A 50,656-nucleotide genomic window follows, 5' to 3' on the forward strand; every position below is an offset into this window, starting at 1 on the left:
GTCAAGCACGACGTCGAGTTCTTCAACGAGTTCTACGCGCTGGACATCGCGATCACCGAGACGCAGTCCGGCCCCGTGGCCACCGGCGTCATCGCCTACGAGTTGGCGACCGGTGACATCCACGTCTTCCACGCCAAGGCGATCGTGTTCGCCACCGGCGGGTCGGGCCGGATGTACAAGACCACCTCGAATGCGCACACGCTGACCGGCGACGGTCTGGGCATCGTGTTCCGCAAGGGACTTCCGTTGGAGGACATGGAGTTTCACCAGTTCCACCCGACAGGCCTGGCTGGCCTGGGCATTCTCATCTCGGAGGCGGTGCGCGGTGAGGGCGGCCGACTGCTGAACGGCGAGGGTGAGCGCTTCATGGAGCGCTATGCGCCGACGATCGTCGACCTGGCCCCGCGCGACATCGTCGCGCGCTCGATGGTGCTCGAGGTGCTCGAGGGGCGCGGCGCCGGCCCGAACAAGGACTACGTCTACATCGACGTGCGCCACCTCGGCGAGGATGTGCTCGAGGCGAAGCTGCCCGACATCACCGAGTTCGCCCGCACCTACCTGGGCGTCGACCCGGTCAAGGAGTTGGTGCCGGTGTACCCGACGTGCCACTACGTGATGGGCGGCATCCCGACGACGGTGAATGGTCAAGTGCTGCGCGACAACACGACGATCATCCCGGGGCTGTACGCCGCGGGTGAGTGCGCGTGCGTGTCCGTGCACGGCGCGAACCGGCTGGGCACCAACTCGCTACTGGACATCAACGTGTTCGGCCGTCGCGCCGGCATCGCCGCGGCGAACTACGCACTCGGGCACGACTTCGTGGCGCTGCCGCAGAACCCGGCGGGCATGGTGGTCGAGTGGGTCGGCGACATCCTGAGCGAGCACGGCAACGAACGCGTCGCCGACATCCGCACTGCGCTGCAGCAGTCGATGGACAACAACGCCGCGGTGTTCCGCACCGAGGAGACGCTCAAGCAGGCGCTGACCGACATTCACGCCCTCAAGGAGCGGTACGCCCGAATCACGGTGCACGACAAGGGTAAACGCTACAACAGCGATTTGCTCGAGGCGATCGAGCTCGGCTTCCTGCTCGAGCTCGCCGAGGTCACCGTCGTCGGAGCGCTCAACCGCAAGGAGTCGCGCGGCGGCCACGCCCGCGAGGACTATCCGAACCGCGACGACACCAACTACATGCGCCACACGATGGCGTACAAAGAGGGCTCGGACCTTCTGAGCGACATCCGGCTGGACTACAAGCCGGTGGTGCAGACCAGGTATGAGCCGATGGAACGGAAGTACTGATGACAATCGCTCCTGACGTCCACAAGGGCGAAGCCACCACCCCGCCGGTGCCCGAAGGCGCGGTGATGGTGACGCTGAAGATCGCCCGGTTCAACCCCGAAGACCCGGATGCCCACGCTGATTCGGGTGGCTGGCAGAGCTTTCGGGTGCCCTGCCTGCCCACCGACCGGCTGCTGAACCTGCTGCACTACGTGAAGTGGTACCTCGACGGCACGCTGACGTTCCGGCGGTCGTGCGCACACGGTGTGTGCGGTTCGGACGCGATGCGGATCAACGGCGTGAACCGGCTGGCGTGCAAGGTGCTGATGCGCGACATGCTGCCGAAGAATGCGAGCAAGCAGCTCACCATCACCATCGAGCCGATCCGCGGGCTGCCCGTCGAGAAGGACCTCGTGGTCGACATGGAGCCGTTCTTCGACGCCTACCGCGCGGTCAAGCCCTACCTGATCACCAGCGGCAATCCGCCGACCCGCGAGCGCATCCAGAGCCAGACCGATCGCGCCCGCTACGACGACACCACCAAGTGCATCCTGTGCGCGTGCTGCACGACCAGTTGCCCGATCTACTGGAGCGAGGGCTCGTACTTCGGGCCCGCCGCGATCGTCAACGCGCACCGGTTCATCTTCGACAGCCGCGACGAGGCCGCCGCCGAGCGCCTCGACATCCTCAACGAGGTCGACGGCGTGTGGCGGTGCCGCACCACGTTCAACTGCACCGAGTCCTGTCCCCGCGGCATCCAGGTCACGCAAGCCATCCAGGAGGTCAAGCGCGCGCTGATGTTCGCGCGTTAACAGCTGGGACGACGCATCATGTCGGCCACCTCGATGTGTCCCACGAACCCGAGGGTTGCCGCCATCGCGCGGTAGCGCTCGACGAAGTCGCGGTGGCCGGCTTCGTCTCCCTCAGCCTTCGCGAGCCTTGCGCGCATCCGCAACAGCTGGATCTCCTTGATCACGAAGCCGGGTTCGATGGGCACTGCTGCCAACCGGTCGATCTCTGCGGCCGCCTCGCCGATATCGTCGGCGCCGCCGCGCTGAAGCAGCGACTCCACCAGTACGGCGGTGGCTTCCGCGCGCAAGAGCTTCTCATCGCTTCGGACGAGGGTGTCGAGGATTGATCGCAGGTCCTCGATGGCACCGTCGAGGTCACCGGAAGCGGCGGCGATCTCGGCGATGCGAATTCTCGCGATGACGGCAGGAGCGAAAATCGACCGCTCCTCGTACAGGTCGCGCGCCTGGTGAAGGGTCTCCAATCCGAGTTTCCGCTCGGCCTCAGTACTTCTGTGACTCAGCACCAAACCCCGGGCGAGGCAAGCAGTTGCGAGGGCTAGGTCGTCTCCCATCGCTTGTCCCTGCCGAACCGCTTCTGCCGTCTCGGCAACGGCACGGTCATCGGGGGCCAGCGCCTTCAGGTGCATGCCGAAGCCATATCCGATGCCGATCAAGAAGACCAGAACTGTGCCGTCCGGATGAAGTCCACGTTCCAGGGCGACGCTCCGTTGCGCACTCTGCAGCCAAGCGGAACCGCCGACGGCGCAGTCCGCGACGGCTCCCCAAGTAAGCGTCATCGCGAGCGCTGTGCCGACCTGCTCACTGCTCATCTCGGCGCCTGCGTAGCCTTCGAGCAGCCCGCCCGCCCACTGTGCGGTGCGGCGCGCTTCTTGTGCTTCGCCCGCGAGCATCTTCGCCATCACTCCCGCGTGGACGTACCCGAGCGCGGGAACCGCACCACCCTCGATCCTCTGGAGCATTTCGAACTGCTCGGACGCCAGCGCGGACGCTTCCCGGTGACGATGTTGGAAACTCAGCAATGCGATCTGGCCGTACATCCCGATCGCCAGCGAGACGTAGTCGCCGGAACCCTCACACAACTCCCTGAGTTCTTCGAAGCCGGTGTCGGCCAGGGTCCCGCCGACTCGCCACGTCGACATGCACAGCATTGTCTTCGGAACGATTCGTAATGCCGTGCGTCTCGGGTCCCCGGCCGGCATCGCGTCGGCGGCATTTGCGGCGCGCTCCCAACCCGCACGCGCGCCGCGAATGTCGCGCTGCACCGACCAGGTGGCCGCTCGCAGATGCCAGTCGTACGCCCCCATCAGATCTCCGGCGGCCTCGAGGTGTTCGGCGATCAATGCCGCATTCTCATCCGCTTGCCCGTGCTCTTCGATGGCGACCGCCAACCGCCGATGTAGTTCGGCTCGTTCCGATTGCAACTGCGACTCGAGCGCCACGGTGCGGATCAGCGGATTGCGAAAGACGAATTCGGGTCTGCGACCGAACCTGATCTGCTCGATGAGCTGCCCGGCGAGCAGATCCTCTACGACGGGTTCTACCCCCAGGTCGCTCAACAGGTCGACACCGAACTGCGAGCCGACGACCGCCGCGGCGCTGAGCGTGCGCTTGGCTTTCGGATCGAGCCGGTCGATGCGCGCCGCGATCGTCGTCTGGAGAGTCGCGGGCACGGTCACCTCGGCACCGTCTGACACCGTCCGGTACCTTGCCGGTTCGCCGTCCAGTACACCGCGCTCGGCGAGTTCGCGCACGATCTCCTCGGCGAAGAACGGATTACCCGCCGCCCGTTCACAAATGGACGCTCGCAGCCTCCCGACCGAGTCGGCCGGTCCCAACAAACCGGCGACGAGCGCGCGGGTCTCGGCGTCACGAAGCGGCGCCAGAGCGATGGTGTGGCCGCCCCGCACGCGGCTCAAAACTCCGTGATACTCAGGGCGATACGTGATCAACACCAGCAGGTGCGTCTGCGAGACCACCGTCATGAAGTCCGCCAGCATCGACTCGCTGACCTCGTCGATCCAGTGTGCATCCTCGACGACATGCACCGCAGGGCTCCGCCGGGCCAGCGAGTAGGTGTTGACCAGAGCGGTCAGCCGGCGCCGCCGGGCGTCCGGGGTGATCGTCGCCGACGCGGCGTCGGGCTCGCCGATGCCCAACAGGTCTTCGAACAGCAACACGTCCTCGGTATCGACATTGGCGAGACCGGCGCGAATTCGGGCACGAGCCGTCACGGGGTCAAGGTGCTCGACGCCCGTTGCCGCGCGGAGGAACGCGGCCAGCACGTGGAACGGCACCTGTTGGGTATGCGACTCACAGAAGGCCCGTACCACCTCGACGCCGTGCTGACCGGCCATCGTCGCGACTTCACGAACGAGCCGACTCTTGCCGATTCCCGGCGGCCCGACCAACCCGACCACCGCGCCGTGGCCGTCGATCGCACCCTCTAGCAAACCCTCGACGGCGGACAGCTCCCACCGTCTACCAATCAACGGTGAGTCGTCGCGCCGGTCCGAGCGGTGCACTTTCCCGATGCTGATCAATCGGCGCGCCACCACCGGTTCATCGGCTCCCTTGATTCGTACCCGCTCCGGCTCACCGAGGATCGCCGAGTCGTCCACCAGTCGCGCCGTCGACGCGCTGAGCATCACCGCGCCCGGCGGAGCGACCGCCTCCATCCGCTGGGCGATGCCGACCTGCTCGCCGATAGCGGTGTAACCGAAAGCGCCCGAACCCATCTCGCCGGTGATGACCCGACCGGAGTTGAGTCCGACTCGAAGCCGAAGCTCGACGCCGTCGCGTGTTGCGACGTCGACCGCGAGGCGCTCAACCTCATCCTGTAATCCCAGAGCCGCCAGACAAGCGCACGCGGCGTGATCCTCCAAGGCCATCGGCGCGCCGAAAACCGCCATCAGCCCGTCACCGGTGAACTTGTCCACCGTGCCGTCATAACGGCGGATCACTGCGGCACAGCCCTCGACGAGGTCGGTCATGATCTCCCGCAGTCGCTCCGCACCGACCGCCGCGGCAATGTCCATCGAACGCACGACGTCGGCGAACAAAACCGTCACGTGCTTGTATTCGGCGTATCGGACGGATTGCACGACCGCGGTGCCACATTCACTGCAAAACTTCGCTGCCGCCCCCAAGGGGCTTTCGCACGCCGGACAGCGAAGATCAGCGGCGGTCCCTGTCCCGCCACGGCCCCCGCCGTCGTCCACGTCAATATGGTGTCACCAGCGCGGACTGCATGTCGGACAATCGGCTGTCACACATCGGACAGCTGTCTCGTCCAACGGGTATGACCGAAAACGCGCAGAAAACCCGCATCGAACCGCTGCCGCCACAACGAGCCTCGTTGCTCACCCGCTTCATGTACCGCTTCGCCAAGCGGAAGTTCGGCGAGGTGCCCGAGCCGTTCGCAGTCGCAGCGCACCATCCGCGACTCCTGGTCGCCAATGCAGTGCACGAGGCACTGTTGCAGTCCGGGTCCAAAAGGTTGCCGAAGAACGTTCGTGAGATCGCGGTCTTCTGGACCGCCCGCACCGTCGGTTGCTCGTGGTGCGTCGACTTCGGCTCGATGCTGCAACGCCTCGACGGTCTCGACGTCGACCGGCTCAAGCACATCGACGACTACGCGACGTCGCCGCTGTTCTCCGACGACGAACGCGCCGCTATCGCCTACGCCGATGCGATGACGACGGACCCGCACGCCATCACCGACGAACAAGTCGACGATCTGCGGCAACGGTTCGGCGACGACGGCGTCATGGAGCTGACCTACCAGATCGGCGTGGAGAACATGCGGGCGCGGATGTACTCGGCGTTGGGCATCACCGAACAGGGCTTCAACTCCGGCGACGCATGCCGGGTGCCGTGGGCTGGCCAGGGTTCGAACGACACAGCGGCGAACCGGTGAACTTGTCCGGGTTGGCGATGTCCCAGATCGCGCCGATCTTCCCGTCGCGCACCGTCATCGCCGTGACCCGGGCCATCAGCTCGGGATAGCCGTCGGTCGCCGGGGCGCCTTCGGTGTAGCTGCCGACCTGCCCGTTGATCAGAGCCAGCTGCGCCCCGGCCAGCCAGTTGGGCCCGTAGCGGCGGGCGAGGCCGAACAGGAACCGGGCCACCTTGTCCGGTCCGTGAATCACCTGCGCCGCGGTCGGCGCCCGCCGGTTCGAGTCGCCGGTGAACGTGACATGCGGATGCAGAAGGCGCACAACGGCTTCCATGTCGCCGGAAGCCAACGCCGCCATCAGCGCGCCGGCCACCTCGTTGTGCACGTCGTCGGGCACCGGCGGTGGCGCCGACGCGGCCGCTCGTCGCGCGCGCGACGCCAGCTGCCGCGCCGAGGCAGCGCTGACGCCGAGCGCGTCGGCGATCTCGGCGAACGGCACACCGAACCCGTCGTGCAGCACGAACGCGACGCGCTGGTCGGGCGTCAGCGATTCCAGCACCACCATCGCGGCGAACCGGGCGTCCTCGCCGGCCACCACCACGGCCAGCGGGTCATCGCCGTCGAGCGCCGTCACCACCGGTTCCGGCAGCCACTGTCCGTAGTACGCCTCCCGGCGATGCGCCGCCGACCGCAACCGGTCCAGCGCCAGCCTGCTGACGACGGTGGTGAGCCAGGCGCGCAGATCCTCGACAGCTGTGCCGTTGCGGTCCCACCGCAGCCACGCGTCCTGCACGATGTCCTCGGCGTCGGCCACCGTGCCCGTCAGCCGGTAGGCGACGGACAGCAGATGCGGCCGTAGTTCCTCGAACTCGTCGACCCGCGTGCTGGCGGTCATGACGACAGTTTAGTTCGGCGTCGATCAACGGCTCCGGGTTGAAACGGGCCGAACCACGTAAGCCTGCGGGGTTGTTGCACCGAGACGAGCGTTTTGATGGCTGCGGTTGCCCGCCGCAACGGATTCCGTGCAGAATCGGTGGTATGCCTTCCCCGGGCGCGGCAATCCAGCTCGACGACCTTTCGAAGCAGATCATCGAAAAGCTCCAGCAGGACGGTCGCCGCTCGTACGCGGGAATCGGTAAGGCGGTCGGCCTTTCGGAGGCCGCCGTGCGCCAGCGGGTGCAGCGCATGGCCGCCATCGAGTCTGTCGACTACGTGGTGCCGACCGCGGGCTCGTTCGATGCGATCGTCGATGTCGTCTGCGCGGGCGATGACGATCTGCTGGACCTGCTCAACACCCAGATCCGCGCATTGCCGGGCGTCTCAGCCACCGAGACGCTCGTCTACCTGAAACTTGTCAAGCAGCAATAATATTGGGGTACCCGGTGACTACAACCGATACAGCGCAAGGGCTTTCGGCCGAGCTCGATGCGAAAGCACGCCGGCATCTGTGGGGCCACTTCGCCCGGCACGGTGCCGGCATCGCCCCGCCGGTCATCACGCGAGGCGAAGGCGTCACGATCTGGGACAGCAACGGCAAGAGCTACATCGACGGCCTGTCCGGACTCTTCGTCGTCCAGGTCGGCCACGGCCGCCAGGAGCTGGCCGAGGTCGCGGCCAAGCAGGCCGAGCAGTTGGCGTACTTCCCGATCTGGTCCTATGCCACGCCCCCCGCGATCGAATTGGCCGAGCGGGTGGCCGGTTACGCGCCGGGCGATCTGAACCGGGTGTTCTTCACCACCGGCGGCGGGGAGGCGGTCGAAACTGCGTGGAAGCTCGCGAAGAACTATTTCAAACTCACGGGCAAACCCGGTAAGCACAAGGTGGTTTCGCGGTCGATCGCCTACCACGGCACCCCGCAGGGTGCACTCGCGATCACCGGGCTTCCCCTGTTCAAGCAACAGTTCGAGCCGCTGACCCCAGGCGGCTTCCGGGTGCCCAACACGAACTTCTACCGCGCACCGGCGCCGTACCAGACCGATGAGAAGGCGTTCGGCCAGTATTGCGCCGACCGCATCGCCGAGGCCATCGAGTTCGAGGGTCCCGACACCGTCGCCGCGGTGTTCCTCGAACCGGTGCAGAACGCGGGCGGTTGTATCCCGCCTCCCCCAGGGTATTTCGAGCGAGTCCGGGAGATCTGCGACGAGTACGACGTGCTGCTGGTCTCCGACGAGGTGATCTGCGCGTTCGGCCGGATCGGCTCGATGTTCGCCTGCGACGACTTCGGTTACGTGCCCGACATCATCACCTGCGCCAAGGGACTGACTTCGGGGTACTCGCCCCTCGGCGCGATGATCGCCAGCGACAGGCTGTTCGAGCCGTTCGACGACGGTAAGACCACGTTCGCGCACGGCTATACGTTCGGCGGGCATCCGGTGTCGGCGGCGGTGGCGCTGGCCAACCTGGACATCTTCGAGCGCGAGGGCCTCAACGATCACGTCAAGGAGAACGCCCCGAGACTGCGGGCGACGCTCGAGCAGCTGTCCGACCTGCCGATTGTCGGCGACGTCCGCGGCGAAGGTTACTTCTACGCCATCGAACTGGTGAAGGACAAAGCCACCAAGGAGACCCTCGACGACGAGGAGTGCGAGCGGCTGCTGCGCGGGTTCCTCACCCCCGCGCTTTTCGAGGCCGGCCTGTACTGCCGCGCCGACGACCGCGGCGACCCAGTAGTGCAGCTGGCGCCGCCGCTGATCAGCGGGCAGGCGGAGTTCGACGCGATGTACGACATCATGCGCGGCGTGCTCGACGAAGCCGGCCGACTGCTCTGAGGTGCAGGCGTAGCGTCGGCTTTGTGAGCGCTGCGCCTGCGTCGAAGAAGCCGCCGATCGATCCTGTCCGCTGGCAGCCGCCGGGTGTCGATCCGCTACCCGACCTGCCGTCGGCCGAGCTGACCATCGTCCCGGTGCCGGGCAACGCGCCCGAGGACGTCGTCGTCGACGCGGACGGTGCCATCTGGACGGGAGTCGACGACGGCCGCATCGTGCGCATCGCACCCGGCGGCGGGGATCCGGTCGTCGCCGCCACGACCGCGGGCCGGCCGCTGGGCATGCATGTCGCGCAGGACGGCCGAATCCTGGTGTGCACCAGTCCCGGTGGGCTCCTGTCGGTCGACCCGTCCACCGGCGCGCTGGAGACCCTCGTCTCGGAGGTCGACGACCGGCGGCTGATGTTCTGCTCGAATGTCACCCAATCACCGGACGGCACAATCTATTTCACCGAGTCGACGAGCGCATTCAGCTACGCCCATTTCAAGGGCGCGGTCATGGAGGCCCGGCCGCGCGGCAGCCTGTTCCGCCGGGATGCCGACGGCACCGTGCTCACCGCCGCAGCGGGTCTGTACTTCGCCAACGGCGTGACGCCCACCGCGGACGGGTCGGCATTGGTGTTCGCCGAGACGATGAGCCGTCGACTGTCGAAGTTCTGGCTCACCGGCGAGCGCGCGGGAACCGTCACACCGCTTCGCGAGAACCTGCCCGGGCATCCCGACAACCTGTCGACCGGTGCGGACGGCCGCATCTGGTGCGCGATGGTCTCCCCACTCAACGGCGCCGCCGAATGGCTCGCACCGCGCTGGCCGGCTCTGCGCAAGCTGCTGTGGAAGCTGCCCGACAAGCTCCAACCACAGATCAAGCCCGAGGTGTGGGCGGTCGCCTTCGATCCCGACACCGGCGACGTCGTGGCAGGTGTGCGGACCGAGCACCCGCACTTCGGCATGGTGACCGGCCTGGCCGAAGCCGGGGATCGGCTGTGGATGGGCTGCATCGGCTTCCCCGCCGTCGCGCACTGCGCGCTCCCCTGACGCACTGCGCGCCCGACGCCGAGTGCACGCCTGGTGTACGGAAATCGCGTCAAAGCGGACAAGGAGCGTGCACTCGGCGCGAGAAGGCGAGTCACATCGGCAACGTAAGCCACAGGAGTCACAGCGCGCCTCCGCCGAATCGCGCCGCCCGCCGCCTACTCTTCGGTCTCGATGGCGAAGTTCCAAGGCTCCTTGCGGCGGGCGGCGATGCTGGCAGCGGTCTTGTTCGTGGCGACCGGGCCGGCCGTGGCAATTGCTCAACCACCGGCGGCGCCCGAGCCGAGCGCCTGCCCGTACCGCGAGACGACCCCACCCGCGGTCGACGCTTCCGAGGTACCCAAACCGGGTGACGCGCCCCCGGCCCCGGTGCCCGTGCCGGCAACCCCGTTGGGCGGCGACGCGTTGGCCAGTTGCGGCGTCGTCACCGCGCCCGGGACACCGCCGCTGCCCGACGACGTCTCCGCCGAGGCGTGGGTGGTCGCCGACCTGGACAGCGGCGACGTGATCGCCGCCAAGGACCCGCACGCCAGGCACCGGCCCGCCAGCGTCATCAAGGTGCTGGTCGCGACGCAGGCGCTTCGCGAGCTGCCGATCCACCGGGTCATCGCCGGCACCGCGGACGACGCCGCGCAAGAAGGCACGAAGGTAGGCGTCGGGGAGAACGGCCACTACTCGATCAACGACCTGCTGCACGGCCTGCTGATGTACTCGGGCAACGACGCGGCCTATGCACTGGCCCGGCAACTCGGCGGCTGGGACGCCACGCTGCGCAAGCTCAACGACCTCGCCCACAAGCTGGGCGGCCTCGACACCAGGGTGGCGACGCCGTCGGGTCTCGACGGCCCCGGCATGAGCACCTCCGCCTACGACCTCGCGCTGTTCTACCGCTACGCCTGGCGCAACCCGGTGTTCGCCGACATCGTGTCGACCCGGTCGTTCGACTTCCCCGGCCGCGGCGATGTCGGCTATCCGATCGAGAACGACAACAAGCTGCTGCTCAACTATCCCGGCGCGCTGGGCGGCAAGACCGGCTACACCGACGACGCCGGTCAGACGTTCGTCGGCGGCGCCGAGCGCAACGGCCGCCGTCTCGTCGCCGTGCTTTTGAAGGGCACCCGTCAGCCGATCGCGCCGTGGGAACAGGCGGCCCACCTGCTCGACTACGGCTTCGCGACGCCGCCCGGGACGAGCGTGGGCACGTTGATGGAACCCGACCCGTCGCTGCTCGATCCCAAGCCGGGCGCCGACGGCGCCAACCCGGCTGCCAAAGCGGCGCCGATGTTGTCGAGCGCGGACGCGATGCCGGTGCGGGTGGGCGTCGCGGTCGTGGGCACCGTGATCGTGTTCATGTTGATCATGGGCGCCCGGTCACTGAACCGGCGGCCACAGCACTAGTCCGGCTGGCCCCACCGCCGCAGCAGCTGTTCGGCTTCCGTGCAGAGTTGGTCGATCACCGCGGCCGCGGGCTGTGAGTCACGGACCATCCCGACGCCCTGTCCGGCGTTGACGGGTACGACCCGATAGTCCTCGGCCGCGCAGGCCTGCTCGAGCAACGCCCGGGCGTCGGCGTCGACCAGGTCTTCCCGACCGTCGAACCGGTCGACGAAGTCGTTGCGCACGACACGTTCGGGAATCGTTGTGGGCCAGGCATATCGGTGAGCCACGTCGAACACCCGCGTCGTCACCGTCTCGTCGCTGGACGCCGCAAGCAGCACGTCGCGCGCCGCCGCTGACGTCGTCGCTTCCGTGCACGTGGCGAAAACCGTCCCGAGCCAGGCCCCGGCAGCACCGGCCGCCAGTACAGCGGCCAGCCCGCGGCCCGAGGCGATCCCTCCTGCGGCGAGCACCGGCACCGTCACCTCGTCGAGCACCTCGGCAAGCAACGGCAGGGTGCCGACGCGCGCCTCGCCGTGCCCACCGCCTTCGGCCCCGCGCGCCACCACCACGTCCACCCCGGCGTCCGCCGCCCGCCGGGCACCGGTCACGTCGGCCACCTGCGCGGCCACCGGCACACCGGCGTCGTGCGCGCGGCGCACCCAGGACCAGTCGTCGCCGAAACTCACTGACAGCAGTGCGGGTTTCGCCGCCAGCGCGACCTCCAGCAGTTCAGGCTGCGCCGCCATCACCCAGTGCACGAGGCCGATGCCGAACGGGTGGCTGAGCGCGGACACGTGCGGCAGTTCGGCGGCCAACCCCGCCGCAGTCGCCGAACTGCCCATCCCGACCATGCCGAGGCCGCCCGCGCGGGACACGGCCGCAGCCAAAGCGCCGCCTGCCGCACCACCCATTGGGGCGTTCACGATCGGCGCCTGGAGGCCCATCCGGCGCGACCACGGCGTTGACAGCGGCACGGGACGCGACGTTACCGGTTTGCTAGCGTCGGGAAAGTCAGCAGGTGACACCGGACGAGGGGCGCCGTACCCGGCCAGCGACAAGACGGCGTCGACGGAGATGTGTGATGGCTTGGCTGATTCTCGTCGTATCGGGTGTGCTCGAAGCGGTGTGGGCTTCCGCGCTCGGCAAGACCGAAGGCTTCACCCGGCTGGGTCCATCGGCGGTGTTCCTCGTGGCACTGGTGCTTTCGATGGTGGGGCTCGGAGTGGCGATGCGCAGTCTGCCGCCCGGCACCAGCTATGCGGTGTGGGTCGGCATCGGCGCGGCGCTGACCGTGGCGTTCGCGATGCTGACCGGGGCCGAGAGCGCCTCGACGCTCAAGGTGTTGTTGATCGTCGGCCTGGTCGGCTGCATCGTGGGGCTGAAACTGGTCAGCTAGCGACCGCGGGTCCAGCGTGAGATCCCCAGCGCGCCAAGCGCTCCCACCGCAGCGGCGGCCAGCGCCGCACGCAGCGGAAGTCCTTCGCGAACCTGCACGCGGGGCATGATCCGCGCGGTGCCGGGCGGTTCGACGGGTGCAGCCGCCAGGTTCTCCGGCGCCGTGGCCGCCCATGCCGTCGCAAACAGGATCAGCCGCGCGGTGATGTAGGCGAACACCATCAAGCCCAGCACCGGACCGAATGTCGCCCCGGCCGGACCGGTCACCACCGACCGCAGATAGATCGACGCGACCTGCTTGAAGACCTCGAACGCCACCGCCGCCAGTGCGCCCGCCCGGATCGCGGAGTGGAAGCTGAGCGATTCGCGGGGCAGTCGCGCGATGATCCAGGTGAAGAGCAGCCAGCTGATCGCCATCGACGCCAGCAGCGAGACCACCCGCAGCAGGATGCTCATGCCCGGAACATGTTCGAGCCCAACCCATTCCACTGCTTTACGAGCCAGCCCGGAACTGCTCACCGCGGTCAGCGCGACGGTCAGCGCGACCGCGACGAACAGTCCGACCATCGCCGTCAGGTCCGACAGCTTGGTGCGCACGAAGCCCCGGGTGTCGTGGCGCAGCTGGCCCCACATCTGGCTGAGCGCCTCGCGCAGATTGGCCATCCACCCCACCCCGGCCCACGCCGCGGCCGCCAGCCCGATCACGCCGACCGAGGTGCGGGATTCGATCGCCGAGTCCATCAACTCGACCAGCTGTGTGGCGGAGGCGCCCTTGACCGACTCTCTGATCCGATCCTGGATCTCGGCGAGCAGGTCGGGCTGGCTCGCCAGCACGAAACCGGCGACGGCGAATCCGACCATCAGCAGCGGAAACAGCGCGAAGATCGTGAAGTAGGTGATGCCGGCCGCGTAGAAGTCACCCGTGCTGTCGTTGTACCGCTCCTGTGCGCGCATGACATGGTCGAACCAGCGATACCGCGCGCGGAACCTGTCGACGAACCCGGGTTTGTTCTCCTGCTCGCTCGGGACCGTCATGCCAGCCTTCCCAACGCGTCAGCCGCGGCGCGGAAGAAAGCCCAGGCGGTCGTAGACCCGTTCGAGCGTCGTGGCCGACACCTCGCGGGCGCGCTCGGCGCCTGCGGCCAACACCGACTCCAGTTCTGCGGGGTCGCTGAGCAGTTCGTCGACTCTGGCCTTGATCGGGTTGAGGAACTCGACGACGGCTTCGGCCGTGTCCGACTTCAGGTCGCCGTATCCGCGTCCGGCGTAACCCTCGACGAGCTTGTCGATGTCGGTGCCCGTGACCGCCGACTGGATGGTCAGCAGATTGGACACGCCGGGCTTGGCGTCGACGTCGTATCGCACTTCGCGCTCGCTGTCGGTGACCGCGGAGCGGATCTTCTTGGCCGACTTCTTGGGATCGTCGAGCAGGCTGATGAGCCCGGCGTCGGTGGCCGCGGACTTGCTCATCTTCGACGTCGGGTCCTGTAGGTCGTAGATCTTGGCGGTCACCTTCGGGATCATCGGTTCGGGGATGACGAACGTGTCGGGGAAGCGTGAGTTGAACCGTTGCGCGACATCGCGCGCCAACTCCAGGTGCTGGCGCTGGTCCTCCCCGACCGGCACCAGGTCGGTGTCGTAGAGCAGCACGTCGGCGGCCATCAGCACCGGGTAGGTGAACAGGCCGACGGTGGTGGCCTCGTTGCCTTCCTTCTGCGACTTGTCCTTGAACTGCGTCATCCGCGAGGCCTGCCCGAAACCGGTGAAACAGCCCAGCACCCAGGACAATTCGGCGTGCGCGGGGACATGGCTCTGCACGAAGATCGTGCTGCGGGCCGGGTCGATGCCCAGTGCCAGGTACTGGGCGGCGGTCGCCAGGGTGCGCCGTCGCAGCTGTGCGGGGTCCTGGGCGATCGTGATCGCGTGCAGGTCCACCACGCAGAAGAACGCGTCGAAGTCGTCCTGCAGGCCGACCCACTGTGTGATCGCTCCCAGCGCATTGCCGAGGTGAAGGGAGTCGGAAGTGGGCTGCACGCCGGAGAAGACGATCTTGCGGGCGCCGCCGCGGTCAGTGCTCATGATGAGCCGATCTTTTCACATCACCGCGCACGGCTTCGGCACGGTGAATCCGGGTATCCGGCGGTCCCGGCGAGGGCACAGCGGCAGACCGTACCGACACACTTGCAGTACCGCCGGTATCACCTTAGTGTCGGGCTGATGAGCGAGCGCGCACCGATCCACCAGGGCTCCGGCGAGCCGATGCTGTTGCTACACCCGTTCATGATGTCGCAGAACGTGTGGAAGAAAGTCGTTCCGCTGATCGCCGACACCGGCCGGTACGAGGTGTTCGCGCCCACCATGCCGGGACACAACGGCGGGGTGAAGGGCCACTACTTCCTGGACACCGCAGAACTCGCCGATGACGTGGAACGTCGGCTCGACGCGCTCGGCTGGGACACCGCCCACATCGTCGGCAATTCGCTCGGCGGATGGGTGGCGTTCGAGTTGGAGCGCCGGGGCCGGGCCCGCACGCTGACCGGTATCGCCCCCGCGGGTGGGTGGAGCCGGTACACGCCAGCGAAGTTCGAGATCGTCGGCAAGTTCGTGGCCGGCCTGCCGGTCTGGCTGTTCACGCTGGTGTTCGGTCAACGCGTGCTGAAGTTGCCGTTCACCCGCTACCTGGCCCACTTCCCCGTGAGTGCCAGCCCGGATCGCCTGCCAGAAGAAGATCTCGCCGACATCATCGACGACGTCACCCACTGCCCGGCGTACTACCAGCTGCTGGTCAAGGCGCTGCTGATGCCCGGACTGCTGGAGCTGGCCGAGGGCTCCTGCCCGACCCATCTGGTGATCTGCGAGAAGGATCGGGTGCTGCCGCATCCGAGGTTCACCCGCCACTTCACCGACCAGCTGCCGTCGAGCACCGAGGTCACCCACCTCGACGGTGTCGGACACATCCCGATGTTCGAGGCACCACAGCAGGTGGCCGACGTGATCCTCGGCTTCGTCGACCGGTACGCAGCGCCAAGCCGGCAGGATCCGCCCAGAGAGGCGCTCGGCGGCTAATCCTCCGTCACCGGCTGCTCGGTCGCCCCTTCGAGCACCGAGTTCAGCGTCTTGCTCGGCCGCATCACCGCGGTCGTCTTGTCACGGTCGGGGTAGTAGTAGCCGCCGATGTCGACCGAATCGCCCTGCACCTCGTTGAGCTCGGACACGATCGCGTCCTCGTTGTCGGCCAACGACTTGGCCAGCGACGCGAAGTGGTCGGCCAGTTCCTTGTCGTCGTCCTGCTCGGCGAGTTCCTGCGCCCAGTACATCGCCAGGTAGAACTGGCTGCCGCGGTTGTCCAACTCGCCGGTCTTGCGCGACGGACTCTTGTTGTTGTCCAACAGCTTTCCGATGGCCGAGTCCAGCGTCTTGCCCAGCAGCACAGCGCGCTTGTTCTCGGTCTTGCGGCCGATGTCCTCGAAACACGCTCCGAGAGCGAGGAACTCGCCCAGCGAGTCCCACCGCAGGTGGTTCTCCTCGACCAGCTGATGGACGTGCTTGGGTGCCGAACCGCCCGCGCCGGTCTCGTACATGCCGCCGCCGGCCATCAGCGGGACGATCGAGAGCATCTTCGCGCTGGTCCCCAACTCGAGAATCGGGAACAGGTCGGTCAGGTAGTCGCGCAGGATGTTGCCCGTCACCGCGATGGTGTCCTGTCCGCGGATCAGCCGTTCGAGCGTGTACCGCATCGCCCACACCTGCGGCATGATCTGGATGTGCAGGCCCTCGGTGTCGTGCTCCTTGAGGTACTCCTTGACCTTCTTGCGTAGCTCGACTTCGTGCGGGCGCTCGGTGTCGAGCCAGAACAGCGCGGTCATCCCCGACGCGCGCGCCCTGGTCACGGCCAGCTTCACCCAGTCCTGGATCGCGGCGTCCTTGACGACGGGCATGCGCCAGATGTCGCCGGTTTCGACGTCCTGGCTCAGCAGCACCTCGCCGGTGTCGACGTCGACGATGTTGGCGACGCCGTCCTCGGGAATTTCGAAGGTCTTGTCGTGGCTGCCGTACTCCTCGGCCTTCTGCGCCATCAGCCCGACGTTGGGCACGGTGCCCATGGTCGTCGGATCGAACTGGCCGTGGGTCTTACAGAAGTTCACCATCTCCTGATAGATCCGGCTGAACGTCGATTCGGGGTTGACCGCCTTGGTGTCCTTGGTCCGCCCGTCGGCGCCGTACATCTTTCCGCCGAGCCGGATCATCGCCGGCATCGATGCGTCGACGATCACATCGCTGGGCGAGTGGAAATTGGTGATGCCGCGCGCGGAATCCACCATCGCCAGTTCGGGCCGGTGCTCGTGCACGGCGTGGATGTCCTGCACGATCTCTTCGCGTTGCGACGCCGGCAGCGCCTCGATCTTGTCGTACAGGTCGGACATCCCGTTGTTGACGTTCACGCCCAGTTCGTCGAGCACCTTCTGATGCTTGGCGAACGCGTCCTTGTAAAAGACCTTCACCGCGTGCCCGAACACGATCGGGTGTGACACCTTCATCATCGTGGCCTTGACGTGCAGCGAGAACATGACGCCGGTCTTGTAGGCGTCTTCGATCTGCTCTTCGAAGAACTGGCACAAGGCCTTTCGGCTCATGAACATGCTGTCGATGACGTCGCCCTCCTCGAGCGCCACCTCCGGCTTGAGCACCTTCGTCTCGCCCGATTTCGTCTCGAGCACCATCTTGACCTTGCGGTCCTTGTCCAGCGTCATCGACTTCTCGCCGTGGTAGAAGTCGCCGCCCTTCATGGTCGCCACGTGCGTGCGCGACGCCTGCGACCAGTCGCCCATGCTGTGCGGGTGCTTACGGGCGTACTCCTTGACCGCCTTCGGCGCGCGCCGGTCCGAGTTGCCTTGCCGCAGAATCGGATTCACCGCGCTGCCGAGCACCTTCGCGTAGCGCTCCTTGATCTCCTTCTCTTCGTCGTTCTTCGGCTCCCCGGGGTAGTCCGGCAGGTCGTAACCCTTCGCCTTCAACTCCTTGATCGCCGCCAGCAGCTGGGGCACCGAAGCGCTGATGTTCGGCAGCTTGATGATGTTGGTGTCCGGCTTCTGGGTGAGCTCCCCCAACTCGGCGAGGTTGTCGGGGACGCGCTGCTCGTCTGTCAGGCGGTCGGAGAACTCGGCGAGGATGCGCGCCGCGACGGAGATGTCGCTCGTCTCGACGTCGATGCCCGCCGGCTCGGTGAAGGTGCGGATGATCGGCAGGAACGCATAGGTCGCCAGCAGCGGCGCCTCGTCGGTCAGCGTGTAGATGATGGTCGGCTGCTCGGCAGTCATGCGGTGGTCTCCCGGCTCGGTTTCGGTCAGGCCTCGGTCAGTTCAGGTGATCAGTCGCCTACCAGTATTGCCCCGAACATCGGAGCATCGGTCAGTTCCCCCTTGCTGGCCTCCCGGCGATGACGTGCGATACGCTTCTGCTCGGTCATGAGTGCCAGCGACAAGCCCCGGCTTGCTGGTCGGCAACCCTCCAACCGCGGTGGGGTGCCCCGGGTGATGAACCAGGTTGAGTAGCCGCTAGCGAGCGGTTGCCGGCAAGCGCGGGTCCGTGCTGACGGGCCCCCTGACACAGATGGAGGGCCGTTCCGTGAGCGCGCCAGCAGACCCCAGCCAGAACTGGGCCTTCGAAACCAAGCAGGTCCACGCCGGCCAGCGCCCGGACGTGGCGACGAATGCGCGGGCGTTGCCGATCTACCAGACGACGTCGTACACGTTCAACAGCACCGAGCACGCGGCAGCGCTGTTCGGGCTGGCCGAACCGGGCAACATCTACACCCGGATCATGAATCCGACGCAGGACGTCGTCGAGCAGCGCATCGCCGCCCTCGAGGGCGGTGTCGCCGCGCTGTTCCTGGCCTCCGGTCAGGCCGCCGAGCACTTCGCGATCCTCAACCTGGCCCACGCGGGCGATCACATCGTGTCCTCCCCGCGGCTGTACGGGGGCACGTACAACCTGTTCCACTACACGCTGGCCAAGATCGGCATCGAGGTCAGCTTCGTCGAGGACCCCGACGACCCGGACTCCTGGCGCCAGGCTGTGCAGCCGAACACCAAGGCGTTCTTCGCCGAGACGATCTCCAACCCGAAGATCGACGTGCTCGACATCCCCACCGTCGCCGCCGTCGCCCACGACGCCGGGGTGCCGCTGATCGTCGACAACACCATCGCCACGCCGTACCTGATCCAGCCGCTGCGCCACGGCGCCGACATCGTCGTGCACTCGGCCACCAAGTACCTCGGCGGGCACGGCGCGGCGATCGCGGGCGTCATCGTCGACGGCGGCACGTTCGACTGGACCAACGGGAAGTTCCCCGGCTTCACCGAACCGGACCCCAGCTACCACGGCGTGGTGTTCGCCGAACTCGGTCCGCTGGCCTTCGCGCTCAAGGCGCGGGTGCAGCTGCTGCGCGACCTCGGCTCGGCGGCATCCCCGTTCAACGCCTTCCTGGTCGCCCAGGGACTGGAGACGTTGAGCCTGCGCGTCGAACGGCATGTGGCGAACGCGCAGCAGGTCGCCGAGTACCTGGCCGGCCACGAGGACGTCATCTCGGTGAACTACGCCGGGCTGCCGTCGTCCCCGTGGTACGAGCTCGGAAAGAAGCTGGCGCCCAAGGGAACCGGTGCTGTGCTGGCCTTCGAGCTCGCCGGCGGCGTCGACGCGGGCAAGGCCTTCGTCAACGCGCTGACGCTGCACAGCCACGTCGCCAACATCGGCGACGTGCGGTCGCTGGTGATCCATCCGGCGTCGACGACGCACGCGCAGCTGTCGCCCGAAGAGCAGTTGGCCAGCGGTGTCACCCCCGGCCTGGTGCGCCTGGCGGTTGGCATCGAGGGCATCGACGACATCCTCGCCGACCTGGATCAGGGCTTCGCCGCCGCCAAGCGGTTCAGCACCGCAGGATCGACCGATCCGAACGCGGCGGCGGCATTCTGATGACAATCTTTGATCTGGAAGCTGAGGTGCCAGTCCTGAATCTGCCCGCCGAAGGTGAGGTCGGCGTCGTCGACATCGGACCGCTGACACTGGAGAACGGTTCGGTCATCGACGATGTGTCGATCGCCGTTCAGCGCTGGGGCGAGTTGTCGCCGCAGCGCGACAACGTGGTGGTCGTGCTGCACGCGCTGACCGGTGACTCGCACATCACCGGGCCCGCGGGTCCGGACCATCCGACGGCGGGCTGGTGGGATGGCGTCGCCGGACCGGGCGGTCCGATCGACACCGACCGCTGGTGCGCGGTGGCGACCAACGTGCTCGGCGGTTGCCGCGGCTCGACCGGCCCGAGCTCACCGCACCCTGACGGTAAGGCGTGGGGCTCGCGGTTCCCCGTCGTCTCCATTCGAGACCAGGTCGAGGCTGATATCGCGGCGTTGGCGGCGCTCGGCATCACCGAGGTCGCCGCGGTCGTCGGCGGCTCGATGGGCGGCGCCAGGGCGCTCGAGTGGATGGTCGGCCATCCGGACAAGGTGCGCGCGGGACTGGTGCTCGCCGTCGGCGCGCGCGCCACCGCCGATCAGATCGGCACCCAGAGTTCGCAGATCGCCGCCATCAAGGCCGACCCGAACTGGCAGAACGGCGACTACCACGGCACCGGCCTCTCGCCCGACCTCGGCATGGAGATCGCCCGCCGGTTCGCCCACCTGACATACCGCGGCGAGAACGAACTCGACACCCGGTTCGCCAACGATCCGCAAGACGGCGAAGACCCCGGCGACGGCGGCCGCTACGCGGTCCAGAGCTACCTCGAGCACCAGGGCCGAAAGCTCGTCTCCCGCTTCGACGCCGGCACCTACGTCACGCTCACCGATTCGCTGTCCAGTCACGACGTCGGCCGCGGCCGCGGCGGCGTCGAGGCGGCGTTGCGCGGGTGCCCGGTGCCCGCAGTGGTCGGCGGCATCACCTCGGACCGGCTGTACCCGCTGCGGTTGCAGGAGGAGCTGGCCGAGTTGCTGCCCGGCTGTGCGGGTCTCGACGTCGTGGAGTCGGTCTACGGGCACGACGGCTTCCTGGTGGAGACCGACGCGGTGTACAAGCTGATCCGGCACACACTGGGGCTGGCAGCAGGATGACGGCGAAATGACGGCGCGGTGACCCGCTCGGGCCAGGACCGCTCGCTGTCGTTCGGTGCGGAAGCAGCGGCCTACGAGCGTGGCAGGCCGTCGTATCCGCCGGAGGCGATCGACTGGCTGCTGCCGGCAGCCGCCGCCACGGTGCTCGATCTCGGCGCCGGCACGGGCAAGCTGACCACCCGCCTGGTGGAGCGCGGCCTGGACGTCGTCGCCGTGGACCCGATCCCGGAGATGCTGGAGCTGCTGAGCACGTCGCTGCCCGACACCCCCGCGCTGCTGGGCACCGCCGAGGAAATTCCGCTGCCGGACGACAGCGTGGACGCGGTGCTCGTCGCCCAGGCCTGGCACTGGTTCGACCCCGAGCGCGCGATCAAGGAGGTCGCGCGGGTGTTGCGGCCGGGCGGCCGGCTCGGGCTGGTGTGGAACACCCGCGACGAGCGGTTGGGCTGGGTCAAGGACCTGGGCCGCATCATCGGCCACGAGGACGATCCGTTCAACGCCACCGTGACGCTGCCTTCGCCGTTCACCGCGGTCGAGCGCCACCAGGTCGAGTGGACCAGTTACCTGACCCCGCAGGCGCTCATCGACCTGGTCGCATCCCGCAGCTACTGCATCACCTCGCCGGAGAAGGTGCGCACCAGAACGCTGGACCGGGTGCGTGAACTGCTGGCCACCCATCCCGCGCTGGCCAATTCCACCGGCCTTGCGCTGCCGTACGTCACGGTGTGCATCCGCGCTGTGCTGGCCTGACTTCATTACCGACGCGAGAGGACGGTCATGCCGGGATGGCTTGAGGCCGGCTGGTGGGGGCTGGTGGCCGGCGCGGCGCTGGTGGTCGGTGCGCTGATCGGCTGGGCGGTGAAGGTTCGGGTGCGAGTGGTCGCCGGTGTCATGGCGTTCGGCGCCGGCGTGCTGATCTCCGCGCTGGCCTTCGACCTGATGGACGAAGCCGAACACACCGGCGGCCTGCTGGCCACCGCACTCGGCTTCCTCGGCGGGGCGGTGGCCTACGTCGTCGCCAACGCCGCGCTGGCCCGCCACGGCGCGAAACATCGCAAACGTTCACATGACCGGCAGCCGACAGAGGAGCAGGAGAACGGAAGCGGCGCCGCGATCGCGATCGGAGCCCTGCTCGACGGCGTACCGGAGTCGGTCGTGCTGGGCATCTCGCTGCTCGGCGGTCAGGGCGTCGGGCTGCCGGTGCTGGCCGCGGTGTTCATCTCGAACCTTCCCGAAGGGCTGTCGAGCGCCGCCGGGATGAAACGGGCCGGTCGCTCCGCGCGTTACGTGTTCGGAGTGTGGATCGGGATCGCGGTGATCAGCGGCATCTCGGCGATGCTGGGGTATGTGCTGCTGGCCGGCGCATCGCCGTTTCTGGTCGCGGTGATCACCGCCGTCGCCGCCGGAGCGATCCTGGCGATGATCGCGGACACGATGGTGCCCGAGGCCTTCGAAGAGGCCCACATCCTGACCGGGGTGATCACGGCGGTCGGCTTCTTGACCGCGTTCGCGATCGGACGGCTCGCCTGAGCCGCTAACTGGTGCCCAAGGGGTCGATGGTCCAGGCGATGTAGAACATCGTCGCGCTGACCGCCGCGGTGGTGACGAAATCGACCCCCCGGCTGCGCACCGCGAGCAGGCCCGCACGCTCGTCGCTCAACAGCAGCCGCAGCCCAGCGGCGACGCCGACTCCGATCGCGATCACCAGCGCGCCGCGCCGCCAGTAGCCGGCCACCACCAGCACCAACGCGACCAGGAAAGTCAGGCCGACCGACCAGAACGGCCACTGGCGCGCGAAGACCTTGCGCGCGAACTCCTTCGGGGTCACGTCGCGGCCAGTGCCTCCGCGCGCTCGACGACGTTCGTCAGCAGGAACGCTCGGGTCAGGGGCCCGACGCCGCCAGGGTTCGGCGACACGTGGCCGGCGACGTCCCAGACGTCGGGATGCACGTCGCCGACGAGCTTGCCGTCGTCGTCGCGACTGACACCGACGTCGATCACGGCCGCGCCGGGACGCACCATCTCAGCCGTCACCATGTGCGGCATGCCCGCGGCGGCGATGATGATGTCGGCTTCGCGGGCGAGCTCGGGCAGATGCCGAGTTGCGGTGTGGCACAACGTCACTGTCGCGTTCTCCGAGCGCCGGGTCAGCAGCAGCCCGAGCGGGCGCCCGACGGTCACCCCGCGGCCGATGACGACGACCTGCGCACCGGCGATCTCGACCTCGTAGCGGCGCAGCAGATGCACGATCCCGCGCGGGGTGCAGGGCAGCGGCGCCGGTTCGTTGAGCACCAGCCGGCCGAGGTTCGTCGGATGCAGACCGTCGGCGTCCTTGCCCGGATCCACCCGCTCCAGGGCGGCGTTCTCGTTGAGGTGCTTGGGCAACGGCAACTGCACGATGTAGCCGGTGCACTCCGGATTGGCGTTGAGTTCGTCGATGGTCTCGTCGAGCTTGGCCTGGCTGATGTCGGCGGGCAGGTCGCGCCGGATCGAGTTGATGCCGACCTTCGCGCAGTCGGCGTGCTTGCCGCGCACGTAAGCGTGCGAGCCGGGATCGTCGCCGACGAGCACGGTGCCCAGGCCCGGTGTGCGTCCCGCTGCGGTCAGTGCCGCGACCCGCTCCTTCAGGTCGACGAAGATCTCGTCGCGCGTTGCCTTGCCGTTCAGAGTGATCGCTCCCACGGGTGTCAGTCTGGCACGTCGATGTGGCAGGCTCCGTATATGAACACCCAGCCCGATGTGTTCACCCCGGCCAAGCTCGGCCCGGTGACGCTGCGCAACCGGATCATCAAGGCGGCGACGTTCGAGGCGTCGACGCCGAACGCGCTCGTCACCGACGATCTGATCAACTACCACCGGCTGCCGGCCGCGGGCGGGGTCGGCATGACGACCGTGGCGTACTGCGCCGTGGCGCCCGGTGGGCGCACCGACGGTTGGCAGATCTGGATGCGCCCGGAGGCCGTACCGGGGCTGAAGCGGCTCACCGAAGCCGTCCACGCCGAAGGCGCGGCGATCAGCGCACAGATCGGCCACGCCGGCCCGGTCGCGAACTCGCGGACGAACAAGGCCAGAGCGCTGGCACCCGTGCGCTTCTTCAACCCAATATCGATGCGGTTCGCCAAGAAGGCCACTCGCGAGGACATCCGCGAGGTCACCGAGGCGCACGCCAACGCCGCCCGCCTGGCGATCGAATCCGGCTTCGACGCGGTCGAGATTCACCTCGGCCACAACTATCTGGCCAGCTCCTTCCTGAGCCCGCTGCTCAACCGCCGCACCGACGAGTTCGGCGGCTCGCTGGAGAACCGCGCGAAGGTGGCCCGCGGCGTCGTGACGGCCGTGCGACGCGCGGTCGAGAAGGAGGGCAACCCGATCGCGGTGACCGCGAAGCTCACCATGGCCGACGGTGTTCGGGGCGGCATCAGCATCGAAGAGTCACTGCAGACCGCGAAGTGGCTCGAGGAGGACGGCGGGCTCGACGCCATCGAGCTGACCGCGGGCAGCTCCCTGGTCAACCCCATGTACCTGTTCCGCGGCGACGCCCCGGTCAAGGAGTTCGCCGGCGCGTTCAAACCGCCGCTGCGGTGGGGCATCCGGATGACCGGCAAGAAGTTCCTCCGCGAGTATCCCTACCGCGAGGCGTTCCTGCTGCGCGACGCCAAGCTGTTCCGCGCCGAACTGAAGCTGCCGCTGATCCTGCTGGGCGGCATCACGAACCGCGACACGATGGACCTCGCGATGGCCGAGGGCTTCGACTTCGTCGCGATGGGCCGGGCCCTGCTCGCCGAACCCGACCTGCTCAACCGTATTCAGGCCGACCGTTCCGTCCGGGCGATCTGCGACCACTGCAACAAGTGCATGCCGACGATCTACAGCCACACCCGCTGCGTGTTGACGGGTGCACCCGACAACTATCAGCCGTTCGCGGCGGGCCTCGGCTCGACGTAGGCGACCATCGGCTCGGAGTGGACGACCCGCTCCCCCGACGAGACCGCGAGTTCCTTCGCCGAGAATGTGTAGGTGGCGCCGTCGTTCTCGGCGGTGAACACTCCGTCGCCGGTCTTGGTGGCCTTGGCGGTGAGCAACGCGTCGTCGCGCATCCGCACGCCGCGGTACTCGTAGCCGCCGCTCTCTTTGCAGATCGCGACCAGCGCACTTTCGGTCCGGCCCAGCGCCACCGTTGCGGCGGGCGCTTCGCAGCGGGCTTGCGTGTCGACGAACCCGCGGTCGTCGATCGCGATCGCGTTACCTTGCGCATCGACCGTCGGCGCCAGCAACGCCGCCGCGATGCACAGGACGACAATGCCGACAACCAGGAGAGGCGCCCGAGACACCATGCCCAATGGTGACCACGATCCGGCGCCGTTGGCGCGCGACTCGCCGGGCAAGCGGCGAACTTTCGCGACTCGGCGCCCAGGACCGCCGTCGCGGCGGCCTTTCCTACCGTTAGAGTTGGCGGCGATGTCCAATGTCGCCGGCGGCCGGCTCCGATGAGCCGACCCGCCCCACCCGCGCTGACCGTTCGGTACGACGGATCGACCCGGACCTTCGCAGCGGGAAACGATGTCGTCATCGGCCGAGACCTCCGCGCCGATGTTCGCATCGCCCATCCGCTGATCTCGCGGGCGCATCTGGTGTTGCGCTTCGATCAGGGCCGTTGGGTCGCGATCGACAACGGCAGCCTCAACGGGATGTACGTCAACAACCGCCGGGTGCCCACCGTCGACATCCAGGACGGCCAGACCGTCAACATCGGCAATCCCGACGGCCCGCGCCTGACGTTCGAGGTGGGTCGCCATCAGGGCGCGGTGGGCCGGACGCCGACCATGGCGGTGCCGATCTCCACGCAGCGGCCGGCCGCAAACCATCCCACCGTGCAACCACATACGGCGGCGCCGCAGCCCCCGCGGTCCTACGCGCCGCCGCAGGGTCCGCCGCGCTCCCAACCGCCGTATCCGAGCCCGCCCCCGCCGCACCGCTACCCGAGCGCTCCGCAACCGGCGCAGCGGCCGGGTCCGCCGAGCACCCCGCAACCCGTGCGCCCGGCGCAGATCTCGCAGCCGATGTCGGCGCCGGGGATCGAGTCGGCGACCATGATGGGCCCGACCGCCGCGCCGCGCTCGAGCGACAACCTCGCGACGAGCATGCTCAAGATCCTGCGGCCGAGCAGGCCTGCGGACAACGTGCCCGGCGCAATCAAGATCGGCCGCGCGACCGACAACGACATCGTGGTGCCCGACGTCCTGGCCTCGCGCCATCACGCGACCCTGGTGCCGACCGCCGACGGCACCGAGATCCAGGACAACCGCAGCATCAACGGCACGTTCGTCAACGGTGCTCGGGTGGACTCCGCGCTGCTGCACGACGGTGACACGGTCACGATCGGCAACATCGACCTGGTCTTCTCCGGCGGCACCCTGATCCGCCGCACCGAGACCGAGGCCGCGACCCGCACCGGGGGCCTCGAGGTGCACGGCGTCACGTGGACGATCGAGAACAACAAGACGCTGCTGGACAACATCTCGATCGCTGCGCGGCCGGGCACGCTCACGGCCGTCATCGGGCCATCAGGCGCCGGCAAGTCCACGTTCGCCCGCCTGGTCGCGGGTTACACGCATCCGACGACGGGCACCGTGACCTTCGAAGGCCACAACATCCACGCCGAGTACGCGTCGCTGCGCTCCCGGATCGGGATGGTGCCGCAGGACGACGTGGTGCACGGCCAGCTGACCGTCAAGCAGGCGCTGATGTACGCCGCCGAACTGCGGTTGCCTCCCGACACCACCCGGGAGGACCGCGAGCAGGTCGTCATGCAGGTGCTCGAGGAACTCGAGATGACCAAGCACCTCGAGACCCGGGTCGACAAGCTGTCCGGCGGCCAGCGCAAGCGCGCCTCGGTGGCGCTGGAACTGCTGACCGGCCCGTCGCTGCTGATCCTCGACGAGCCCACCTCCGGCCTGGACCCGGCGCTGGACCGCCAGGTCATGACGATGCTGCGGCAGCTGGCTGACGCCGGTCGCGTGGTGCTGGTGGTCACGCACTCGCTGACCTATCTCGACGTCTGCGACCAGGTGCTGCTGTTGGCGCCCGGCGGCAAGACGGCGTTCTACGGCCCACCCGACCAGATCGGGCCGTCGATGGGCACCACCAACTGGGCGGACATCTTCAGCTCGGTGGCGGGCGACCCGGACGGCGCCAACAAGCGGTTCCTCGCCCAGCACGGACCGCCGCCGCCGCCGCCGGCCGCCGAGGCGCCGTCGGACCTCGGGACGCCGACCAGCACCAGCGTGCGGCGCCAGTTCTCCACGATCGCACGCCGCCAGGTGCGGCTGGTGATCTCGGATCGCGGCTACTTCGCGTTCCTGATGCTGTTGCCGTTCATCATGGGCGTGCTGTCGCTGTCGGTGCCCGGCGACGTCGGGTTCGGCGTGCCGGTGACCGCGATGCAGGGCGGGGCGGCACCCAACGAGCCCGGGCAGATCCTCGTCATGCTCAACGTGGGCGCGATCTTCATGGGCACCGCGCTGACGATCCGGGCCCTGATCGGCGAACGGGCGATCTTCCGTCGCGAGCAGGCGGTCGGATTGTCAACGACCGCATACCTTTTGGCGAAGGTGTTCGTGTTCACGCTGTTCGCGATCGTGCAGTCGGCGATCGTCACGGCGATCGCGATCATCGGTAAGGGCTGGGGTCCGGGCGCCGTCGAGTCGGGTTCCCTGATCGGCAACCGCAGCATCGAGTTGTTCGTCGACATCGCGGTCACGACGGTGGCCGCGGCGATGGTCGGGCTGGCGCTCTCGGCGCTGGCGCGGTCCAACGAACAGATCATGCCGCTGCTGGTGGTCGCGATCATGTCGCAGTTGGTGTTCTCCGGCGGGATGATCCCGGTGACGGACCGCGTGGTGCTCGACCAGATGTCGTGGTTCACGCCTGCGCGGTGGGGTTTCGCCGCTTCGGCCTCGACGATCGACCTGATCCGGTTGGTGCCCGGCCCGTTGACTCCCAACGACCGGCACTGGGAGCACACGTCGGGAACATGGCTGTTCGACATGGCGATGCTCGCGTTGATCTGCATCGGCTACACGGCTTTCGTGCGCTGGCGGATCCGGCTCAGCAGCACCTAGCGCACAGTTGTGCGCGGCTCACTGCCCGTGGATGTTCAAACCATGGGCGACGGCGTAGGCCAGCGCTTGATCGACGTCGATCTTGGCGTCGCGCAGGCTCGCGGTCGTCCACAACGTCGCATCCGCGCGGGCACCGCGCAGGTCGGCCTCGTCCAGCCGGAGTTTCTGTACCCGCGCGCCACTGAGATCCGCGCCGCGCAGCACGGCCTTGCGCAGGTCGGCGTCGACGAGCCCGGCCTCGCGCAACCGACACCCGCTCAGATCCGTTCCACGCAAGTCACATCCGCCGAGCACCGCCAGGGTCAGGTCGACGTCGACCAGTGTGAGCGGACGCAGCCGGGCGTCGGTGAACACCGACCCCAACAGGCTGCACTGCCGGAAGGTGCTGTGGTGCAGGGTGGCCCGCTCGAAACGGCAGTTGCGAAATGCGGAGCCGACGTGTTCGGACTCGGTGAGGTCGACGCCGCGGAAGTCGCATTCGTCGAACACCGTCCGTTCGGTGCGCAGCCTGCTGAGGTCCTCGTCCCGAAAGTCGCGGCCGGTGAATTCCTCGTCGATCCAGACCGGTTCGTCGCTGCTCACGCGGTGGTCAGGCTGTCGAGCGCGTACTCGGTGATCGCGATCAACGCCGCCTTGGCGGAGTCCCGGTCGCGAGCGTCCACGGTGATCACCGGGACACGCTCGGGCACCGCCAGCGCCTTGCGCACCGCGGCGACGGGATGCCTTGGTGCGCCGTCGAATTGGTTGATCGCGATGAGGAACGGCAGGCGGCGCGCCTCGAAGAAGTCCACCGCCGCGAAGCTGTCCTGCAGCCGTCGCACGTCGACCAGGATGATCGCCCCGATCGCACCGCGGACGAGGTCGTCCCACATGAACCAGAACCGGCGCTGTCCGGGCGTGCCGAACAGGTACAGCACCAGGTCCTCGGCCAGCGTGATGCGGCCGAAGTCCATGGCCACTGTCGTGGTGTTCTTCTGCGGGGTGGCCTCCAGGCCGTCGACGCCCGCCGACGCTGTGGTCACCAGCGCCTCGGTCCGCAGCGGCATGATCTCCGAGACCGCACCGACGAAAGTCGTCTTGCCCGAGCCGAACCCGCCGGAGACGACGATCTTTGTCGAGGCGGCGCGCCCCGGTGTGTCCGGCGCCCGGCGTTCCTCAAAGTGCCTTGAGGCCACGCAGTGTCCTCCCTATCAGCTCGCGTCGTTCAGCGACGGTGGTCGACTCGCTCAAGGTGTCGCGCACCGCCACATAACCCTGCGCCACCAGATCCCCGATCAGCACGCGCGCCACGCCGAGCGGCAAGGATAAGTTCGCGGCGATCTCGGCGACCGACGGGCGGTCGACGCACACCGCCAGGATCCGGCCCCGTACGTCGCTGTTCGACCAGCGCGCCGGCTCGGGCGGGTCGAGCGTCTCGATCGGCGCCTCCAAGGGTAGGTAGACGCTCGAATCAGTGCGGCCCGCGGTCAGGATGTAAGGCCGGACCAGGCTCGGTTTGGCGACCACGTCACGTTCCCACAACGAGCCGCCGGGTGGGCTGCTCACGAGTGCTGAGGCGCGCGGCGTCGGGCCGACTGGACGACCGTGCCCACCCGTTCCACCAATATCGCCATCTCGTAACCGATTTGGCCGATGTCGCAGTTACGGGTGGCCAGCGTGGCCAGGTTCGAACCGTCGCCGACGCGCATCAACAGCAGGTAGCCGTTCTCCATCTCGACCACCGACTGCAGCACGTGACCGCCGTCGAACAGCTGCGCCGCCCCAGCCGACAGGCTGGCAAGACCGGAGGCCACCGCGGCGAGCTGGTCGGCGCGTTCGGTCGGAATGTGCTCGCTGGCGGCCATCAGCAGGCCGTCGGCGGACACCAAGACGGCGTGGGCCACGCCGGACACGTCGCGGGCGAATCTGGAGACCAGCCAGCCGAGCGAGTCACGCTGCGAGTGGGTCATTCGCTATCTGTTCCTCTGTTGCCGGTGGTCTCCCGCGCACGCGAGCGGCCCGCATGGACCCCGCCGAAGTGGCTGCCGATGCTTGCCCGGACGGCTTCCGGGTCGCGCCGCGGATAGGACGCGGCTGCAGAGGACTCTTGCAGTTCAGCGCCGAATCCAGCCGTCGATGCTGTCTCGTCGTCGGGGTCGGAGTCGTCGGCGGCACCGGGCACCAGGCGGGCGCCGGGATCGCGCATCGGCAGGCCCTCGTCGGTGGTTCGGGTGACCGGTGTCTCGTCGGCGGCGGCGGCGGCCGACCAGCCCCGGTCCCACACCGTCTCCCAGTTCAGGTCCTCGCTGTTGGCGATTTCGGTCGGGTCGACCAGCCACTCCGAGAGCATGCTCTGGTAGATGGCGTCGTCGGAACCGGCCGGCTGCGGCGGTTCGGGTTGTGAGCGTTCCGGCTCGGGTCGGGCGGCGCCCGGCGAGTGCGTCGGCGGCACTCGCGTATCCGAAATTCCGCTGGCGCCCGGGTTGCGCTGCGGCAGCGACGTCTCGGCGGGCTCGGCGGGCTCGTGATGAACGGCCGGTGGAACTTCATTGAGCACCACGGCCGGATCATCGGCGACCTCGAATGCCAACGCCTCTTGCGGCCGGAAGTCCCGATCGGGCTGCCCGCCGCTGTCGAGGAGTTCGACGGGCACGTACACGCCTGCGGTGACACCCGAATTCGGCTCGCCGGCAACGGTACTGCGCAGCCGGACCACCAGCCCGTGCTGCGCCGCGAGGCGGCCGACCACGAACAGCCCCATGTGCCGCGCGGCGTACGGGTCGACCTCCCCGCCGGACTGCAGGCGGCTGTTGGCGACCCGCAGATCGGACTCGGTCATGCCCAACCCGATGTCGCTCACCTCGATCACCAGCCCACCGTTGGCCGCGTGCACCGCGGACACCTGCACCTGCGACACCGGCGGCGAATAGCGCAACGCATTGTCGAGCAGTTCGGCCAGCAGGTGGACGAGGTCGCCGGCGACCGCACCGGTGATCTCGGTGTCGGGCACCGTCGTGGTCACCACGCGGGTGTAGTCCTCGACCTCGGATGCCGCGGCGTCGACGACCGCCGACACCGGCACCGGCTCGACCTGTTCGCGCGGCACCTTCGCACCCGACAACACGAGCAGGTTGGCGCCGTTGCGGCGCATCCGGGCGGCCAGGTGATCCAACTGGAACAGGCGCTGTAGCCGCTCGGGATCCTCCTCGTCGCGTTCCAGCCCATCGATCAGCGACAGCTGCTGGTCGACCAGCGACCGGCTGCGCCGCGAAAGGGTCTCGAACATGTCGCCGATCTGCAGCTGCAGCCGGGACTGTTCGGCGGCCAGCATGACGGCCTGCTCGTGAAGTTCGTCGACCGCGTGCGCGACCTGACCGACTTCCTCGGAGGTGTACACCGGTATCGGCTCGATGTGGGGAGCGTCGTCACCGGCGCGGACTCGTTCGATCTCGTTCGTCAGGTCGTCGTGGGCGACCTTGAGCGCGCTGTCGCGCAGCCGCCGCAGCGGCCGGACCAGTGAGCGCGCCACCAGCGCGACGATCAGCAGCGCGAGCAGGATCGCGCCGCCGACGATGACCGCGTCGCGGATCAGCGCGGTGCGCGCCGCCGCGGCCTTGACCTGAACCGCGGAGGTGACCAACGAGGTCGACTGGTCGATGACCTGTCGCGCGATCCGGTCGGTGACGTCAACCGAGGCGAGCAGTTCGGGGTTGTTGACGAGCGGCACCGCTGGATTGGTCGTCAGCGCCATGCGTTTGACGAACTCGGCTTGAAGTGTCCGTGCGTCCGGCGATCCGACGCCGAGCACCTGGCTCATGCCGAAGAGTGTCGACGGCTCGGTGCCCGCCAGCGCGATCACCGCGGTCCGCAGGTCGGGTTCGGGCAGTTCCGCGCCGCGGGCGAGGGCGAGCCGCTGCATGGTCATCTGGCCACGGGTGCCGATGGCGCGGGACAGACCGAGCGTCTCGGCGCGGATGCGTTCGTCGTCGACGCGGACCGATCCGGTGACAGCGTCCTCGGCGGGCAACAGCAGCAACGCGTAGGCCTGAATCGTGTCGCGCAGTCCGATGCTGTTCGAGGTGACCTTGTCCACCAGTGCCTGGCCGTCGTTGATCATGGTGGTGACGCCCTGGCGGACGTCGGCGGCGACGTCGGTGTCGTCCAACCGGCGCTGCAGTTCGACGCGGCTGGTGTCGAATCCGGTCAGCGCGGACTGCACGTCACCGCCGGTGGACGCCGCCAGCATCGCGCCTTCGAGCGCGGCCATGTAGCCCTCGATGGCGGGCACCATCTCGGCGCGGTCAGCGGCGCGACGCAGATTCGATTCCTCGGTGACGCTGCCGTAGACGCGCAGACCGCCGAACGTGCCGGCCAGGATCAGCGGCACCAGGACGATCGCGAACACTTTCCAACGGACAGGCCAGTTGGACAGTGCCCATCGGGACGGCCGTCGCACCGGTCCTTCAGGGCGCGCGCCTTCGCTGTCGGCCGGTGGTCCCGATTGCAGCAATGGCGCGTCGTTCATGAAGCTTCCTATTGGGTATTACGGGGTATTGCCCTCCCCCGAGGGCGCGCGTTCCGGCCCTGGCAATTGGTCGAGTATGCCAGCGATGAGCAGCGGGTTCCACCATTCTTACCGAACGAACAGAGTTCATAACCGCAGCTCAGAGGCGGTGTGCGAATTCCGAGCAGATATTGGAATGCGTTTGTGACGCGCGGCTCACGCCGACCGCAGGACCGCGACGAGGAACTCGGATTCTTCGGTGAACGGCCGCAGATCCCAGGTGGACAACAGCAGGTCGGGAACGAGGCCGGCGGCTTGCGCATGGCCGAAGAACTCGGCGAACTCGTAACCACGCCCGGCGCCGAAGCCGATCACCGCCCGGCCGTCGTCCCGGAGATGCGCGCGCAGCCGGGACAACACCTGCCCGCGAGTGCTCGGGGCGAGAAACGTCATGACGTTGCCGGCCGAGACGATCACGTCGAACGGCTCGGCGATCCCACGCGCGGGCAGGTCGAGTTCGGCGAGATCACCGACGAGCCAGCGGGGTCCGGGATGGTCCTGTTCAGCTGCCTCGATGAGCGCCGGGTCGACGTCGACGCCGACGACGCGGTGACCGGCCGCGGCCAGGTGACCGCCCAGCCGGCCGGGGCCGCAACCCGCATCGAGGATGTGGGCGCCGCGCGGAACCATCGCGTCGACCATGCGCGCCTCCCCGGCGAGGTCCTCACCGGCGCGGGCCATGCAGCGAAAGCGCTCGATGTACCACTGCGAATGCCCGGGATCCATCGCGACCTTCTGCATCCAGAGGCTCTGCGCGACCATGCGAGCATTATCGCAAGAGCACTCTCGCGCCGAGAGGTCACACTTGTTCAGATTGATGTTCTACTCGCCACGCATCGCGCCCAACACCGGTAACGCGATCCGGATGGTCGCGGCCACGGGTTGTGAACTGCATCTGGTCGAGCCGCTGGGGTTCGACCTGTCCGAGCCGAAACTGCGCCGCGCCGGACTGGATTACCACGACCTGGCATCGGTGACCGTGCACCGCGACCTGGCGACCGCGTGGGCCGCGCTGGCACCCGATCGTGTCTTCGCGTTCACCGCGCACGCGACAACGTCGTTCGCCGAGGTCGAGTACAAGACGGGCGATGTGCTGATGTTCGGGCCTGAACCGACCGGCTTGGACGCGGCGACGTTGGCCGACCCGCACATCACCGCACAGCTGCGGATCCCGATGCTGGCCGGCCGGCGCTCGCTGAACCTGTCGAACGCCGCCGCGGTCGCGGTGTACGAGGCGTGGCGGCAGCACGGGTTCAGCGGCGCGCTCTGAACGTCACCACGTATTGAAGTGCGCGACCTGCTCGACCGGCAGACGTTTGGCGGGACGGAAATCGGTGCCCTTGGTGTAGGCGATCGGGAACAGACCGCCCTGGCTGTACTGCTCGTGCGGAATGCCGAGCACTTCGGCGGCCAGTTTTTCGCCCTTGCCCAGCAGATGCAACGTCGTCCACGCGGAGCCCAGCCCCCGCGAACGCAACGCGAGCATGTAACTCCACGCCGCTGGGAGCAGGGAGCCCCAGAAGCCGGCGCTCATGCCGGCGGGCGCGCCGTCGGGCCGGCCCTCTAGGCACGGGATGAGCATCCACGGCACCTCGTGGAGGTGATCGTTAAGATACTTCGCTGACTCAGTGACCCGCGGGCGTTGCTCATCGCGCGCATCGCCGAATTCGGGTTTGGGTGCGTCGAGATAGGGCGTCGCGTTGTGCCGGTAGATGTCGGCGAGCGCCTTCTTCTTCTCGGGGTCGTCGACGAACACCCACTGCCAGCCCTGCGCGTTCGATCCCGTCGGCGCCTGGACCGCGAGCTCGAGACATTCCAGCAGCACCTCGCGCGGCACCGGCTTGTCCAGATCGAGCCGCTTACGTACCGAACGGGTGGTGGTCAGGACTTCGTCGACGGACAGGTTCAGGGTCATTTCCCGAGACTACAGTCGCCTCATGGCAGTCGAATTCACGCAAGAAGTGGCCGACAGGCTCTCCTCCGACAAACACGGCTGGCTGACCACTGTGGCGAAATCCGGCCAGCCCGTACCGCGGTTGGTGTGGTTCTACTTCGACGGGACGGACATCTACGTCTATACCGAGCCCGGCGCCGCCAAAGTCCGACACCTCAGGGCGCATCCGCGGGTCAGCCTAAACCTCGACTCCGACGGCAACGGCGGCGGGGTCATCGCTGTCGGCGGCCCGGCGACCGTCGACGCCGAAGACGCTAATCCGTTGGAAGACACCAGGTATCGCGCAAAATACGGGGAGTACGCGGCCAGCCTCGGTTTCAGCGACGAGTTCCTCGCGGCCTACCACACGCGGCTGAAGATCAGCATCGACAAGGTGTGGACCACGCCGACCGCGGGCTAGCGGAAGTCGCGGGACTTGGAGCCGATCGCCAAGGTCAGCCTGGCCATCTTCTCCGCGACGACGGTGACGGCTCCGGTCGCGTTCTGCAGCTGACCGCGGATCAGCAACGCCGGCGCCGTCTGCGCCAACTTGCGGTGCCTCGCCCACACCCCGCGTGAGCAGATGATGTTGACCATGCCGGTCTCGTCCTCGAGGTTGAGGAAGGTGGCGCCCTGCGCTGTCGCCGGCCGTTGCCGGTGCGTGACCGCCCCGGCCACCAGCACCCGGGAACCGTCGCGGACGTCGAGCAACCCCGCCGCCGGAACCACCCCGATGGCGTCGAGATCCTCCCGTAGGAACTGCGTCGGGTAACTGTCCGGTGAGACGCCGGTCGCCCACACGTCGGCGGCAGCCAGTTCCAGTTCGGTCATCCCGGGCAGCGACGGCACGTGCGACGACGCGCCCACCCCGGGCAGCCGGTCGGGCCGTTGCGTGGCCGCCGCCCCCGCCGCCCACAGCCCTTCGCGCCGATCGATGTCGAAACAACCGAGCGCCCCCGCGGTGGCCAGCGCCTCGGTCTGCGGCACCGACAGCTGCACCCGCTGGGTCACGTTCAGCAGAGAGGTGAACGCCCCGTTGGCTTTTCGGTCGTCGACGATCTGCTCGGCCAGCTCGTCGCCGATGTGCCGCACCGCGCCGAGGCCCAGGCGCACCTCGGTGCCGCCGTTTTCCAGGGTGGCGTGCGCCACGCTGGCGTTGACGTCCGGCCCGTGCACGGTGACCCCGTGCCTGCGGGCGTCGGCCACCAGCGTCTGCGGCGAGTAGAAACCCATCGGCTGGGCCCGCAGCAGCGCGGCGCAGAACGCGGCTGGGTGGTGCAACTTGAACCACGACGAGTAGAACACCAGCGACGCGAAGCTCAGCGAATGGCTCTCGGGGAAGCCGAAATTCGCGAACGCCTCCAGTTTCTCGTAGATACGGTCGGCGGTTTCGCCGGTGATGCCGTGGCGCTGACGCATGCCGTCGTAGAACCTGCCCCGCAGCCGGCGCATCCGCTCGGTCGAGCGTTTGGAGCCCATCGCCCGGCGCAACTGGTCGGCCTCGGCGGCGGAGAACCCCGCGCAGTCCACCGCGAGCTGCATGAGCTGCTCCTGAAACAGCGGCACGCCCAGCGTCTTGTGCAACGCCGGCTCCATCGACGGATGCTCGTAGGTGACGGGCTCTTCCCCGTTGCGCCGCTTGATGTATGGATGCACCGAGCCGCCCTGGATCGGGCCGGGCCGGATCAGCGCGACCTCGACCACCAGGTCGTAGAACACGCGAGGCTTGAGCCGGGGCAGGGTGGCCATCTGGGCGCGCGACTCCACCTGGAACACCCCGACGGAGTCGGCCTTCTGCAGCATCTCGTACACCGCGGGTTCGGACAGGTCCAGTTGCGCCAGGTCGACGTCGATGCCCTTGTGCTCGCGCACCAGGTCGATGCAGTAGTGCAGCGCCGAGAGCATGCCGAGGCCGAGCATGTCGAACTTCACCAGACCGATTGCCGCACAGTCGTCTTTGTCCCACTGCAGCACGCTGCGGTTCTCCATCCGCGCCCACTCCACCGGGCACACGTCGGCGATGGGCCGGTCGCAGATCACCATGCCGCCGGAGTGAATACCCATGTGCCGCGGCAGGTTGGAGATCTGCGTGGCCAGGTCGATCACCGGTTCGGGAACGTCCTCGACGTGGGTCGCCTCGCTGAGGCTGCCCCACTGTCCGAGTTGCTTGCTCCACGCGTCCTGTTGACCTTGCGAGAAGCCGAGCGCGCGGGCCATGTCGCGGACCGCGCTGCGGCCGCGGTAGGTGATCACATTGGCGACCTGGGCGGCATAGTCGCGGCCGTATCGGTCGTAGACGTACTGAATCGCCTTCTCCCGCAGGTCCGATTCGATGTCGATGTCGATGTCGGGCGGCCCGTCGCGCGCCGGGGACAGGAACCGCTCGAACAGCAGCTCGTTGGCGACGGGATCGACGTTGGTGACCCCGAGCGCATAGCAGACCGCGGAGTTGGCCGCCGATCCCCTGCCCTGAGCCAGGATGCCGTTCTCCCTGCAGAACCGGGTGATGTCGTGGACGACGAGGAAGTATCCCGGAAACGTCAGCTGCTCAATGACTTTCAGCTCATGATCGATCTGGGCGTAGGCCCGCGGCGCGCGCTGCGGCGGGCCGTACCGCCGGAGCGCGCCTTCCATCACCAGCTGCCGCAGCCAACTGTCTTCGGTGTGGCCGGCGGGAACGTCGAACGGCGGTAACTTCGGCGCGATCAGCGCGAGCCCGAACGCACACTGCTCGCCGAGGTCGGCAGCGGCGGTCACCGCCTCGGGGTGATCGGAGAACAGGCGCGCCATCTCCGTACCCGAGCGCAGGTGCGAACCGCCCAGCGGCGCAAGATAACCGGCGGCTTCGTCCATCGAGTGCCGGGCGCGGATCGCTCCCATCGCCATGGCCAGCCGACCTCGCGACGGCTCGGCGAAGTGGGCGGCAGTGGTGGCGACGACGCTGAGGCCGAAGCGCGGAGCCAGGCCGGCCAGCGTGGCGTTGCGCTCGTCGTCGCACGGATGCCCGTGATGGGTGAGCTCGACGCTGACCCGGTCGCGGCCGAACCGGTCGACCAGGTCGGCCAACGCGCGACCGGCCGCGTCCGGGCCGCCCTCGGCAAGCGCTTGGCGGACATGGCCTTTACGGCAGCCGGTGAGAATGTGCCAGTGTCCGCCCGCCGCTTCGGTCAGCGCGTCGTAGTCGTAACGCAGTTTGCCCTTCTCGCCACCGGCCAGGTGCGCCTTGGCGAGTTCACGCGACAGCCGCCGGTAACCCTCAGGGCCGCGGGCCAGCACCAGCAGATGCGGCCCGGGCGGGTCGGGATCCTCGGTCCGGTCGCCCCCGCCCAGGGACAGCTCGGCGCCGAACACCGTCGACATCTGCAGTTCCTTGGCGGCTTCGGCGAAGCGCACCACTCCGTAGAGGCCGTCGTGGTCGGTGAGCGCGATCGCCCGCAGATCGAGTCGGACTGCCTCCTCGACGAGTTCCTCCGGCGTGCTGGCCCCGTCGAGGAAGCTGTAGGCCGAGTGCGCGTGCAGCTCGGCGTACGGGACCTCCGACACCGGCCGGTCGACGTCGGCCGCCTCGTACGCGCCGCGCTTGCGCGACCAGGCCGGGCTGTCGCCGCCGTCACCGATCTGCTCATCGATAGGCCAACCGGCGCGGCGCGGCTTGCCCGGCTCGATCAACCGACCGGAGAGCACCCGCTCCATCTCCGACCAGCTTGGCGGTCCGGTGTGCCAACCCACGTACACAGTGTATCGAACAAGCGTTCGATACGGGTCGGCCGGCCTAAATGTCTGGCGGGTCGGGGTCGGTGTGGAGAAGTTCCTCGGGGTGGTGAGCGTGGTTGATCTCCGCCGGTCGAGTTCCGTCGGTCCAGGCGAGTCGCCCCGCCTCGGTGACCTCGGTGCGCCAGTGACCGTCGGTGACCAGCTTGTGGTCGGGCCCGCAGGCAAAGAACAGCATGTCGGCGTTCGTGGCTCCGCCGTCAGCCCAGTCGGGGCAGTGGTGCACCTCGCTGTGGTACCCCGGCGCAGTGCAGTTCGGCCGCGTGCACCCGCCGTCGCGCGCATAGCAGACGATGCGCTGATCGGCGGTCGCCACCCGCTTCTGCCGACCCAGATAGATCGGGCGCTCGCTGTGGTCGTCGAACACGGCCAGGTAGTGGATGCCGTCGGCGGCCATACGGATCAGGTCGCGCATCGGGAGCGCGGTGTCCCCGCCGGTACGCGCCGGGCCCGGCATCGACACCATCGGATCGATCACGGCGTGGGCGGCCTGGTCGAGCTCGGCCAACGTGGTGCGTGCGATCACCGTGACCGCATGCCCGCGGTGCGCACCCAGCCCTCCCGAGGCGATCCCCGCCTTGAGACCCAACTTGATGCCGTCGTGACAGCGTTGCGCCGCGCTTCGCTCGTCGCGCACCTCTTCGGTGGTGCCGTCGGGCAGATGCCGGCCCGGACGCACTGCCGCAGCGACGGCCTCGACGTAGCAGCGAGTCTCCGGATCCACATAGCCGGACAACCGCGACATTCCGTCGCGGCCCTGGCGGCCCAGCGTCAGCCCACGCCGGCGCTCCCGGTCCTTCTCGTCGTAGTGCCCGTCGGGATTGAAGATCTCATCGATTTTCCGGGCCACCTGCCGCAACACCTCGGCGTCGTTCTTCGACGCCTCCCGCACCAGGCTGGTCTGCACCTCGGTCCGGTCCTGCTCAGATGTGTTCGACGGCAACTTCTTCAACGCTTCCTCGATGACCCGCAGGTGATCGTCACCGATCACGCCCTGTTCGACAGCCTCGGCGAGCACCGGCAATTCCGGCGGCAGCGGCGGACCGGTCAGAGACCGGCGCGGCCGGATCAACTCGGCCACCTTGACCCGACGCCGAATCTCGTTGGGAGCGATACGGACCCGCGCCCAGATCTTGTCCGTCCAGCCCGGAGCCGGACCGGCCTCGTCGGGCGGGCGCGCCAATTCGCCGAACACCCGATACATCAGCCCGCGGTTGGTGCGCTGCTGGTGCTCGAACCGTTCGGCCATCGCCAGCCGGAACCCGGTGCCCACCTCGTCTGAAGACAACTGCCGCAGTTCGGCGTAGGCGTCGTCCACACGATCGAGGAGCACGCCGATACGCTCGCGTGCCACTTGACCGGTAACGAATTCGCCCACATCGCAATGCTATTCACCCGGCACGCCCCGGACGCTCCCCTGCAGCCGATCTGTGGATGAATTCCAGCTTGGGGATGAAATTCCGTAGGTGTCGGTGCGCCGTGGTAAACGGCAAGCGGCCAGATGACCGTCAGTCCCGGTATTCGGCGGCGCCGTCCTCCAGCACCAGGCGGGCGTTCGACCCGTCGGGCTCGGCGGCCTCTGTGCGGAACACCGCGCGGCCGGCCTCGGTCCGCCAGATCGACGTCGTGAGGGTCTCACCGGGAAACACCGGCGAGGTGAACCTGGCGTCGATCGCGCTGACCTTCGTCGCGTCACCGCCTCCGAGCTCGGCGACCAGCGCGCGCCCCGCGACGCCATAACTGCACAGCCCGTGCAGGATCGGCTTGGGAAAGCCGGCCAACTCGCGGGCGAACCACGGATCGCTGTGCAACGGGTTGCGATCGCCCGACAGCCGGTAGATCAACGCCTGGTCCTCACGCGTCGGCAACGCGATCCGCGCATCCGGTTCCCGGTCGGGGATCTCCGGCGCGGCGGGCCGCTGGCCCGGTTGCCCGCCGAAGCCGCCCTCGCCGCGGATGACCGCCGTGGTGAACGTCTCTGCGACGACGTTCGACGTGTCCGGGTCGGTACCCGTCGCCTTGAGCATGACGATGGCGTTCTTGCCCTCGCCCTTGTCCTGGATGTCGGCGACCTCGGCGACCACGCTGAGCTTGCCGGCGGGCTTCAACGGTTCGTGCAGCCGGATTCCCTGCGAGCCGTGCAGCAGCATCGCGAAGTTGAACGAACCGATCATCGCCGCCGCCGCGAACGGCAGGCAAGCGATCACCGCGTAGGTGGGCAGCACCTGCTGTTCGATGTCGTGGCTGTTCTCGGTGGTGAACGCGAGATCGGCGGTGCCCGCCCCGACGCCCAGCGCGTACAGCAGGGTGTCTCGGTCGGTCCAGTGGAACAACTGCGGGTCGGTCTTGGCGCCGATGGCGTTGGGGTCGAGTGGCATACCCGGACGATATCCGCTTCGTCACCGGGCATTGACGTTTCCCGGGTGGGGGGCCACGATGACTCGCATGCGCTATGTCGTTACCGGCGGTACCGGGTTTATCGGACGACGCGTGGTGTCGCAACTACTGGCCCGTGACGCCGACGCAAAGGTGCTGGTGTTGGTCCGCCGCGGTTCGCTGTCCCGCTTCGAACGGCTGGCGGCGGCATGGGGTGATCGTGCGAAACCGCTGGTCGGCGACCTGAGGGCGCCGGACCTCGGGCTGGCATCCGACACGATCGCCGAACTGGGCGAAGTCGACCACGTCGTGCATTGCGGCGCCGTCTACGACATCACCGCCTCCGACGCCGCCCAGCGCGCCGCCAACGTCGACGGGGCTCGCGCGGTGATCGAGGTGGCGAAACGGCTCGACGCGACGCTGCACCACGTGTCCTCGATTGCGGTCGCGGGCACCTTCCGCGGCGAGTTCACCGAGGACGACTTCGACGTCGGCCAGGAGTTGCCGACGCCGTATCACCAGACAAAGTTCGAGGCCGAGTCGCTCGTGCGGTCGGCGCCCGGGTTGCGCTACCGGATCTACCGGCCCGCGGTCGTCGTCGGCGATTCGCGCACCGGCGAGATGGACAAGGTCGACGGACCGTACTACTTCTTCCCGATGCTGGCGAAGCTTTCCAGGCTGCCGTCGATCACCCCGATCGCACTGCCCGACACCGGCCGCAGCAACCTCGTCCCGGTCGACTTCGTGGTCGACGCGCTCGTCGCGTTGATGCACCTACCGGACCGCGACGGCCAGACCTTCCATCTCACCGCTCCGAAAACCGTTGGGCTGCGCGGTATTTACTGCGGTGTGCGCCGGGCGGCCGGGCTGCCGCCGTTACGCGCCTCGCTGCCGCGCTCCACCGTCACACCCTTCCTCAAGGTCAGCGGCCGGGCGAAAGTCGTGCGCAACATGGCGGCGACCCAGCTCGGCGTGCCCGGTGAAGTCCTCGACGTCGTCGACCTGATGCCGACGTTCACCGCCGAACGTACCGCGGAAGCGTTGCGAGACAGCGGCATCAAGGTCCCGGAGTTCGCCGACTACGCACCCGCGCTGTGGCGGTTCTGGGCCGAGCACCTCGATCCGGACCGGGCGCGGCGCGACGATCCGGCCGGACCGCTGGTGGCCAAGCACGTGATCATCACCGGCGCGTCAAGCGGAATCGGGCGCGCGTCGGCCATCGCGGTCGCCGAGCGTGGCGCAACGGTGTTCGCCTTGGCGCGCAACGCCGATGCCCTCGACGAACTGGTCGCCGAGATCCGCGCCGCCGGTGGTAGGGCGCACGCGTTCACTTGCGACGTCACCGACTCGGATTCTGTCGACAGCACCGTGAAGGACATTCTCGGCCGGTTCGACCACGTCGACTATCTGGTGAACAACGCCGGACGCTCCATCCGCCGGTCGGTGGTCGCGTCGACCGATCGGCTGCACGACTACGAGCGCGTGATGGCGGTCAACTACTTCGGGGCGGTGCGCATGGTGCTCGCGCTGCTGCCGCATTGGCGCGAACGGCGATTCGGCCATGTGGTCAACGTGTCGAGCGCGGGCGTGCAGGCACGCAACCCGAAGTACAGCTCGTACCTGCCGACCAAGGCGGCGCTCGACGCGTTCGCCGATGTGGTCGCGACCGAGACGCTGTCGGACCACATCACGTTCACCAACATCCACATGCCGCTGGTGCGGACGCCGATGATCGTGCCGTCGCGCCGGCTCAACCCGGTCCCGGCGATCAGCGCCGAGCACGCCGCGGCGATGGTCGTGCGCGGCCTGGTCGACAAGCCCGCCCGGATCGACACACCGCTGGGCACCCTCGCCGACTTCGGCAACTACTTCACCCCGAAACTCTCGCGACGGGTCCTGCACCAGCTTTACCTCGGCTATCCGGACTCCGCGGCGGCCCGTGGCGAAGCGTCCGCGGCGGCTAGGCCCGCCGGCTCCCGGCGCCCGAGGCGCCCCGCGCGCACGGTGCCGGCACTGCGGGTTCCGCGGCCGGTCAAGGCAGCGGCGCGGCTGGTGCCGGGCGTGCACTGGTAACAGCCTGCTGGCCTATCGTTGGCGGAGTGACACAGCCTGTCTTCGTCGACGTCGACACCGGCGTCGACGACGCGATGGCGCTGACGTACCTGTTCGCCAGCGCCGACGCCGAGGTGGTGGGAATCGCCTCCACCGCGGGAAACGTTCCGGTACAACAGGTTTGCCGCAACAATCTGGGCCTGCTGGAGCTGTGCCGGATGCCGCCGATCCCGGTTGCCAAGGGTTCCGAACAGCCCTTGAGCGCGCCCTTGCGCACCGCCGAGGACACGCACGGACCCGAAGGATTGGGTTATGCGCGGTTGCACCCGACCGAGCGGCAAGTCACCGGCTATGACGCCGCAGAGGCGTGGGTGCGAGCGGCGCACGCGTATCCGGGTGAACTGGCCGCGATCGCGGTCGGCCCGCTCACCAATTTGGCGTTGGCGATGCGTAGAGAACCCGCGCTGCCGAAACTGTTGCGCCGGTTGGTCGTCATGGGCGGCGCCTTCGACTACCGGGGCAACACCACACCGGTGGCGGAGTGGAACATCAGCGTGGATCCGGAAGCCGCCACCGAGGTGTTCACCGGATGGACCGCGGCCTGGGACGACGGCCAGCCGGCGCATCTGCCGATCGTGTTGGGACTGAACCTGACCGAGCACATCGCGATGACACCGGCGTTGTTGAACCGGCTTGCGTCGGAGGCGGGCGCTACGTCCGTGGCCATGAGCGTGTCGGATGACCGCGGCGCCAGGTCCTCGTGCTCCAACCCGCTGATCGCGGTGCTCGAGGACGCGATGCGGTTCTACTTCGAATTTCATTTCGATCAGGGCGAGGGCTATCTGGCACATCTGCACGACCCGTTGGCCGCGGCGGTGGCGCTGGATCCCGACCTGGTCACGTGCCGGGCGACCACCGTGGACGTCGAGTTGACGGGCACACTCACCCGCGGCATGACCATCGCGGACTGGAGCAACCGTTGGGGCCGGGAACCCAACGCGCTCATCGGCATTGACGTCGAGCCGGGCGCGTTCTTCGACCGCTTCATCGCGCGCGTGGGCGCATTCGCGTACCGCCTGGGCTAAAGGACGACCGAGACCACGACGGCCAGGAACAACAACAGGAAGATCACGATCGCGATGACGCTCGCGACGGCGGTCGGCGTCCACCGGCGCCGCGGCGGCGATTCGACCGCGCCCACGCCGGCCGTCTGGTCGGAGTCCGGCGGCGTCGACCCGGGTGCCACTCCGCCACCGGGCTCGAGGTCGGGCGTGTCGGCCGGGTCGGGATCTGGCGGAATGGCGGTCATCAGTAGGCAAGTACCCGGTCATACGGTCGTCACTCATAAATCCCTTCGACGTACCAGCGGCGCTGGCGGTAACACAGCAGCAAGGCCTGTCCGGGTGGGCCGTCGCGGGACCCTCCGTCGAGCAGCACCTGCGCCCGCGCCGTACGTCCGGATTTGCGGCCGGACGAAGCTGGTTGGGGATCCCACCACCGCTCGTCGACCGGCCACGGTCCTGCCCACCAGGCCAACCTGCCTGCCTTGACGGTCTTGCCGGGTGCGGTCAGTCGCGATGGATCGGCGGAGAACAGGCCGCGGGCGGTCACCCGCACCGGACGGCCGTCGGCGTCGAACAACTCGACCGGATCGTCGAGCAGCACCGTCGGCGACGGGTCGGGCAGTTGACCGGGCCACGGCTGACCAGGATCGGCCCGCGGCACGGGCTCATCGCCCAGCGGGGTGAGCGTGATGCGTTCGGCGGGCCCTCGGCCACCGCTGAGCACCGCCACCTGCACCGCCTCCGGCCCGAGCAGCCCCTGCACGCGCACCAGCGCGCGACGGGCCCGCAATCGATCCTCCTCGCCCACGCCACCCCACAGCGGCAGCTGCAGCGCTTCGGCCGACACCACCTCCACCGGACGCAACCGGATCACCGTGATGGGGGCAGTGGGCCGGTCGTTGGGGTTGCGCCTGTTCAGCCAGCCGTCGAGTTGCCAGCGCACCCGGTCGGCGGTTGCATCCTCGGTGAGCGGCTCGGCGCAGCGCCAAACCCGTTCCAGCTCTTGCCCGCTGGCGGTGACGGCGCGGATGGCCAGGCGAGTACACCCCACTCCGGAGGCCGCCAGGCTGCGGTGCAGGTCCGATGCCAGCGAGCGCCCGGCGAACGCCGCCGCGTCCACCCGCTCGATCGGTGGGTCGCAGTCCATGACGGCGTCGAGTTCGGGTTCGGGTTCGCGGCCTGACGGACCCCGGGCGGGCTCGCCGCGGGCGAACTGGTGCGCGGCCACCGCATCGGCCCCGAACCGGGACGCGACGTCGCTGCGGGACAGCCCGGCGAACTGCCCGATACTGCGAATCCCCATGCGCCACAGCAGATCCGCGAGGTCTTCCCGGCCGGGTGCGGCCAGGCTGGGCTCGGCGGCCAGTTGACGGATCGACAGCGCCGACAGAAACGGCGCGTCCTGTCCGGGCTCGACGATCCGCCCCGCCCGCGCGGCGAACACCGCGGTGGGCAACTGGTCGGCGACACCGACCTGGCACTCGGCACCGGCGGCGGCCACCGCGTCGACCAACCGCTCAGCGGCGGCTTGTTCGGACCCGAAGTAGCGCGCCGCGCCGCGGACCGCCAACACCAGCAGACCCGGCCGCAACACCTCGGCCCGCGGCACCAGGTCGTCCACGGCGAGCGTCACGCCCTCGAAATGGCGGGCATCGCGCGCCGGGTCGGCGGTGGCCACGTGCAGTTCCGGACACCGCGCCTGCGCCTCCCGCCGGCGCAACCCTCGACGCACCCCTGCCGATCGGGCCGCCGCCGAACACGCGATCACCCGGTTGGCCAGCGTGACCGCAATCGGCGCGGTCGACGGCAGGTCGGCTGCGGCCGCCGCGGCGACGGCCGGCCAATCCATGCACCAGATGGCGAGGACGCGCGTCGCGCTCATACCGCACGCACTGCTCTTCCCTTGGCCCGCATCGCCAGCCGCACCCGGCCGATGCGGCCGAACCCCGGGCGGCCGTGACCGGTGATCTCGTAACCGCACACCCTGGCCTCCAACCGGGCCGACGCTCCCTGCCAGTCACCGTCGGTCACCAGCAGGGTGCATCCCTTCTGCCGCGCCCGGGCAACCACCGCCCGCGCCCGGGTGGCCGGCACCGACCGTCCGCCCAGGCCGAGCACGACCAGATCCATACCGTCCATCAGCACGGCAGCGACCTCGACCGGGTCGACGCCGGGTTCCGGGATGACCGCGATCCGGCTCAGGTCGGCGCCCATCTCCACGGCCGCCAGCAGGCCGACGTCGGGTTGGCCGACGATCGCAGCGTGTCCACCCTGCGCCGTCACCTCCGACACGATGCTCAGTGGCAGCGACCGGGCTCCCGTCACCACCGCCACCGACCCGCGCGGCAACGGCCCCAGTTCGGTGAGGGTTTCGGGCGTCGGCAGCAAACTTTCCGAGGCTGGCAGCTGCTCGGCCGAAGAAGCCATGCCACGGCGGCCACCCCCCACCTTGCCCGATACCGCCGCCATCTTGCGACGCAGGTGTTCTACCTGCTCAGCGCGGGTAAGCTGACGCTGATCGAGGCCCATCGCTGCTGTCACAACAGCACCTCCCGCATCGTCTGCCCCAATGGCTTTTCGAATGTATGTTCGATGCCCTGAGTAAACACCTCCCCACCGACAAGCGTCAAGCGGTTCAGGCTGCGTGAGCACGGTGCACGCCGAGGCAATGATCAATGTGGACATTGACAAATGTCACCAATCGGTGCTGCACTGAAGCGATGCTCACCGAAGAGCCGGTCCTGCCTCCGCGCGGTTCGCTGCGCGCCCGCACTGCGGCCGCCGTCAGCAGCGTGACCCTGCGCCAGATCAGCGCCGTCCTTCCCCCGGAACAGCCATGGGGACTGTGGCTCTCGCGCCAGATCGTGGCCCGGATCATGGACACCTTCGGCCCCTCACTGGCCGGGGCCAGCGCGCACACCGTCGACACCCACACCTCCGACGGCAGGCGACTCCGAGGCGAATGGGTTTACGGCGCAGGCGTTGACCGCCACACCGACAGCGTCATCTACTTCGTGCACGGCAGCGGCTACGCCCTGTGCTCACCGCGCACGCACCGCCGCCTCACCGCATGGCTGTCGACGCTCACCGGCCTTCCGGTGTTCAGCGTCGACTACCGGCTCGCACCGCGGCACCGCTTCCCCACCGCCTCCGATGACGTCCGCACCGGCTGGGACTGGTTGACCGGCGACAACGGACTGGCACCCGAGCACACCGTCATCGCCGGTGACTCCGCAGGCGGACACTTGGCCGTCGACCTGCTTTTGCAGCCGGAGATCCCGCATCCGGCGGCGCTGGTGCTGCTGTCGCCGGTGCTGGACCTGACGTTCGAACTGGCCCGCACGCGCGAGCGGCTGCGCCGCGATCCCGCCATCCGTTCGCGCGACGCCGCGCGGCTCATCGGCTTGTATTGCACGGGAACCGATTCCGCTCACCCTCGGCTGAAGCTCGACGTCGCGGCCGGACGCGCGCTGCCACCGACACTGGTCCAGGCCGGTGGGGCCGAGATGTTGGCCGCCGACGCGATCGCGCTGGCCGATGCCATCCGCGCCGCAGGCGGCGACTGCGACCTCGAAGTGTGGCCGGACCAGGTGCACGTCTTCCAGGCGCTGCCACGGTTGACACCCGAGGCGGCTCCGGCGATGCGCCGCATCTCCGCCTTCGTCGCAGACGCTCTGCGCCACAATGACATCGACCTGGCCGCGGGGTGACCCGATGATCTTCGGACCCAAGCGCAGTCGCAACGCAGCAGCCGTCATCACCGGTGCAGGCAGCGGCATCGGCGCTGCCTTCGCCGTCGAACTCGCCAAGCGCGGCGGCCGGGTGGTGTGCAGCGACATCAACGAGGCGTCGGCCCAGAACACCGCCGAGGCGATCAAAGACAAAGGCGGACAAGCGACCTCGATCCGCTGTGATGTCACGCGGATCGAGGACGTAGCCGCCCTGGCCGACGAAGCACAATCCTGGTTCGGCGACTCGCCGACGGTGGTGATCAACAACGCCGGCGTCGGCGCGGGCGGCCTGCCGATCGGCGAGGTCAGCCTGGACGACTGGCGCTGGGTGCTCGACATCAACCTTTGGGGTCCGATCCACGGCTGCCACGTGTTCGCGCCGATCCTGCGCGACGCCGGGTACGGCGGCATCATCAACGTCGCCTCGGCCGCCGCCTTCGGCGCCGCGCCTGGGATGGCGGCCTACAACGTCAGCAAGGCGGGCGTGCTGTCGCTTTCGGAGACGCTGGCCGCCGAACTCAGCGGCACCGGCGTGCACGTCACGGCGCTGTGCCCGACGTTCGTCAAGACCAACATCGTCGAGTCCGGCCGCATTTCGGCCAAGTCCACCCAGTTGGCCGACCGGCTGATGCGCTGGACCGGCTTCGACCCCGGCCGGGTTGCGCGGACCTGCCTCGACACCATGGACCGCGGCGGCTTCTACTGCATGCCGCAACCGGATGCCCGAATCGGCTGGGGCATCAAACGATTCACCCCGACGGTGTACACCCGGGCCGTCGGGCTCACCAACCGCGTCACCACCTAGGAGGTTCGCATGGCCCCCAAGACGAAGATCGACATGGACGCAATGCTGGCCAAGATCAAGGACAAACAGTGGGCGCTGGCCGACATCGACTGGGACGCTCCGGGCGCCGAGATGATCACCGACGAGCAGCGCCCGAAGCTCAAGGCCTTCATGGCCGACCTGTGCTGGATCGAGAACATCGGTGCACGCGGGTTCGCGGCGCTGGCCAAGAAAGCACCGACACCGACGATCGCCGAGATCTACCGCTACTTCCATGCCGAGGAGCAACGGCACGCCAACGCCGAACTGGCGCTGATGAAGCGCTGGGGCATGCTCGAAGACGGCGAGGTTCCCGAGCCGAACGTCAACATCCGGCTGGCCATCGACTGGCTCGACCGCTGGGCGGACGACATGCCGCTGTCCCTGCTGGGCACGGTCATTCCGATGCTCGAAGTCGCGCTCGACGGCGCGCTGTTGAAGTTCCTGCTCGACGAGGTGCAGGACCCGGTGTGCCACAAGGTCTTCGAGAAGATCAACAACGACGAGTCCCGGCATCTCGTGGTCGACTTCGAGGTGCTCGACATGATCGGGCACGCCCGGATCCGACGGCTGCTGATCGACTTCGTCGGCCACAACGCCACTCCCGGGCTCATCATCGGCGCGGTCATGGGCGCACCGCTGATCAACCGGATCCGCAACGAGATCGTCGCCATGGGCATGGAGCCGGAGCGGTTGTATCGGGCGGTCAAGAGGTTCAAGGAGCTCGGCGACCGAGGCGAACACACCAACCGGGTACCGACATACCGCTTCCTGAGGCGCTACGCCGGCGTCGTCACGAACCCGAGGCACCCGTACCATCTGCTGGCCAATTCCATGGTGTGGCTGTCCGATCGGTATCCGCGGCCGTTGCTCCCGGCGGTGCCGAGCTGGGTCAAGGAGGTCACCCATGAACCGGCGGCCTGACATGGACATCCACGACACGCTGATCGTCGGTGCCGGCTTCACCGGCATCGGCGCGGCGATCAAACTCTCGGAGGCCGGCGTCGAGGACTTCGTGATCCTCGAGCGCAGCGACCGTGTCGGCGGCACCTGGCGCGACAACACCTACCCCGGTGCGGCATGCGACATTCCGTCGCTGCTGTATTCGTTCTCGTTCGCAAAGAATCCCCGATGGTCACGGTCCTACTCGCCGGGTGAGGAGATCCGGGCCCACATCGAGGACCTGGTCGACGATTTCGGTCTGCGCCACCGCATCCGGTTCGGGGTGGAGGTCAATGGCCTGCACTTCGACGAGACCGACGGTGTGTGGACAGTGAAAACCACAGGGCGCAAGAAGTTTCGGGCCCGCACCGTGGTCCTGGCGTCCGGGCCGCTGCCCGACCACAAGTGGCCCGAGATCCGCGGCCTGGACACCTACGAGGGTCACAAGATCCACAGCGCGCGCTGGGATCACGACTACGACTTCACCGGCAAGCGGGTGGCCGTCGTCGGCACCGGCGCCAGCGCGGTGCAGATCGTGCCCGAGCTGGTGAAGAAGGCCGACTTCGTCAAGGTCTTCCAGCGCACGCCGGGGTGGGTGCTGCCCCGCCTGGACATCGCTACTCCCCCCGCGGCGCAGACTCTGTTCGCGAAAGTGCCTGCCGCGCAGGAGATCGCGCGCCAGGCGTTGTTCTGGGGTCACGAGCTGACTGCGACGGCGCTGGTGTGGGACACCCCACTCACCGGCCTGGTGGCCCGCCTCGGTAAGGCGCACCTTCGGTTGCAGGTCAAGGATCCGTGGCTGCGGCGTCAGCTCACGCCGGACTTCACCCCGGGCTGTAAGCGGATGTTGATGTCCAGCGACTACTACCCGGCGCTGCAGCGCGACAACTGCAAGCTCATCGACTGGCCGATCGCCACCATGAGCCCCGTGGGCATCCGCACCAGCGACGGCATCGAACACCACCTCGACTGCGTGGTTTTCGCCACCGGCTACGACGTCCACCTGACCGGACCGCCGTTCGATGTGACGGGTATCGGGGGCCGCTCACTGAGCGACGACTGGGCCGGCGGCGCTGCTGCCTACAAGAGCGTGAACGCGCACGGCTATCCGAATTTGTTCTTCATGACAGGTCCGAACTCCGGCCCGGGGCACAACTCGTTGCTGGTCTACGTCGAGGGCCAACTCGACTACACGGTGCGGGCGATCACCACGATCCTGCGTGAGCAACTGCGCTATCTCGACGTGCGCGAAGACGTCCAGCAGCGCTACAACCACCGCATCCAGCAGCGGCTGAGAAGGACCACGTGGATGTCGGGGTGCAGCAGCTGGTACCTGACCGCCGACGGGTTCAACGCGTCGATGTACCCGGGCTTCGCGACCCAGTATCTTCGACAGATGCGGGACTTCCGATTGGACGACTACGTCGCGGTCGCACGCGAGGCGAAACCAGCCGCGGTCACGACACCGGCCTGATGTGACTGCGCGACAGCCCCGACCGCAGGCGGGCCCGATCTCGGCGATCCTCAACGGGTTACGGCGCGCACCGCAGCGGGTGCGCCGCGGCTCTCGCGACGTCGTCGAGACCGCCGTCTCGCAACTGTTCGACGCCGCCGTCCAACCGCATGGTGTCGAGCA

44 protein-coding genes, 2 pseudogenes and 2 riboswitches are annotated in these 50,656 nt (G+C 68.2%); of the genes and pseudogenes, 24 read left to right on the top strand and 22 right to left on the bottom strand.

Annotated features, from left to right (window positions below; all coding sequences use genetic code 11):
- Together A5663_RS21250 and A5663_RS21255 are read left to right on the top strand one after the other, a co-directional pair.
- Nucleotides 1-1,302: FAD-binding protein (locus tag A5663_RS21250; RefSeq protein ID WP_068153707.1), on the top strand; the 1,302-nt coding region annotated here is incomplete at its 5' end.
- Nucleotides 1,302-2,093 (top strand): succinate dehydrogenase iron-sulfur subunit, encoded by a 792-nt coding sequence (locus tag A5663_RS21255; RefSeq protein ID WP_068153708.1) that lies wholly within the window; start codon nucleotides 1,302-1,304, stop codon nucleotides 2,091-2,093. The genes A5663_RS21250 and A5663_RS21255, both read left to right, overlap by 1 nt.
- Here A5663_RS21255 and A5663_RS21260 read toward each other — a convergent pair.
- On the bottom strand, nucleotides 2,090-5,194 hold the full coding sequence (locus tag A5663_RS21260; RefSeq protein WP_231976863.1) for an adenylate/guanylate cyclase domain-containing protein: 3,105 nt from the start codon (nucleotides 5,192-5,194) through the stop codon (nucleotides 2,090-2,092). The two genes, A5663_RS21255 and A5663_RS21260, sit on opposite strands and share 4 nt — an antisense overlap.
- Before the next feature lie 185 nt (nucleotides 5,195-5,379).
- Between A5663_RS21260 and A5663_RS21265 the strand changes: the two are divergent.
- Nucleotides 5,380-6,009, top strand: a pseudogene (locus A5663_RS21265) (carboxymuconolactone decarboxylase family protein); the annotation flags it as partial.
- Here the strand turns inward: A5663_RS21265 and A5663_RS21270 are convergent.
- Nucleotides 5,939-6,883 carry a sigma-70 family RNA polymerase sigma factor gene (locus tag A5663_RS21270; RefSeq protein ID WP_068153711.1) on the bottom strand — a complete coding sequence of 315 codons (945 nt, stop codon included), beginning with the start codon at nucleotides 6,881-6,883 and terminating at the stop codon, nucleotides 5,939-5,941. The pseudogene A5663_RS21265 and the gene A5663_RS21270 overlap by 71 nt on opposite strands.
- 143 nt (nucleotides 6,884-7,026) lie before the next feature.
- Here A5663_RS21270 and A5663_RS21275 point away from each other — a divergent pair, with 143 nt between their 5' ends.
- From A5663_RS21275 to A5663_RS21290, 4 genes are all read left to right on the top strand, one after another.
- Nucleotides 7,027-7,356 (top strand): Lrp/AsnC family transcriptional regulator, encoded by a 330-nt coding sequence (locus A5663_RS21275; RefSeq protein WP_068153712.1) that lies wholly within the window; start codon nucleotides 7,027-7,029, stop codon nucleotides 7,354-7,356.
- Between the two features lie 14 nt (nucleotides 7,357-7,370).
- Nucleotides 7,371-8,756 carry an aspartate aminotransferase family protein gene (locus A5663_RS21280; RefSeq protein ID WP_068153713.1) on the top strand — a complete coding sequence of 462 codons (1,386 nt, stop codon included), beginning with the start codon at nucleotides 7,371-7,373 and terminating at the stop codon, nucleotides 8,754-8,756.
- Between the two features lie 23 nt (nucleotides 8,757-8,779).
- The gene (locus A5663_RS21285; RefSeq protein ID WP_068153714.1) at nucleotides 8,780-9,787 is read left to right on the top strand and encodes an SMP-30/gluconolactonase/LRE family protein; all 1,008 of its coding nucleotides are present in this window, start codon (nucleotides 8,780-8,782) and stop codon (nucleotides 9,785-9,787) included.
- Between the two features lie 171 nt (nucleotides 9,788-9,958).
- Nucleotides 9,959-11,182, top strand: coding sequence for a D-alanyl-D-alanine carboxypeptidase family protein (locus A5663_RS21290; protein ID WP_068153715.1), 1,224 nt, complete (start codon nucleotides 9,959-9,961; stop codon nucleotides 11,180-11,182).
- Here A5663_RS21290 and A5663_RS21295 read toward each other — a convergent pair.
- Entirely contained in the window at nucleotides 11,179-12,108 is a 930-nt protein-coding gene (locus A5663_RS21295; protein WP_197503524.1) for a nitronate monooxygenase family protein, read from the bottom strand. The two genes, A5663_RS21290 and A5663_RS21295, sit on opposite strands and share 4 nt — an antisense overlap.
- A 61-nt stretch (nucleotides 12,109-12,169) precedes the next feature.
- Nucleotides 12,170-12,233, top strand: a riboswitch (guanidine-III (ykkC-III) riboswitch).
- Between the two features lie 12 nt (nucleotides 12,234-12,245).
- On the opposite strand from A5663_RS21295, the gene A5663_RS21300 reads away from it, so the two are divergent.
- Nucleotides 12,246-12,560: a multidrug efflux SMR transporter gene (locus A5663_RS21300; protein ID WP_068153717.1), complete on the top strand. Its 315-nt coding sequence runs from the start codon at nucleotides 12,246-12,248 to the stop codon at nucleotides 12,558-12,560.
- Here A5663_RS21300 and yhjD read toward each other — a convergent pair.
- Both yhjD and trpS read right to left on the bottom strand, forming a co-directional pair.
- A complete protein-coding gene (gene yhjD, locus A5663_RS21305) occupies nucleotides 12,557-13,594 on the bottom strand; it encodes an inner membrane protein YhjD (RefSeq protein WP_068153718.1) in 1,038 nt (345 codons plus the stop codon). The two genes, A5663_RS21300 and yhjD, sit on opposite strands and share 4 nt — an antisense overlap.
- 18 nt (nucleotides 13,595-13,612) lie before the next feature.
- The gene (trpS, locus tag A5663_RS21310; protein ID WP_068153719.1) at nucleotides 13,613-14,638 is read right to left on the bottom strand and encodes a tryptophan--tRNA ligase; all 1,026 of its coding nucleotides are present in this window, start codon (nucleotides 14,636-14,638) and stop codon (nucleotides 13,613-13,615) included.
- Nucleotides 14,639-14,776: 138 nt separating this feature from the next.
- On the opposite strand from trpS, the gene A5663_RS21315 reads away from it, so the two are divergent.
- Nucleotides 14,777-15,625, top strand: coding sequence for an alpha/beta fold hydrolase (locus A5663_RS21315; RefSeq protein ID WP_068153720.1), 849 nt, complete (start codon nucleotides 14,777-14,779; stop codon nucleotides 15,623-15,625).
- On the opposite strand, the gene A5663_RS21320 is transcribed toward A5663_RS21315, so the two are convergent.
- Nucleotides 15,622-17,877, bottom strand: a complete 2,256-nt coding sequence (locus tag A5663_RS21320; protein ID WP_068153721.1) for an NADP-dependent isocitrate dehydrogenase — start codon at nucleotides 17,875-17,877, stop codon at nucleotides 15,622-15,624. The two genes, A5663_RS21315 and A5663_RS21320, sit on opposite strands and share 4 nt — an antisense overlap.
- A 143-nt stretch (nucleotides 17,878-18,020) precedes the next feature.
- Nucleotides 18,021-18,144, top strand: a riboswitch (SAM riboswitch).
- 25 nt (nucleotides 18,145-18,169) lie between these two features.
- On the opposite strand from A5663_RS21320, the gene A5663_RS21325 reads away from it, so the two are divergent.
- The 4 genes from A5663_RS21325 to A5663_RS21340 are packed head-to-tail and all read left to right on the top strand — an operon-like array spanning nucleotide 18,170 to nucleotide 22,194.
- Nucleotides 18,170-19,531, top strand: coding sequence for a bifunctional o-acetylhomoserine/o-acetylserine sulfhydrylase (locus tag A5663_RS21325; protein ID WP_068153722.1), 1,362 nt, complete (start codon nucleotides 18,170-18,172; stop codon nucleotides 19,529-19,531).
- Nucleotides 19,531-20,664 (top strand): homoserine O-acetyltransferase, encoded by a 1,134-nt coding sequence (locus A5663_RS21330; RefSeq protein ID WP_068153723.1) that lies wholly within the window; start codon nucleotides 19,531-19,533, stop codon nucleotides 20,662-20,664. The genes A5663_RS21325 and A5663_RS21330 overlap by 1 nt, the downstream gene beginning before the upstream one ends.
- A gap of 18 nt (nucleotides 20,665-20,682) precedes the next feature.
- Nucleotides 20,683-21,414 carry a class I SAM-dependent methyltransferase gene (locus A5663_RS21335; RefSeq protein WP_068153724.1) on the top strand — a complete coding sequence of 244 codons (732 nt, stop codon included), beginning with the start codon at nucleotides 20,683-20,685 and terminating at the stop codon, nucleotides 21,412-21,414.
- 27 nt (nucleotides 21,415-21,441) lie between these two features.
- Complete coding sequence (locus A5663_RS21340) at nucleotides 21,442-22,194, top strand: ZIP family metal transporter (protein ID WP_068153725.1); 753 nt, start codon at nucleotides 21,442-21,444, stop codon at nucleotides 22,192-22,194.
- 4 nt (nucleotides 22,195-22,198) lie between these two features.
- Here A5663_RS21340 and A5663_RS21345 read toward each other — a convergent pair whose 3' ends face one another.
- Together A5663_RS21345 and A5663_RS21350 are read right to left on the bottom strand one after the other, a co-directional pair.
- A complete protein-coding gene (locus tag A5663_RS21345; protein ID WP_068153726.1) occupies nucleotides 22,199-22,492 on the bottom strand; it encodes a DUF3017 domain-containing protein in 294 nt (97 codons plus the stop codon).
- Nucleotides 22,489-23,346, bottom strand: a complete 858-nt coding sequence (locus A5663_RS21350; RefSeq protein ID WP_197503517.1) for a bifunctional methylenetetrahydrofolate dehydrogenase/methenyltetrahydrofolate cyclohydrolase — start codon at nucleotides 23,344-23,346, stop codon at nucleotides 22,489-22,491. The genes A5663_RS21345 and A5663_RS21350 overlap by 4 nt, the downstream gene beginning before the upstream one ends.
- A 39-nt stretch (nucleotides 23,347-23,385) precedes the next feature.
- Here A5663_RS21350 and A5663_RS21355 point away from each other — a divergent pair, with 39 nt between their 5' ends.
- Complete coding sequence (locus A5663_RS21355) at nucleotides 23,386-24,609, top strand: NADH:flavin oxidoreductase (protein ID WP_068153748.1); 1,224 nt, start codon at nucleotides 23,386-23,388, stop codon at nucleotides 24,607-24,609.
- Here A5663_RS21355 and A5663_RS21360 read toward each other — a convergent pair.
- Nucleotides 24,576-25,049 carry a hypothetical protein gene (locus A5663_RS21360; protein ID WP_156744598.1) on the bottom strand — a complete coding sequence of 158 codons (474 nt, stop codon included), beginning with the start codon at nucleotides 25,047-25,049 and terminating at the stop codon, nucleotides 24,576-24,578. The genes A5663_RS21355 and A5663_RS21360 overlap by 34 nt on opposite strands.
- A 102-nt stretch (nucleotides 25,050-25,151) precedes the next feature.
- Here A5663_RS21360 and A5663_RS21365 point away from each other — a divergent pair, with 102 nt between their 5' ends.
- Nucleotides 25,152-27,785 (top strand): FHA domain-containing protein, encoded by a 2,634-nt coding sequence (locus tag A5663_RS21365; protein ID WP_068153728.1) that lies wholly within the window; start codon nucleotides 25,152-25,154, stop codon nucleotides 27,783-27,785.
- A gap of 18 nt (nucleotides 27,786-27,803) precedes the next feature.
- Here A5663_RS21365 and A5663_RS21370 read toward each other — a convergent pair whose 3' ends face one another.
- The 6 genes from A5663_RS21370 to A5663_RS21395 all read right to left on the bottom strand — a co-directional run bounded on the left by A5663_RS21370 (nucleotide 27,804) and on the right by A5663_RS21395 (nucleotide 33,090).
- Nucleotides 27,804-28,367, bottom strand: a complete 564-nt coding sequence (locus A5663_RS21370; RefSeq protein WP_068153729.1) for a pentapeptide repeat-containing protein — start codon at nucleotides 28,365-28,367, stop codon at nucleotides 27,804-27,806.
- Nucleotides 28,364-28,960: an ATP/GTP-binding protein gene (locus tag A5663_RS21375; protein WP_068153730.1), complete on the bottom strand. Its 597-nt coding sequence runs from the start codon at nucleotides 28,958-28,960 to the stop codon at nucleotides 28,364-28,366. Before A5663_RS21375 ends, A5663_RS21370 begins: the two co-directional genes overlap by 4 nt.
- Nucleotides 28,941-29,330: a DUF742 domain-containing protein gene (locus tag A5663_RS21380; protein ID WP_197503520.1), complete on the bottom strand. Its 390-nt coding sequence runs from the start codon at nucleotides 29,328-29,330 to the stop codon at nucleotides 28,941-28,943. The genes A5663_RS21375 and A5663_RS21380 overlap by 20 nt, the downstream gene beginning before the upstream one ends.
- Nucleotides 29,327-29,734: a roadblock/LC7 domain-containing protein gene (locus tag A5663_RS21385; RefSeq protein WP_068153731.1), complete on the bottom strand. Its 408-nt coding sequence runs from the start codon at nucleotides 29,732-29,734 to the stop codon at nucleotides 29,327-29,329. Before A5663_RS21385 ends, A5663_RS21380 begins: the two co-directional genes overlap by 4 nt.
- The gene (locus tag A5663_RS21390; RefSeq protein WP_082974311.1) at nucleotides 29,731-32,289 is read right to left on the bottom strand and encodes an ATP-binding protein; all 2,559 of its coding nucleotides are present in this window, start codon (nucleotides 32,287-32,289) and stop codon (nucleotides 29,731-29,733) included. Before A5663_RS21390 ends, A5663_RS21385 begins: the two co-directional genes overlap by 4 nt.
- Before the next feature lie 195 nt (nucleotides 32,290-32,484).
- Complete coding sequence (locus A5663_RS21395; RefSeq protein ID WP_068153732.1) at nucleotides 32,485-33,090, bottom strand: bifunctional 2-polyprenyl-6-hydroxyphenol methylase/3-demethylubiquinol 3-O-methyltransferase UbiG; 606 nt, start codon at nucleotides 33,088-33,090, stop codon at nucleotides 32,485-32,487.
- Nucleotides 33,091-33,133: 43 nt separating this feature from the next.
- Between A5663_RS21395 and A5663_RS21400 the strand changes: the two genes are divergently transcribed.
- The gene (locus tag A5663_RS21400; RefSeq protein ID WP_068153733.1) at nucleotides 33,134-33,598 is read left to right on the top strand and encodes a tRNA (cytidine(34)-2'-O)-methyltransferase; all 465 of its coding nucleotides are present in this window, start codon (nucleotides 33,134-33,136) and stop codon (nucleotides 33,596-33,598) included.
- Nucleotides 33,599-33,601: 3 nt separating this feature from the next.
- Here A5663_RS21400 and A5663_RS21405 read toward each other — a convergent pair whose 3' ends face one another.
- Complete coding sequence (locus tag A5663_RS21405) at nucleotides 33,602-34,243, bottom strand: nitroreductase family protein (RefSeq protein ID WP_068153734.1); 642 nt, start codon at nucleotides 34,241-34,243, stop codon at nucleotides 33,602-33,604.
- A gap of 22 nt (nucleotides 34,244-34,265) precedes the next feature.
- Between A5663_RS21405 and A5663_RS21410 the strand changes: the two genes are divergently transcribed.
- The gene (locus A5663_RS21410; protein ID WP_068153735.1) at nucleotides 34,266-34,682 is read left to right on the top strand and encodes a TIGR03667 family PPOX class F420-dependent oxidoreductase; all 417 of its coding nucleotides are present in this window, start codon (nucleotides 34,266-34,268) and stop codon (nucleotides 34,680-34,682) included.
- On the opposite strand, the gene A5663_RS21415 is transcribed toward A5663_RS21410, so the two are convergent.
- From A5663_RS21415 to A5663_RS21425, 3 genes are all read right to left on the bottom strand, one after another.
- Nucleotides 34,679-37,990 (bottom strand): error-prone DNA polymerase, encoded by a 3,312-nt coding sequence (locus tag A5663_RS21415; RefSeq protein ID WP_068153751.1) that lies wholly within the window; start codon nucleotides 37,988-37,990, stop codon nucleotides 34,679-34,681. The two genes, A5663_RS21410 and A5663_RS21415, sit on opposite strands and share 4 nt — an antisense overlap.
- 43 nt (nucleotides 37,991-38,033) lie before the next feature.
- Nucleotides 38,034-39,410: a 13E12 repeat family protein gene (locus A5663_RS21420; RefSeq protein WP_068153736.1), complete on the bottom strand. Its 1,377-nt coding sequence runs from the start codon at nucleotides 39,408-39,410 to the stop codon at nucleotides 38,034-38,036.
- A 130-nt stretch (nucleotides 39,411-39,540) separates the two neighbouring features.
- Entirely contained in the window at nucleotides 39,541-40,410 is an 870-nt protein-coding gene (locus A5663_RS21425; protein WP_068153737.1) for a MaoC family dehydratase, read from the bottom strand.
- 67 nt (nucleotides 40,411-40,477) lie between these two features.
- Between A5663_RS21425 and A5663_RS21430 the strand changes: the two genes are divergently transcribed.
- Together A5663_RS21430 and A5663_RS21435 are read left to right on the top strand one after the other, a co-directional pair.
- Nucleotides 40,478-42,481 carry an SDR family oxidoreductase gene (locus A5663_RS21430; protein ID WP_197503522.1) on the top strand — a complete coding sequence of 668 codons (2,004 nt, stop codon included), beginning with the start codon at nucleotides 40,478-40,480 and terminating at the stop codon, nucleotides 42,479-42,481.
- A gap of 26 nt (nucleotides 42,482-42,507) precedes the next feature.
- The gene (locus A5663_RS21435) at nucleotides 42,508-43,545 is read left to right on the top strand and encodes a nucleoside hydrolase (protein ID WP_068153739.1); all 1,038 of its coding nucleotides are present in this window, start codon (nucleotides 42,508-42,510) and stop codon (nucleotides 43,543-43,545) included.
- On the opposite strand, the gene A5663_RS21440 is transcribed toward A5663_RS21435, so the two are convergent.
- The 3 genes from A5663_RS21440 to A5663_RS21450 are packed head-to-tail and all read right to left on the bottom strand — an operon-like array spanning nucleotide 43,542 to nucleotide 46,065.
- Nucleotides 43,542-43,769, bottom strand: coding sequence for a DUF6480 family protein (locus A5663_RS21440; protein WP_068153740.1), 228 nt, complete (start codon nucleotides 43,767-43,769; stop codon nucleotides 43,542-43,544). The two genes, A5663_RS21435 and A5663_RS21440, sit on opposite strands and share 4 nt — an antisense overlap.
- 29 nt (nucleotides 43,770-43,798) lie before the next feature.
- Nucleotides 43,799-45,406 (bottom strand): DNA polymerase Y family protein, encoded by a 1,608-nt coding sequence (locus A5663_RS21445; protein ID WP_068153741.1) that lies wholly within the window; start codon nucleotides 45,404-45,406, stop codon nucleotides 43,799-43,801.
- A complete protein-coding gene (locus tag A5663_RS21450) occupies nucleotides 45,403-46,065 on the bottom strand; it encodes a hypothetical protein (RefSeq protein ID WP_369816685.1) in 663 nt (220 codons plus the stop codon). The genes A5663_RS21445 and A5663_RS21450 overlap by 4 nt, the downstream gene beginning before the upstream one ends.
- A 179-nt stretch (nucleotides 46,066-46,244) precedes the next feature.
- Here A5663_RS21450 and A5663_RS21455 point away from each other — a divergent pair, with 179 nt between their 5' ends.
- The 5 genes and pseudogenes from A5663_RS21455 to A5663_RS23690 all read left to right on the top strand — a co-directional run.
- Nucleotides 46,245-47,234, top strand: coding sequence for an alpha/beta hydrolase (locus A5663_RS21455; protein ID WP_068153743.1), 990 nt, complete (start codon nucleotides 46,245-46,247; stop codon nucleotides 47,232-47,234).
- Between the two features lie 4 nt (nucleotides 47,235-47,238).
- Entirely contained in the window at nucleotides 47,239-48,060 is an 822-nt protein-coding gene (locus A5663_RS21460) for an SDR family oxidoreductase (protein ID WP_068153744.1), read from the top strand.
- A gap of 9 nt (nucleotides 48,061-48,069) precedes the next feature.
- Nucleotides 48,070-49,002, top strand: a complete 933-nt coding sequence (locus A5663_RS21465) for a reductase (protein WP_068153745.1) — start codon at nucleotides 48,070-48,072, stop codon at nucleotides 49,000-49,002.
- The gene (locus tag A5663_RS21470; RefSeq protein ID WP_068153746.1) at nucleotides 48,986-50,494 is read left to right on the top strand and encodes an NAD(P)/FAD-dependent oxidoreductase; all 1,509 of its coding nucleotides are present in this window, start codon (nucleotides 48,986-48,988) and stop codon (nucleotides 50,492-50,494) included. Before A5663_RS21465 ends, A5663_RS21470 begins: the two co-directional genes overlap by 17 nt.
- Nucleotide 50,495: 1 nt before the next feature.
- A pseudogene (locus tag A5663_RS23690) lies at nucleotides 50,496-50,656 on the top strand (MerR family transcriptional regulator); the annotation flags it as partial.

It is taken from the genome of Mycobacterium sp. E740 (genome assembly GCF_001672895.1).
In the GTDB taxonomy this organism is placed as follows: Bacteria; Actinomycetota; Actinomycetes; order Mycobacteriales; family Mycobacteriaceae; genus Mycobacterium.

What these genes read in the sequence shown, in the direction of transcription:
- A5663_RS21255 (WP_068153708.1), top strand. Translation starts at nt 1,302, where the DNA reads ATGACAATCGCTCCTGACGTCCACAAGGGCGAAGCCACCACCCCGCCG.
- A5663_RS21270 (WP_068153711.1), bottom strand. Translation starts at nt 6,883, where the DNA reads ATGACCGCCAGCACGCGGGTCGACGAGTTCGAGGAACTACGGCCGCAT.
- A5663_RS21275 (WP_068153712.1), top strand. Translation starts at nt 7,027, where the DNA reads ATGCCTTCCCCGGGCGCGGCAATCCAGCTCGACGACCTTTCGAAGCAG.
- A5663_RS21290 (WP_068153715.1), top strand. Translation starts at nt 9,959, where the DNA reads ATGGCGAAGTTCCAAGGCTCCTTGCGGCGGGCGGCGATGCTGGCAGCG.
- A5663_RS21295 (WP_197503524.1), bottom strand. Translation starts at nt 12,108, where the DNA reads ATGGGCCTCCAGGCGCCGATCGTGAACGCCCCAATGGGTGGTGCGGCA.
- A5663_RS21300 (WP_068153717.1), top strand. Translation starts at nt 12,246, where the DNA reads ATGGCTTGGCTGATTCTCGTCGTATCGGGTGTGCTCGAAGCGGTGTGG.
- yhjD (WP_068153718.1), bottom strand. Translation starts at nt 13,594, where the DNA reads ATGACGGTCCCGAGCGAGCAGGAGAACAAACCCGGGTTCGTCGACAGG.
- trpS (WP_068153719.1), bottom strand. Translation starts at nt 14,638, where the DNA reads ATGAGCACTGACCGCGGCGGCGCCCGCAAGATCGTCTTCTCCGGCGTG.
- A5663_RS21315 (WP_068153720.1), top strand. Translation starts at nt 14,777, where the DNA reads ATGAGCGAGCGCGCACCGATCCACCAGGGCTCCGGCGAGCCGATGCTG.
- A5663_RS21320 (WP_068153721.1), bottom strand. Translation starts at nt 17,877, where the DNA reads ATGACTGCCGAGCAGCCGACCATCATCTACACGCTGACCGACGAGGCG.
- A5663_RS21325 (WP_068153722.1), top strand. Translation starts at nt 18,170, where the DNA reads ATGGAGGGCCGTTCCGTGAGCGCGCCAGCAGACCCCAGCCAGAACTGG.
- A5663_RS21330 (WP_068153723.1), top strand. Translation starts at nt 19,531, where the DNA reads ATGACAATCTTTGATCTGGAAGCTGAGGTGCCAGTCCTGAATCTGCCC.
- A5663_RS21340 (WP_068153725.1), top strand. Translation starts at nt 21,442, where the DNA reads ATGCCGGGATGGCTTGAGGCCGGCTGGTGGGGGCTGGTGGCCGGCGCG.
- A5663_RS21355 (WP_068153748.1), top strand. Translation starts at nt 23,386, where the DNA reads ATGAACACCCAGCCCGATGTGTTCACCCCGGCCAAGCTCGGCCCGGTG.
- A5663_RS21365 (WP_068153728.1), top strand. Translation starts at nt 25,152, where the DNA reads ATGAGCCGACCCGCCCCACCCGCGCTGACCGTTCGGTACGACGGATCG.
- A5663_RS21385 (WP_068153731.1), bottom strand. Translation starts at nt 29,734, where the DNA reads ATGACCCACTCGCAGCGTGACTCGCTCGGCTGGCTGGTCTCCAGATTC.
- A5663_RS21390 (WP_082974311.1), bottom strand. Translation starts at nt 32,289, where the DNA reads ATGAACGACGCGCCATTGCTGCAATCGGGACCACCGGCCGACAGCGAA.
- A5663_RS21395 (WP_068153732.1), bottom strand. Translation starts at nt 33,090, where the DNA reads ATGGTCGCGCAGAGCCTCTGGATGCAGAAGGTCGCGATGGATCCCGGG.
- A5663_RS21405 (WP_068153734.1), bottom strand. Translation starts at nt 34,243, where the DNA reads ATGACCCTGAACCTGTCCGTCGACGAAGTCCTGACCACCACCCGTTCG.
- A5663_RS21410 (WP_068153735.1), top strand. Translation starts at nt 34,266, where the DNA reads ATGGCAGTCGAATTCACGCAAGAAGTGGCCGACAGGCTCTCCTCCGAC.
- A5663_RS21425 (WP_068153737.1), bottom strand. Translation starts at nt 40,410, where the DNA reads ATGCCACTCGACCCCAACGCCATCGGCGCCAAGACCGACCCGCAGTTG.
- A5663_RS21430 (WP_197503522.1), top strand. Translation starts at nt 40,478, where the DNA reads ATGCGCTATGTCGTTACCGGCGGTACCGGGTTTATCGGACGACGCGTG.
- A5663_RS21440 (WP_068153740.1), bottom strand. Translation starts at nt 43,769, where the DNA reads ATGACCGCCATTCCGCCAGATCCCGACCCGGCCGACACGCCCGACCTC.
- A5663_RS21445 (WP_068153741.1), bottom strand. Translation starts at nt 45,406, where the DNA reads ATGAGCGCGACGCGCGTCCTCGCCATCTGGTGCATGGATTGGCCGGCC.
- A5663_RS21455 (WP_068153743.1), top strand. Translation starts at nt 46,245, where the DNA reads ATGCTCACCGAAGAGCCGGTCCTGCCTCCGCGCGGTTCGCTGCGCGCC.
- A5663_RS21460 (WP_068153744.1), top strand. Translation starts at nt 47,239, where the DNA reads ATGATCTTCGGACCCAAGCGCAGTCGCAACGCAGCAGCCGTCATCACC.
- A5663_RS21465 (WP_068153745.1), top strand. Translation starts at nt 48,070, where the DNA reads ATGGCCCCCAAGACGAAGATCGACATGGACGCAATGCTGGCCAAGATC.
- A5663_RS21470 (WP_068153746.1), top strand. Translation starts at nt 48,986, where the DNA reads ATGAACCGGCGGCCTGACATGGACATCCACGACACGCTGATCGTCGGT.